This window comes from Pontibacterium sp. (assembly GCF_964228735.1).
In the GTDB taxonomy this organism is placed as follows: Bacteria; Pseudomonadota; Gammaproteobacteria; order Pseudomonadales; family Balneatricaceae; genus Pontibacterium.
The window spans coordinates 1-55997 of sequence record NZ_CAXRBQ010000179.1; the positions used below are offsets into that span (position 1 = coordinate 1).

The window sequence follows — 55997 nt, forward strand, 5'->3', positions numbered from 1 at the left end:
GGATGTGGGAGCAGTGGTGGCAGCAGGTACAGGAAAGTGGGATAAAACCCTTGCTGGACTTTGCGCGGAAGTTAAAGCCGTATCTACACGGTATCGTGGCGTCAGCGATACATCCCCTCCACACCAGTCGATTGGAGGGGAAAAAAAACAATATCAAAGTAATCAAGCGTATGGCCTATGGTTATCGAGATACCGAGTACTTCTTCCTAAAGATAAAGGCGGCCTTCCCCGGTAATCGACGATGAACCTTTTTTTAGGGCAGCCTTCAGGCTGCCGGTAGGCTAAAGCCTACCCTACAGCGTATATTCCGGATCCCAATTTGTCGGTTAGCACGAACTCCACTCCCCTCTACGCCGCCGAGCATTTCGTAAATCAAACGCTTAAAAGCAAATTCTGTCTGAGGCCAAAGGCCGAGTTTATTTGCTTCGTTTTATTTGTGGGACGCACAGGGAACCGGGCTTTGCCCGGCAAGTAGTGAGGCTGCCGGGCGGGCCGCGCAGGCATTGATAAGGGGAGTTCAGAGACTCCCCTTATCTCGCCCTTGTGAGGGCGAAGAAGAACACTAAATCAATACTGCGTGACAGAGGTCGCGGTCGGCACACTAAAGGGCATAAAAGACCGCTGCTACAGGGCTAACAGTTAGCGCTTACTGCGCCAACACCCCCACCATATCCAATGACGTAATAATCCCCACCGGCTTTTTGTTTTCAACTACAAGCACCCGATGAATCTTATATTCCGTCATCAACTGCGCTACTTTTTTCACATCATCATGCGGGTCTACTGCTATGACTTTCCGGGTCATGATATCCGCCACCTTACAGGCACGAATCCGGTCGGCAAGCGCACTATCATCGTTATCTGCCCCAAAAATCAAACTGGTCAGCGTACCGTTGCTATGCCAGTAGTAGCTGGCCTCCCCTTCCTCACTCTTCAAATTGTTGGAGAACGTTTGGCCGATATCAGTACTGGTCACGATGCCCACCAGCGCACCGTCCTCCACCACAGGAGCTCCACTAATATTCTCGGTGGCGAGTGCCTTGTCCATCTCCACCAGAGACATTTCCGGTGAAACGACAAACAGGTCGTGGCTCATGATGTCTCGTGCTTGTTTGGTCATAACTGCGATCTCCAGGTTGCATCTGAAACCGTTAATACCCTTTTAATAACAAGCACGTCTTTGATAAATATCAAGTGCACATTTTCGGGCATTTCACAACAAATCGCCCCAAATTCACGCACAATCAGCAAGTTAGCTCACTCCTACGCAACAAGCTTAAACCCTGCATTTCGACTGATCAACAAACAACCAGGGGCAAAAATAGTGCACCTCGTCACACGCCTCATCCAGGAACGTGCATAAAATATTTTGGACAACACGGCACGCTTATACCTGCCTGTCATAAAAACCCAGTACTAAAGACTCCTGACGGATCGGCAAATAGCATGACGAATATCAACTAACGGTTGTTCTGCATCGGATAAATAAGACTGTAAGAAATCATATGCTGGCATCGCCAATGATTTTAGATTTTACTAATATAGCTTTCCTTGAAGTAGACTACTGAGCAACCTTTGAATGCTGCATGGCGCCTTAGCACATCTAAAACGCACAACGCTGTTATTGCTGACGATTACCTCCTGTGCAGCATGGGCAGATCTGGGCTCCGAGCCGATCAGCCCGATCAAAGCGCTCCCTTCAGATTCAGCGGAGAAGATCCAGCTGGGTGAGATACTGTTCCATGATGTACGGCTCTCCAGCGACAACAGCATCAGCTGCGCCAGCTGCCATAACCTGGCGAACGGCGGCGCCGATCAGCACCCCGTATCCTATGGTGTAAATAACGCTCCCGGCACTACCAACACCCCCACCGTCTTTAATACCCACTTCAACCTGGCCCAGTTTTGGGATGGTCGCGCGCAGACACTGAACGATCAGATAAACGGCCCCATCCATAATCCGGTTGAGATGAACAGCAACTGGGAACAGATCACCAACAAGCTCAACCGGGATACAGAGCTGCGCAAACGCTTCACCCAGACCTATAAGGGTGGCATCACCGGCGCTAATGTCCGCGATGCCCTTGCCGCATTTGAGCGCTCGCTGCTAACCGTCAACGCCCCTTTTGATCAGTGGCTGCGGGGGAAACGCGAAGCCCTGACCGAGCAGCAGGTGAAAGGCTACAGGCTGTTCAAGTCCTACGGCTGCGTAAGCTGCCACCAGGGTGCCAATGTCGGCGGCAATATGTACGCCCATTTTGGTGCGGTGGACGATATCCAAACCTACTTCCAGACCCGTGGTAATGGTGAATCGATTGCAGACCTAGGGCGATATAACGTGACCGGCGCGCCGGAAGATAAGCACCTGTTCAAAGTGCCCAGCTTACGGCTGGCGGTAAAAACAGCACCCTACTTTCACGACGGTTCGGTGGAGACCCTGCCGGATGCGATCCGCGTCATGGCCAAATACCAGCTGGGACGTGATATTCCCGATCCACACGTGGAAGCGATCGTCAGCTTTCTCCACTCACTAGTGGGCGAACACCCAAGGCTGCAGCCATGAACGGTATACGCCTCCAGACCATCTTGTTCCCGCTGCTGGCGATCTCGCTGGTGCTAAGCCTGTTTTTTATTGTGTATGACAGCGATGAGCGCCTGTACAAGGCGCGCGCTGATCTTTTGCTGGACCTGAAGGAGCTGGACAGCCTGCTGGACCGGGAGGTCTTGCTCATTACCTCCCTGCAGCAACAGAACTATGACCCGCTCTCCCGCGCGACCCGCCAGATGCGGGCGCTGAAAACCCGCCTGGCCGATGAAAATAGCAGCTTCTACGGCGCCACTACACCGGCAGTGGATGCAGAGATCGACCGTTATAACCAGGCGATCCGTGAGAAGCTGCAGCAGATCGAACGCATCAAAACCACCGCTGCCATCGTGCGCAACGGCCTGAACTACCTGCCGCAACTTGTGAATGACCTACGCCGGAGTAATCACAACACCAGCGATCAGGTGCAGCAGATCGCCAACCAGCTCTATCGCCACTACATCTTCCGCAGCAGCCTGGATGCCCAGGACATAACGCGCAGTATCAATGACCTGAGCAAGCAGGCAGAGATCAACCCTCAGCAGTTTTTCTACATTCAGAACCTGCGCCTGCACATCGACACCACATTACGTGCGCAACAGAAGCTGTCTGCCCTGCACGCGGCTTATCTGGCAATCCCATCCCGCCAGAGCTTTACCCAGCTGCACCAGGCGTACCGCCGCTACCTCAATAAAGAGATCCATCAAGGTGAATACTTCAGCATCCTGCTGATCGGTATCTGCACCCTGCTACTGGTTGGTCTCGGTTACCTGTTCCAGCGCCTGGAACGCTCACACAAAAGCGCTGAAAGAGCGCGTCTGCGCCTGCGTGACGGCGTCGACAGTCTCAATGAAGCCTTTGCCCTGTTTGATCAGGACGGCAAGCTGGTGCTGTTTAACGAAACCTTCCGCCGTTACTACCCATGGCTCAGAAACCAGCTGCAACCGGGTATCAGCCGCAGCCACCTGATGGCACTGATCGAGCCAGAAATACGCGAACGCATTGCTGTCTCCCCCGACGGGCGTTCCGATCGCCACAACCTGCAGATCTTAAAAGACGGTAACGCCTACCTGGGCAGCGAAACCCCAACCGCCGAAGGTGGTGAAGTATGGGTGCGGCTGGATGTCACCCACACACGCAACAACGAGCTGGAACTCCGCAAGCTGTCCCGCGCTCTGGAGCAGAGCCCGGTATCGGTGGTGATCACCGACACCAACGGCACCATCGAATACATCAACCCAACGGCGGAACAGATCTCCGGCTACAACAAAGCGGAAGTGATCGGCGCCAACCCACGTATCTTCCGCTCCGGCAAGCACAGCCGCAAAGACTACAGCCTGATGTGGAAAGCCCTGCATGCCGGTAAACGCTGGCAGGGGGTATTCCGCAACAAACGTAAAAGCGGCGAGCTCTACTGGGAGGCGGCCACAATCTCCTCCATCCGCAACGATGCGGGCATAATCACCCACTTTGTGGCAGTGAAAGACGACATCTCCGAACGCAAGCAGGCCGAAGATACCCTGCGTATGAACGCGGCAGTGTTCGAGACCACGACCGAAGGCATCCTGATCACCGACGCCCACAGCCGGATCATGTCGGTCAACCGGGCATTCACCCGCATAACCGGTTACAGCCAAGATGAGGTGAAGGGCTTCACGCCTCGTATGCTGCGCTCGGATCTGCACGACAAGAACTTCTACAACGAGATGTGGGACGCGCTGAACAGCAACAACAACTGGTCCGGAGAGATCTGGAACAAGCGCAAGGACGGCACCATCTATCCGCAGTGGCTGTCCCTCTCGGCGATCAGAAACTCTCAGGGCGAGATTCAGCAGTACGTGGCCGTATTCTCCGACATCACCCAGCGTAAAGAACACGAAGACAAGATCCGCCAGCAGGCCAACTTCGATGCCCTCACCGGCCTGCCGAACCGCAGTCTGTTGAAACGTAAACTTAAACAGACCCTGCGCAGAGCCAAAGAGCAGCAGCAACACTGCGCCCTGTTGTTTATCGACCTGGACCGCTTTAAAGCGGTGAACGACACCATGGGCCACGCGGTGGGTGACAAATTGCTACAGCAGGTAGCTGAGCGGCGGCAGATGGAGATACGCGACGAAGACACCATCGCCCGCTTCGGCGGTGACGAGTTTGTGGTGATCCTCTCCCATGTGGAGGAGGATAACCAGTTGGCATCCACCAGCCAGCGCATCATCGACTGCCTGCGCGCGCCGTTTAAGCTGCGTGAGCGCGAGCTGTATATCGGCGCCAGCATCGGCATCTCCCGTTTCCCGGATGACTGCAGCGACAGCGATACCATGCTACGTCACGCCGACATGGCGATGTACAAAGCCAAGGAACAGGGCCGTAACCAGTACCAGTTCTTCAACTCGGAACTGCGTGAGCAGGTGAAAAACCGTACCGAGCTGGAACAGGCGCTACGTCTGGCACTGCAAAACGAAGAGTTTGAGCTCTACTACCAACCGATCGTTAACAGCCACACCGGCAAGGTATATTCGGTGGAATCCCTGGTGCGCTGGCGCCACCCGGAACGGGGTATCGTCAGCCCGGGCGAGTTTATCCCGCTGGCAGAAGAAACCGGTCTGATCCAGGCCCTGGGCCTCTGGGTATTCGAGCGTGCCTGCCAACAACTGGTGCAGTGGCAGCAGCAGCAGGGCATCACAGATATTTCCGTGGCGATCAACATCTCCTCCAGCCAGCGCCACCTCGGTTTTAATGCTACCGTGGCCCGGTCCATCATCGACAAGACCGGCGTCAATCCGGCGCAGATCATTATCGAGATCACCGAGAGCATGTTCCTTGATGGCTCAGACGAGGCGGTCGACTGGCTTCAGGATCTGAAGTCCCTGGGGGTGCAGCTGGCCATCGACGACTTCGGTACCGGTTACTCCTCCCTGAGTTACCTGAAGCGCTTCCCGATCGACAAGCTGAAGATCGACCGTGCGTTTATCAAGGACCTGCCAGGTGATGAAGACGATGCGTCACTGGTAAAAGCGATTATCGCCATGGCCCACAGCCTGGGGCTTTCACTGGTTGCGGAGGGCGTGGAAAACCCGGACCAGCTCGATTATCTGCGCCACCTCAACTGCGACCTGATCCAGGGATACCTGTTCAGCCGACCGGTGCCAGCCGCGGACCTGCCAGAACAACTTTCACGACTGGAATCGATCGCACGCGAACAGAGCGAAGAGTACTTCGACTTCATTATCTAAGCCTCTTTCCCCATTTACGCCTCACCTGAATTCAGGGTGGGGATTACAAGTGCCCTATACTTTTTCTAAAGCGGTGTTCAAAACGCCGGATAGATGACCAAGCAGATCCGTAGTGAACACCAACCCTCACCTATCCTTATCGACAGGACAGCGTTATGAGCGGAAAACAGAAAAAGCAGAAATCCGAGGCGCCCGAAGCGTTAGAGCCGGAACAGATCCTCCAGGCTGCACTTGAGCTGGCGCAGGAACAGAACGACTGGTACGACCTCAGCATCGCTGAATTAGCGGAGCGGTGCGGCACCACGGTCAATGAGATACGCCATCACTACCCCGACACCAATGCAATTGCCGACGCCTGGTTCGAACGGGCATTGGAGTCGATGCTGGCGCTGGAAGCAGAGCAAGTGAACAAGTTACCGACCAAGGCACGCCTGGAGTACATCATCTGGCGCTGGTTTGAAGCGCTGGCACCCTATCACCATGTGACGGCACAGATGCTGGGCTCCAAGCTGCATACCCCGCATATCCACCACTGGGTACCGATGGCGTTTGACCTGTCACGCCTGGTACAGCTTTGGCGTGACAGTGCCGGACTGCACGCCAGCGGCCGGCGCAGACAGATCGAAGAGATCGTATTAACGGGGATTTTTCTGACCACCCTGCAGGCTTGGTGTCGTGATGACAGCGACGAACAGGCCAAGGCCCATGCCCAACTGCTGGAGCTGCTATCCAAAGCGGATAAGTCAGCTGGGTTCTGGTTTGCCAAGCAAGCAAAAGATTAGTGCAGATAAGGCTCAACCAGGCGGTTCACATCCACCTCCGCCTTCAGGCGCGCACACAACAGATAGGTGCCGCCAAATTTACGGTGCAGGAACAACAGATCGGTGGGTGGGAAATGCAGATAGCGCTGATGCAGGCGCAGCGATATGGCGTGCTCAGCTACCCGTTTTGACAGGTCCGAGTGGCCGAAGTCAAAGGGCCCCTGTTGCCGTAACGGCTCGGCCACCGCGTAGAGCATTTCACATAAGCCCTGCCGGTACGGCGCAGCTTCATCCGGTCGTAGGTACCCCAGCTCAACCGCCAGATCCTCGATCCCGGCAATATTGCCCTGCCGTGCGGCATTCACCAGACGGCGCAGGCTCGCGATAAATTCCGGTGTGTAACGCCGCGTGGCCCCAAAATCCAGCAGCCCGATGCGATCCTCCTCCGTCTGGTAGCGATAGTTGCCGAAGTGTGGATCGATTTGCACCAGTCCCCACTGAAACACCTCCCTCAACACCAGTGCCACCAGTCGAGTGGCGATCTGATTGCGGTGCCGGACGGGCGCATCTTCCAGCGTTTCGATCGGCACTCCGGAAACAAAGGACATGGTCAGCAGTTCGGGGGTGGTCCGTGAGATATCAACTTTGGGCAGCTCAAACCCGGTATCAGCGCCGATACATTGGCGGTAGGCCTCGATACTGGCCGCCTCGGCGTGGTAGTCCGCTTCCAGATGGAGTTGCTGTTTCGCCTCTGCCAGCAGGGGCTCGATGTCATAGTCCTGCGGGATCAGGCGCAGAAACCGGAACAGGGCCGAGACATTATCCACATCGCTGTCGATGCTTTTACGTACGCCCGGATACTGGATTTTCAGCGCCAGTTTGCGTCCGTCATAGGTCGCCGCTTCATGGACCTGACCGATGGATGCTGCCGCAATCGGCTGGTAGGTAAAATGCTCAAACTGAGCTTCCCAGCCACGCCCCCAGGCATTTTGCATCGCCAGCTCGACCTGCCCCCGCGGCATGGGAGTCGCACTTTCACGCAGGGCCGCTAGTACCTGGGTCAGTTCCGGCGGTAGGTAGTCACCCGCCTCCATCGATAACAGCTGGCCCACCTTCATGGCGGCACCACGCATCTCCGACAGGCGATTGGTCAGTTCTCTGGCGTTTTCCGGCGTCAGCAACAGCTCGTTCGCCTTCAGCGGTTTGCCGGCTACCAGATTGTTTGCGCCCTCTTTGAGCGCGCCTACTGCGAGGCCACCCACAATCCGCCCCATCTTAAGGAAACGGCTGGTCCGATCTGTAGGCAGGGGTTTCTCTTTGGCCACAACCGTATCTCACCTCCGATGCTTTGTGATGCGTGCGGGGAACGGTTATATACAGTTTAGTTGGGAAAGCAGCTCGCCGGACGTAAGGTGGAATTACTGCGAAGCTCAGAACAGGCGGTACTGGGGTGCGGTGAGGCGGTCGAAGTCTTCATTGATAAAGGTGAGGATGGTGTCCGCCACCGGCTGCACCTGCTTGTCGATATAGTGCTGGTAGTCGATCGGCGAACGCAGGAACTCCAGTGGCTCCGGTCCATTTACGGTGATCACATACTCCACGTAGGCCCCCGGACGAAACGGCGTGGGGATGCCTTTGTCCAGGTAATGCTGCTCGGCTTTTAACGCCGCCTGCACATGAGGCGGCCGGTTGCGGGTGTACTCTGCCAGCGGCTGACGAATACGTTTGCGGTACACCAACTGGTCATCCAGCTCGCCGGCACGCACGGCTGCTACGCGGCTCTTCAACAGATCCTGCCACGGCTGTTCACGGAAGATCCGCTCGTACAGCTCCTGCTGCAGCTCACGGGCCAGCTGGGTCCAGTCGGTGCGTACATTCTCCAGGCCCTTGAACACCACCTTGCTGTTTCCATCCGCCATCCGTTGCAGACCCGCGTAACGCTTCTTGGTGCCTTTTTCCGAATGGCGCATACGCGGCATCAGGAAGCGGGTGTAGTGGGTCTCGTACTCCAACTCGAGGAAGCTGGGCAGGTCAAAACGCTCTTTCAGCTCCTGCTGCCACCAGTTGTTCAGATAGTCCTGCAGCTCTTTACCCCGCGTATCGGCGTCCGCTTCCGGGTAGTCATCGCCCAGCCAGACAAATACCGAGTCGGTATCACCGTAGATTACCGTGTGACCAAACTGCTCCTCGATACAGGTTTTGGTGCGGGTGAGGATCTCGTGCCCCCGCAGGGTGATGGAGCTAGACAGGCGCTGATCGTAGAAACGGCAGACGTTGGAACCCAAGACGCCGTAGAAGGAGTTCATGATGATCTTGATCGCCTGGGAGAGCGGCTGATTCTTCTCACGCTTGGCCTGGTCACGCGCCTGCCACAGACCTTCGATCAGGCCCGGCAGGATACAGCTCTCCCGGTCGAAAATAGCATGGTTAAAGCCGGGTACCAGATGCGCTTCAATCGCACCTTCCTGTAACCCCTCGGCCATGCCCACAGGATCGATCTTGAAGGTACGGATGATGCTCGGATACAGACTCTTGAAGTCCAGAACCAGCACCTGTCGATAGAGCCCCGGCAACGAGTCCATCACGTAGCCACCCGGCGCATCCAGGCCCGACTGACCCGAGGCGTATTCCGGCGCCACATAACCCGCCCGGTGCATCAGCGGCAGGTACTGGTTATCAAAGGCGGCTGCCGAGCCACCGACCTTATCCAGCGGCAAACCGGTCAGACGGGCACGTTCCACCAGATAGTGCAGCAGTTGGGCTTTTTCGAAGATATCCCAGACCAGGCGGCAGTCTTCCAGGTTGTAGCGGGCCAGCGCTTCCTTGTCTTCGTGGTAGAGACGCTGGATCTCGTCACCACGCTGCTCCACATGGTCGATCAGCTTGCCACGATCCAAAAAGTGTCGGGATACATACTCCAGCGAGAAGCTATCAAACTGGAAGGTGGCACCTTTCATGGTATCGATACCATCCAGCACAATACGGCCTCCCAGACGGACGAACCATTTCCCCTGCCCGGATTGGTGCATCTGCATCGGATGTTTGTCACGCCCCAGCATCAGTGGCATTTTCAGGGCATCGGCACGCTGTTGCAGTACACGGAAGTCGAAGCCCACCACGTTCCAGCCGATAAAGATATCCGGGTCTTCCGCCTTCACCACCGTCACGAAGCGTTTCAGCAGCGCACGTTCATCCGGCAGAAACTCCAATCCCGGCTGATCCTGCCCCTCCCCGGTCATCAGCACCAGCTGCAGCCGGTCGCTGTATAAACCAATGGAGAGAATCTTGTCGGCACGCATGGTGGTTTCCAGGTCGATCGACAACACCCGGAATTCCGGTACGTAGGTGCCCGGCTTCAGCAGGGTTTGCCCGTCACGCTGATACACATCCACCGCCCCCTGGATAAAGCGCTCCATCAGGTAGCGGTCGGCATGGCGGATATCTTCTTCCAGCAACGGCACATTGGCGCGCTGGAGACGTTCTATCACCTGTCGCTGTATTTTCAGGTTTGTACTGTAGAGCGCACTCACGCCCAGCTGATTGAGGTCTTTCAGCTCGACCTTCTGAATACGCCAGCCGGAAATCTCTGCCAATACCTGCCGGGCAGTTTCAACCTGCTCGTCGTGGATAAAAAACACTGATTCCTGGGCCGGGATATCAACGGTAAAAGGGCCATCCGGGCCACACACCCAGTAGTGGAGACAGATGCCATCGGCCTGATCCTGTTGCTGACGGGTCAGCAGAAAGCCGGGACGGATAGGAGCAGATACAGCAGCGGAGTGGTTCATCGTCCACTCCGCGTACTCAGAGGATGTGAATCAGCCACGCACACAAACAACGTGATCAATGTCACCAAAGCGGTCAAAGCTGAGAATGTTGGATTTCGTATTGGCGCCAAATGCATAACCAAACATTCCGGTACGACTCCAGTAGTCGGTTTTTTTGTTGCTCAGCGCACCACGATACATCAGGCCGGTCAGCTCCAGGATATTCGGCAGGCGACCACCCTCCGCCTCGCAGTAGGCATAAGCACCCTGCCAGTTGTACTCGGTCTCACCCGCTTCGCGGTAGCTAAGCTCTGCACTGCTTTTGACCGCCAGCATGATAAAAATTGCCACGGCAACAATGCCCGCCACCGTCGTCATCAGTACTGCTTTCAACATTGCTTTGCTCCCTGCATTAACCGATTAACTGGCGAACGGTGCCACCACTTCCAGTCCTGGGAACGCTTCCTCTAATGCCGCTTGATCCTGCTTGCGGAACAGCAGTTTGAGGTTTGGCCCGGCATCCATGGTGAAGTACACCTGCAATCCGTCAGCACGCAGATCCCAGATCTTATGCATCGCGGCCACAGATTCTGGCTGCCAGTACAGCAGCGGCGGCCAGGATGCGATCATGGTGGCGTGCATCGACAGGGCGTTCTGCTCGGCAGTCTCACCCAGCAGCATGAAGTCCTGCTGCTCGATTGCCAGGTGCAGCTTCTCCAGGTCGGCTGCGGCCTGCAGCGGCCAGCTCTGGTAAAGGTGTGCACTTTCAACGGTGCGCTGCATGCCAGCACGGGAGTCCACTTTTTTCTCGCCGGTCGCCACTTTCACCAGACCGATACGCAGATCCGGCCATGGATAATCCAGCTGCACGGCGTGGCTGTCCATACCGTCATCACGGTGGCCCATCTGCCACTCGACAAACCCGGTGAAAATGGAGCGAGAGGCACTGCCGCTGCCCATACGGGCACAGGCGGAAAGCTGGGCGTCGGTCAGGTTGAGGTTGTAGAACTGGTTCAGAGCCAGCATCAGCGCAGCAAAACCGGAGGCGGAAGACGCCAGACCTGCTGCGGTTGGGATGTTGTTTTCGGTGCTTACCAGCACCGGCTGCTTCAGATCACCACGAAACAGGGAGACAAACTCCACCACCTTGCGGGCGAACTTACTGTCTCTCGCCTGTTCTACACCGTTCAGCACCACGCGGTCTTCGCCGGTCTCGGATTCGGTGATTACGGTTTTGGAACCCAGGTGTGCCAGTGAGACGGACAGGCTGGCATTGATCGGCAGGTTCAGCTCGCGATCACGCTTACCCCAATATTTACACAGGGCGATGTTACTTGGCGCAAACGCTTCGCCCCGTTCACCGGCTTGCACTGATTCCGGCAATAGTCCTTTAATCACGTCGATCTTACGCATAATTCACCTCAACCCCTTTGGCGGAAACAGCAACCGGAATCTCTTCATATGGCATCTCGAGTGTGGCATCACGCCCCAGCGCAATCACACAATCTCCCAATCCGGAGCCCGAGATTTTAACACCGTCGATCTGATCGGAACCGCGCAGGCGCCAGATCATATCAGCGATGGTTTTATCACATACACCCAGCGCGTCCATCAGACCCTGATAGATATCCATCAGTTTACCCAACTCGGCCCAGTCCTGTGCAGCGATGGCAGACTCTGCCGCCACCGTTGTCTGATGCATCAGCTTATACAGGTCAGTATAGATCTGCGGCTGGCTGGCACTGCGTGCTTCAACAATCTTCAGCACATCCGGCGTACGGGTCTTGTAGCCGGCGTAAAACAGACTGATCGGTGGAATGCCCGGCAGCGCTTCGATCTGACGTGGTTTCACCGTATAGGCGATCAGACCACCGTACACCGATGCCACCAGGTCAGTACCCGAACCACGTCCGTCCTGTACCTCATGCACCACCGCCAGCGCCTGATCAAACAGCTGCTCTTTGCCGGGCTGTTCGCCGGTTGCGAAGGTCATGATCGCCGCCACCACGGCAGCGGTAACTGCGGCAGAGGAGCCCAGTCCCACGGTGTGGGAAAACTCGGAGCGGATGGTCAGGCTAAAACCGGACGGCAGTTGGGGCTGGAAACGGCGGATCGCGGCCAGCACAAAGCTCAGACGGTCGTCATCGGCCAATTGATCCAGGGAGCTGTGATAGTTCGCCAGGGCCGAATCGATCACCACATCGCAATCATCACGGGGCTGCAGGGACACGTGCATGTATTTATCCACAGCACAGGCCAGTGCACGGTGTCCGAATAACACCGCGTGTTCACCCATCAGCATGATGCTGCCGGGCGCAGAAACCTTAATCTCAGATGCTACGTGCACCTTCACGATCCTCAGTTAAAGCTGAAATCTGATAGTTGTATTGATTGCACAGGGTGTGCAGGTCAGCAAGCGCCCCATCCGGCAGGTACACCAGAATCAATCCCCCCTGCTCACCACGGTTGGCGCCGGCACCACTGATCTTGGCCGCGCCCCCCAATTGCTCTACCCGACTGATGAAATCAGCCACCGGTGCAGGCACCACCCCGATCTGCTGCAACAGTTGATGGTTAGCGCGCAGCAAAGTGGTTAAGCGCTCAGGCTGATTCAGTGCTTCAGGAAAAGCCTGGGTAATATCGGCAAACTTCGACCAGATCGCACTCGATCCGTGCGTCTCGCGCACCGCGGCCACGCATTCTCCGGTGGAAACCACCGGACGACCGCTATTGATGCGGTACCAACCCGCTCCCAAGTGACACTCCAGGCGCGTCACTTCAGCGTTTTGCACCTGGATCAAACCGCCATGGGTGACCGCCGCTGCATCAATTGCACTGCCCCGCCCGTGCTGCAAACGTTCGCAATAACGGACCTGGGAAAAGCGCTCCTGCAGAGACAGGGGTTGTCCTGACAGCTGCTCTGCCAATACCAGCGTGGCGGCAATCGCCGCGGCAGACGAACCCATACCAGCACCGGTTGGTAAGGTGGATTCAGTGGTCAGGGTACCTGCTGGGAGGTTGTCGAAGTGGGACAAGGCATAAAGCAGCAAGGTCTGCGGCTCGTCCATGATTTTATCCACAGGCAGATGCCCTGCTTCAAAGTCACTGTAACGTTGGTTGAGATGCTGTTGCAGTTCAGGCAAACGCGCCAGCGGATAGACAAAAGGTTCACCTTCGCCGCTGTCGATCATGATGGAATGGGAGTTATCGGGAGAAAAGCGAGCCTGAATGGACTCGCTCACAGCCATCGCGATGGCAGGCGCCCCGTACACCACCGAGTGCTCGCCACTCAGGATGACCTTACCCGGGGCAATTGCGTTCATCAGCTCGCGACGTATTCCCGTTTGTGCTGGGTGAAACCGGCCAGACGGAAGTGGCCTTTGGTCACTTTTTCGATGGTCAGGTCGGAACCGTCCCGTGGATCCGGATGGCGGTACAACTCGAGGTATTTCTCGTAGGAAACTTCCTCACGCACATCCAGCATCGCCTTGTGTTCGGCATGGTGCAGGTACTTCTCGTAGCCTGCCACAACAGTACCGGAGAAGAACTCAGCTACACAGCCGGAGCCGTAGCTGAAGAAACCGATCTTCTTACCGGCGATGTTCTGCTTGCAGTTTTCCAGCAGCGACGTCAGGCCGATGTACATGGACGCCGTGTAGCTGTTACCGATGATACGGTTGTAGAGCAGCGTATCTTCGATCTGCCCTTCGATCTGTTCCGGTGTCAGGTCCGCCTTGTTCAGTTTGGCCAGGTGCTGATGCGCCTTCTGGGCCATACGGCTGAACGGCAGGTGGTAACAGAAGTGGCTGAAATCATCGAACGCCAGAGAGCTGACTTCGCGGAAGTTTTCCCAGGCTTTTTTCAGCGCACGCAGGTAAATCTTGGTGGAGTACTTGCCATCTACCAGTGCGGTGGCACGGTAGTTCGGACGCCAGAAGTCCATCACGTCTTCGGTGTGGTTACCCACTTCCGGATCGATCTCCAGTAGACGTGGATTGGCAGAGATAAGCATCGCCACAGCACCACATCCCTGGGTTGCTTCACCCGGAGTATCCAGGTCGTAACGGGCAACATCGGAGGCGATTACCAGAACCTTTTTCTCAGGCTGACGCGCAACTAAAGCACAGGCCATCTGGATGGCAGCAGTTGCGCTATAGCACGCCTGCTTCATCTCAACCACACGGCAGTTGCTGTTCATACCCAGCAGACGGTGTACATAAACACCCGCGGCTTTGGACTGGTCGATACCGGTCTCGGTGGCAAACATCAAAGTGCTGACAGCGTCGGTTCCTACGCGCTCGATCAGCGGCAGCGCAGCATTCGCAGCCATGGTGACGACATCTTCATCAGGCGCGGCCATACCCATCTTTTCCTGACCGATGCCTTCATAGTACTTATCCGGGTCGGTTTGCTGCACTTCTGCCAAGGTGCGCAAATCCAGATAGTAATTCGATGTATAGAAGCTAATTTCGTCAATACCGACAGACATAAAACGTCTCGATCCTCAACACTCTTCAAGAATCAGGGCCCGGTTCCGGAATAACGCAGGAACGTTCGGGACACCCAGCAGAAACATGGCGGTGGTAAATTCGCGGCGCATCCGTTCGATCTCCGCAATCACCGCATCTGCTGAATCCATAGCAGGTTTCAGCAACGGTGCTGCGATACCACACAAAGAGGCGCCGAGTATAACAGATTTCGCCATATCAATCCCATCTCTGAGACCACCGCTGGCAATAAAGGTCGCACGATCCTGAAATGGCTCGGCCAGTTGCAGCGCTTTGGGTGTTGGGATACCCCAATCCTGGAAGCGCAGCCCCAGATCGGAGCCGTCTTTACGACGATGATGCTCGATCCGGCTCCATGACGTACCGCCGGTTCCGGCCAGATCGAAGTGACGGATACCGGCCGACAAACCAAGCTCAATATCCGCCGGAGACAGGCCCGAGCCCACCTCTTTAAACAACACAGGTTTATCCAGCGCTTTCACCAGCGCCGCAATCTTCTGCTGCAGGCCCGCAAAGTTGGTATCCCCTTCCGGCTGCACCGCTTCCTGCAACGGGTTCAGGTGCAGGTACAGGCCATCGGCATCCAGGCAATCGATCGCCTCTTGTGCCTCTTTTGCACCCATACCATAGTTCAGCTGCACCGCACCGATATTACCGATCAACACGGTGGATGGCGCATGTTCGCGCAGCTCAAAGCTCTCCCGCGCTTCCGGCGAGCTGAACATCACCCGCTGGGAGCCGACAGCCATAGCCACACCGGTCGCTTCCGCAGCAATCGCCAGGTTACGGTTGATGGCGGTCACCAGTTCGTGATCACCGCCGGTCATGGAGGAGATCAGCAGCGGGAAGCTGAGTTCCTTATCCAGAAATCGGGTGGTTGTATCGATCTCATCCAGGTTTAGCTCCGGCAATGCACGGTGCATCAGATGGATACGATCGAAATAGCGGAAGTCGCGATCCGTCGCCGGATCGTGCTCAATCGCGCGAATATGTTCGATCTTGCGTTCGTTGGTTGGATCAGACATCAGCGTTCCAGTTTGATGTGAGCTTCCATCAGCTCACCCGGATTGGTCTGTGCCGCCAGCAGGGACAACTCGCCACAGAGCACAGTCGCACCACAGATGGCAGCCAGACGGCGGGAGTTTGCACCCGGCTCGCGATCCTCTTTACAACCCAGTGCACGCAGATTCTCTTCCACGAAGTCCAGGCCTTTACCATTACCTACGGTACCCATGATCAGGTTTGGCAGGGTGCAGGAGAAGTACAGGTCACCGTTACGTACTTCAGCGTGCACAATCCCCTGAGAGCCTTCGATGATGTTGGCCGCATCCTGTCCGGTGGCCAGGTAGAATGCCAGCAGCATGTTCGCGTAGTGCGCATTGGCACTGCGTAAACCACCGGCAATCATGGTACCGATCAGGTTTTTCTTGATGTTCAGATCAACCATCTTCTCCGGCGTGGTCTTCAGGCGACGCTCACAGATATCACGTGGAATGGTGATTTCACACACCACGTACTTACCACGACCGAGAATGCCGTTCACGGCAGTCGCTTTCTTGTCGGAGCAGTAGTTGCCGGAGATGGAGGAGTAACGCAGCTGCGGGTATTCATTCAGCAGCCACGGGATAATCTTGTCTGCAGCGTTGGTCACCATGTTGTGACCGGACGCATCACCGGTGGTGAATTCCAGACGCAGGTAGATCAGGTTTGCCACGATTTGACTGTTCATGTCGATCAGCTTGGCAAAACGGCTGGAGGTAGCCACCACTGCCTGCAGATCATCGCGGCGCGCCTTGATCGATTGCAGCGCCAGCATCGCTTCGGTGGCATCTTCCGCTTCCAGCAGGATAGAACGGGTCATGCGCTCGTCGATTACGGTTGTCTTGATACCGCCCTCTACCAGCGCTGATACACGCGCACCTCGACCTACGGATGGCCACAACGGTGTTTCGTAAGTCGCCAGCGGTACAGTCACCTTTTCGTCCAGTACCGGACCACTGATCTTCAATGGACCCACGTTACGCATAGGAACAGGAGCTTGCTGGATTTTATGTGCTTTCATGGTTTATCAACGTGTAGACTCGGGCAAAGAGATACCAGAAGGAGCGCCCGCTGGATAAAATTCTGGCTGGCGGCGATTTTAGCCACCTGACCGGTTGAATGCAATTGGCCCAACTGGTCATGGGGATTTAGATCAAAGAGTTAAGCGGGTTCGGAACCGGCCTGCCCCGATTTCTTTCAGCCCACTTCAGGCAGATGACGTTCGATCTCGGCACAGCGCTGGGCCAGCGACCGGAAACGCGTCTGCTGACGGGCGGACAACTCGCCAAAGCGGATATCCGCCAGCACCATATCACAACACAACAGGACCTCAGAATTATCGGTAAGCCGTCGTGCCAGCTCGATACCGGTCTGTACCAGGTTCAGCGCAATCCCCACATGGTTTGGCAACTGTCGGTGTGCTTCGCGGAACAGTTTGAAGGCACTGTTCAGCTCCCCTTTACGGAAACTGATCATCGCCTTCAGATTGGCCTTACCCCAGCTCAGGGTCACCATCACGTTGGCCAGGGCCTTTTTCTTTTCGCTGATCTCGTTGGCCAGGGGACTACCGTTAGACGCATCCACAATTGCATCCAGCCAGGCACACTGGACTTCGCTTTCCAGCTGCTGAAACATCGCCCAGGCATCACGCATACGCTGTTCTGACAGGTCTTCGACCTTGCCGATGCGGAAGACATCACTGCCACAAAGCTTGGCGGACAAGCCCACCTCTTCAAAACCCTGATGATCCAGCACCACATCTTCCAGCAGGCGGATCACCTCCCCTTCCAGCTCTTCAGTTTCGCCGGCCTTTTTCATCTTGTGCGCCAGCGCACGTGCCAAGCCAAAATAGGAGGACGGTTCCTGGAATACGGAGTTACGTCCGTAGCGGATTGCAGCCCGATAGGAATCAATGGCGATATTCCAGTCCTCGGCCTGTGCGGCCAGATCAGCCAACTCGCGCTGCAGCTGTGGTGAGGTAGGTTGCAGCATCACAGCCTTGCGCATCAGGGTGATCGCCTGCTGCAAAGCACCTTTGGCCCAATAAGCACGGCCTAACCAGGAGAACGCTTCCACACACAGGTGTTCGTTATCGACCACCCGGTTCAGCATTTTTAACGAGTCGTCATACCGTCCCAGATAATAGAAGGCAGAGCCCAAGCCTACCTCAGCCCAGGGCAGGTCCCTCCGCTCGATCAACGATTCAAACAGGTCCACCGCTTCTGCGTATTGAGCCAACTGCAGCAGAATGGTGCCCTTCAGACGACTTAGATAGAGGTGTAAGCCTGGGAACATCGAGGAGAGTCGATCGCATTGATCCAACGCTTCAGCCCAGCGCTCTTCATCCATCAACGAATCGACCGACTCGGTGACGTGTTTCACACGCATCACTTTGTCCAGGCGTGCGCGTACGCTCACCAGATCGTAAGGCTTGGAGATATAAGTATCGGGGGAGTTTTCGAGCGAGCCGAACAGCAAGTGCGAGCGTTCGGTGTCTACCACCAACACGAACAGATTGCGGCGGCTTAGTAGCTTTTCGGAATTAGCCTCCAGCAGCAGTTGCAGGCCGTTTTTCTCATCCCGCCCCAGATCGTAATTCACAAAGCAGAGATCGTAGACCTCCACCCGCATCAGACTGAGGGCCATGTTGACGGATGAGGCAACCTGAACGCGCTTCACGCCCAATTGCTCAAGAATTTGTCGCAACGCGCCAAGCTCGGAGAGCTTATTGTCGACGATCAGAACCGACTTTCCTGAGTAATTGATTTCCATAGGCTTTTGCACAACAAGATTGAGTCAAACGTAGCACAGATTTCCCACCACGGGCAAAGAGAACCAAACGCACGTATAAAAAAAGCCCTGCGCTGTTAACGCAGGGCTTTTCTATGACTCTAGGTCAGTGCTGATCAGTCTTCCAGCAGGTCACGACCTTTGCTGGCAGCGATACGCATACGCAGGGCGTTCAGCTTGATGAAGCCCGCTGCGTCTTTCTGATCGTAAGAACCTGCATCGTCTTCGAAAGTCGCAATGCTTTCGTCAAACAGGGAGTCTTCAGAACGACGGCCTACAACCTCTACGGAACCTTTGTACAATTTCACGCGAACGTCACCGTTTACGTCACGCTGGGAGTAGTCGATCGCCTGCTGAAGCATCTTACGCTCTTCAGACCACCAGAAACCGTTGTAGATCACTTTCGCGTAACGTGGCATCAGCTCGTCTTTCAGGTGCGCCGCTTCACGGTCCAGAGTGATAGACTCGATTGCACGGTGCGCCTTCAGCATGATGGTGCCCCCTGGAGTTTCGTAGCAACCGCGGGACTTCATGCCCACGAAACGGTTTTCTACGATGTCCAGACGACCTACACCGTTCGCGCCACCTACTTTGTTCAGGTATTCCAGAACAGTAGCCGGGCTCATACGCTTGCCGTCGATTGCAACGATGTCGCCTTTTTCGTAAGTCAGTTCCAGGTAAGTTGCTTCATCTGGAGCCTGCTCCGGAGATACGGACCAACGCCACATATCTTCTTCAGCTTCCGCCCAAGGATCTTCCAGGATGCCGCCTTCGTAAGAGATGTGCAGCAGGTTGGCGTCCATGGAGTACGGAGACTTCTTCTTGTTCTTCGCGAAGTCCACTTCGATGTTGTGGTCTTCACAGTACTGCATCAGTTTTTCACGGGAGTTCAGATCCCACTCACGCCATGGTGCAATTACGTGCACACCTGGCATCAGTGCGTATGCGCCCATTTCGAAACGAACCTGGTCGTTACCCTTACCGGTCGCACCGTGGGAGATTGCATCCGCACCAGTTTCCTGAGCGATCTCAACCAGACGCTTAGCGATCAGAGGACGGGCAATGGAAGTACCCAGCAGGTATTCGCCTTCGTAGATGGTGTTTGCACGGAACATTGGGAATACGAAATCACGTACAAACTCTTCGCGCAGATCTTCGATGTAGATCTCTTTCACGCCCAGCGCTTCCGCTTTAGCGCGTGCAGGTTCTACTTCTTCACCCTGACCCAGGTCGGCAGTAAAGGTTACTACCTCAGCGTTGTACTCATCCTGCAGCCAGCGGACGATTACGGAAGTGTCCAGTCCACCGGAATAGGCCAGAACAACCTTCTTAATTTCGGACATTCTCAAGCTCCAACTTGTGCAAACGTCGGCCGCTGAACGCGACCGGTTGTAAGAAACAGGGGCGGGATTATATCAGATAAGCATTACGTCTGGTAAGGCCAATTCCGTTCACCAGCACGGAAATATCAGCCCTATTCTTTTTCCAGACGAATTGTTACACGGCGGTTACGGGCACGGTTATCTTTCGTGGTGTTCGGCACCACCGGATAACGCTCACCGTGGTAACGGGTGGTGACCATATCGTCACTCAAACCGTTTTTCACGAAGTAGTCGGTCACCACTTCAGCACGCTTCTTGGACAGGTCTCGGTTGGCCAGTCGGCGACCGGCGGAGTCACTGTGACCATCCACGTACACCGACTGCACGCTATTGTCGTTCTTGATGTAGAGGATAATCAGATCCAGGCGTTCGCGGGTGGAATCGGACAACCGCCATTCACCCGGCGGGAACAATACTGCGGTACGTGCCACCTGACGGTAGTTCACCGGCAACAACTGGGCTACACATCCCACGTAATCGTTGTAGGCGTTGCGGAAGTTCACCGCAGACACCGAGACACGCAGGTATTCCGGGGTGCCGTACCAGGTTTCGGTGGTAAAGGTTGGCATCAACCCCTTGTGCAGGGCTGCCAGCATCGCCTTGGCATAGTCGGTTTTTACATCCAGCTTACCGCTCTTCACCGCTTTTACCGGGCCGATCGCTTTGGTCAGCAACCCCGGACGCCACGGCGGTGCTTCAGACACCAGCATTGCCCCTTTGGCAAAGTGCCCTTTCTCAGTGGGATCCAGCAGGAAGTGAACATTTTCACCGGCTTCATGCTCAAATACAGCACGGCCAAAGGAGGGAATTTCGTGGGACAGGCGGCATACAAAGATGGAGGACTCCAACTCCCAATTTGAGTCTTCAATCGTCGCTCGATAACTCACTGCATGAACAACGGTACTGATCAACCAGAGCAGCAGAATGGGAATCAGTCTTGTGAACACAGCAACACACCTGTCAAATTGAAACAAACCAACGGCTATCTTATCTGTTTCGGCCCTAACAACAACACCTTTAGGCTCCGGCAAAAGTATCCGGGACGTTCCCTGCAGGGCCGTACAGGCTTGTTCACAGCTTCCTTAGCTATCAAAAAGCAACGCTGGTAGAATGGCGAACAAACTATGAGCAATTTCAGAAAGTAAGGGAATCTCTTGAGCCGTCCAGATCCGTATAAACACCCTATGGCAAACCGCTTTCGCGGATTTCTCCCAGTTGTGGTTGACGTCGAAACTGCAGGTTTTAACGCCAAGACCGATGCACTGCTGGAGATCGCTGCCGCCACCCTCACGATGGATGACAACGGCTATCTGCTGGTCGACAAATACTACGAAGCCCACGTTGAGCCTTTCGAAGGCGCCAACCTGGAGAAAGCGGCACTGGATTTCACCGGCATCGATCCATTTGATCCGGACCGTGGCGCAGTAAGCGAACGCGAAGCGCTGGAGAGCATCTTCAAGCCGATCCGCAAGTCGATCAAATCCCACGACTGCAAACGCGCCATTCTGGTTGGCCACAACTCAGCCTTCGACCAGGGGTTTGTGAACGCCGCGGCAGAACGTACCGACGTGAAGCGCAACCCGTTCCACCCGTTTTCCAGCTTCGACACTGCAACGCTTTCCGGCCTTGCCTACGGTCAGACCGTACTGGCGAAAGCCTGCGAAGTGGCTGATATTGAATTTGACGGCAAACAGGCTCACTCCGCCCTGTACGATACCCTGAAAACCGCCGAACTGTTCTGTTCCATCGTCAACCGCTGGAAAGACCTGGGCGGCTGGGACATGGTACTGGCCGGCCAGGAAGAGTACGAAGACGAGTTTGGCTTCGGCGCCTAAGCCACCCAAACGTTTCCGACAGACACAAAAAACCCGCCATTCGGCGGGTTTTTTATTAGCTCGTTGAAGAGGTCTGACTTACAGGTTGTCAGCTTCTTCAGTCAGGTAAGCTGCAACACCTTCTGGGGAAGCAACCATACCTTTGTCACCCTGGTTCCAACCAGCTGGACACACTTCGCCGTGCTCCTGGTGGAATGCCAGCGCGTCAACCATACGCAGCATTTCGTCAACGTTACGGCCCAGTGGCAGATCGTTAACAACCTGGTGACGTACCAGACCGTCTTCGTCGATCAGGAAAGAACCACGGAAAGCAACGCCGCCTTCAGATTCAACGTCGTACGCCTGGCAGATTGCGTGAGTCATGTCCGCTACCAGAGTGTACTTAACAGGACCGATACCACCTTCGTTTACCGGAGTGTTACGCCAAGCGTTGTGGGAGAAGTGAGAGTCGATGGAAACACCGATCACTTCAACGTTACGCTTCTGGAACTCTTCGATGCGGTGGTCAAAAGCCAGCAGCTCAGAAGGACAAACAAAAGTGAAATCCAGCGGGTAGAAGAATACTACTGCTTTCTTGCCTTTAACTGCTTCAGACAGCGTGTAAGCATCTACGATTTCACCGTTAGCCAGTACTGCTGGAGCTGTAAAATCTGGTGCCTGTTTACCTACGAGTACGCCCATTGTTTGTCTCCGTATGTGGGTATAGTTCGTTTGAGTTTCCATAATAAAAGAGAGCCCTGCAGTCGCAAGCCTCTCTTTTATAAATTTTTATTACTCGGCGCTTGCTTCATCAGATGCGGAAGCTTCCTTGATCAGCTCCTGCAGCTCGCCGGATGCAGCCATTTCGCAGATGATATCGCAGCCGCCAATCAGCTCACCTTTAATCCACAGCTGTGGGAAGGTCGGCCAGTTTGCGTACTTAGGCAGTTCTGCACGGATTTCCGGGTTTTCCAGAATGTTCACAAATGCAAAACGCTCACCACAACCCATCACCGCTTCAGACGCGCGGGAGGAGAAACCACACTGAGGGAAACGTGGTGTGCCTTTCATGTACAGCAGGATGTCGTTGTTTTCAATCTGCTCTTTAATGGTATCAATAACGCTCATTCATACACCTATCTGCTTTCACTTTGAAGACACCGTGTGTCTGTCTTCACGTGCAGAAATCTTAACACATATCCGACCATATCACTCTGTTAATGTATATTTAGAAAATTCAATCAGGGCGATAGCAGAAACTTATCAGCATCCATTAATCGATTTTTATTATCTCTGACGCGTTCAATCATGAGAGGTTGATTAAGGGATAGACACCACATAGAATCGGCTTTTTAGTGGCAGCTGTTAGCTGCCTTTTTGCGTTGTATGGAGAGGATTATGGCACTAGAGCCAGTAATGAAGACCTACAACCGGCTTTCAGTTGCTTTTGAACGCGGTGAAGGCGCGTGGTTGTACGACACGGATGGAAACAAGTATCTGGACGCTCTGAGCGGCATCGCTGTTACCGGTCTGGGTCACGCACACCCAGCTGTAACTCACGCTATCAGCGAGCAGGCAGCCCGCCTGATGCACACTTCCAACCTCTACTCTATTCCCCTGCAGGAGCAGTTGGCTGAACGCCTGACTCGCATCTCAGGTATGGACAACGTATTTTTTGGCAACTCCGGCGCTGAAGCGAACGAAGCTGCCATCAAGATCGCGCGACGATACGGCCACGAAAAAGGCATCGATCTGCCTACCATCATCGTGATGGAAAACTCTTTCCACGGCCGTACCATGGCAACCCTGAGTGCTACCGGCAACCGTTCCGCCCAGGCTGGCTTCGAGCCGCTGGTTGCGGGTTTTGTCCGTGCACCTTACAACGATGTAGATGCGATTCGCACCATCGCGGCTAACAACCCTAATGTAGTAGCTATTCTGGTTGAGCCGATTCAGGGGGAATCCGGTGTAATGATCCCAGCGGATGATTACCTGCCTCAGTTGCGCGACATCTGTGATGAACATGACTGGTTGCTGATGCTGGACGAAGTTCAGACCGGCAACGGCCGCACAGGTACTTACTTTGCTTACCAGCAGAGCGGTATCGTGCCTGACGTAGTTACCACTGCAAAAGGTTTGGGTAATGGCATGCCGATCGGCGCCTGCCTGGCAAGCGGCAACGCAGCGAAAGTATTTGTACCTGGCAATCACGGTTCCACCTTTGGTGGTAACCCGCTGGCATCCGCCGCAGCCCTGGCCGTTGTAGACACCATCTGCAACGAAGGTCTGGCTGAGCGTGCTAAAGAGCTGGGTGAGCGCATTGTCAACGGCTTCCGCGATCAACTGAGCGGTGCCGAATACGTTAAAGAAGTACGTGGTCGTGGTCTGATGATCGCCATCGAACTGACCGAAGCCGGTACCGAACTGGCCGTACTTGCCAAAGTAAAAGGTGTTCTACTGAACGTGACTGGCGGTGGCAAGATTGTCCGAATGCTGCCTCCACTGATCATGTCCGATACTGAAGCGGACCTGCTGGTTAACACCATTTCCAAACTGATCAAGATCTACTCTGCTGACGATCGTGCCAAGCCGCGTGTATAACACGCGGCTACGTCTGACGTAGCGAGAAAATCACCATGACTACAAGACATTTTTTGACTCTGCGGGACCTGTCTCCTGCGGAGCTTAGCTCTGTTGTTGATAGAGCAACCGAACTGAAAAACATTCTTCGCAGCGGCGAAGTGTACGAACCACTGAAAAACCGCGTGATGTCGATGATTTTTGAAAAATCATCCACCCGTACCCGTGTGTCTTTCGAAGCCGGCATGGCACAGTTTGGCGGTCACGCCATGTTCCTGTCGCCACGCGATACCCAGCTGGGTCGCGGCGAGCCGATCTCCGACAGCGCACGTGTGATCTCCAGCATGGTTGATGTGGTTATGATCCGTACCCACGGTCACGAGATCGTGGAAGAGTTTGCAGCAAACTCCTCTGTACCGGTGATCAATGCACTGACCAACGAGTACCACCCGTGCCAGCTGCTGGCCGACATGCAGACCTACCGCGAACACCGCGGCAGCATCAAGGGCAAGACTGTGACCTGGGTGGGTGACGGCAACAACATGTGCAACTCCTACATCAACGCTGCACGCCAGTTCGACTTCCACCTGAACATCGCCTGCCCGGAAGGGTTTGAGCCGATGCAGGAACTGCTGGAAGAGAACAAAGACCGCATCAGCATTTTCCGCACCCCGGCCGAAGCGATCAAGGACAGCCATCTGGTTGTGACCGACGTTTGGGCATCCATGGGTCAGGAAGAGGAGCAGAAAGAGCGCGAGATCGCCTTTGCTGGCTACCAGGTAACCCCGGAACTGATGGACCTGGCCGACAAAGAAGCAGTCTTCATGCACTGCCTGCCTGCACACCGTGGCGAAGAAGTGAGTGCCGAGATGATGGACGATCCACGTTCCGTTGTTTTCGACGAAGCGGAAAACCGCCTGCACGCGCAGAAAGCCCTGCTTGAGTTCCTGATGGTTGGCCTGCCAAGCAACGATTAAGACTCATACCTGACCGGTCGAACCGGATTATCTGCTAATCCGGTTCGATTCACCTCTTTCCCTTCAGAGCAACTATACTTCGACATACATCTGTCACAGGGGAGCGCACAATGATCGAACTTCGTCATCTGAAAACTTTGTCTGCTCTGCGGGATGCGGGGAGTCTGGTTGAGGCGGCCGAGCGAGTTCATTTGACCCAATCTGCGCTCTCACACCAGATCAAAGACCTCGAAGACCGCTTGGACTGCTCACTGTTTATCCGCAAAACCAAGCCGATCTGCTTTACCAGTGCAGGCCAGCGTCTGCTATCTCTGGCGGATGAAATGCTGCCAATGATCCGCAGTGCCGAGCGTGATATCGCCCGCCTGGCCGGTGGCGAAGCGGGTCGTCTGAATCTTTGTATCGAATGTCACAGCTGCTTTGACTGGTTGATGCCAACCATCGACCACTTCCGCCAGCACTGGCCGGAGGTCGAACTGGACCTGTCCAGCGGCTTCAGCTTCCACCCACTGCCCGCACTGGCTCGTGGTGACCTGGACTTGGTGATTACCTCCGACCCGGAGCCCCGCAATGGCATCGCGTACGTTCCGCTGTTTACCTATGAGTCGGTTCTGGCGATCAGCAAGCAACACCGCCTGATGGCACGCCGCTTTGTACAGCCAAGCGATCTTGAGCAGGAAGTCCTGATCACCTACCCGGTCGAGAAAGAGAAGCTGGATGTGTTCAACTACTTCCTGGACCCGGCTGACATCGAACCGGCCAATATCCGTACAGCTGAACTAACTGTGATGATGATGCAGCTGGTTGCCAGCGGGCGTGGCGTCGCCGCCCTGCCAAACTGGGCACTGCATGAATATGTACAGCGGGATTACATCGCCGTGCGATCACTCGGCGAGAAAGGGGTATGGTGCACACTCTATGCCGCGATCCGCGAAGACCAGAAGAACGCTGACTTTATGGTGGACTTCCTCAGCACTGCCAAGGAAGTCTCCTTCCGTAATCTGTCAGGTATCAAATCCGCCTGACGATTAACACCCCATGCAGAAGGACAGGGATGTTCTTTCACTTTTGCCACCCGATCCATCCGGATCAAGCTACAATTAGCCTTCCCAGTTTTCGATCACTTCTTTCGCAGCACGAAACGCTTCCTGCGCAGCTGGCGCACCGCAATACACGATAGAGTGCAACAGTACTTCCTGGATCTCTTCCGGCGTACAGCCGTTACGCAGCGCGCCACGCACATGGCCTTTCAGTTCCGTCGGTGCTTTCAGCGCCGCCAGCATCGCAATGGTTACCAGGCTGCGTGTTGAACGCGGCAGACCCTCGCGCTGCCAGGTGGAACCCCAGGCATTTTCGTTTATCCAATCCTGTACCGGTGCCGTAAATTCGGTGGTGTTGTCGATAGCGCGCTGTACAAACTCTTCACCCATCACCTCGGTGCGTACAGCTAACCCTTTTTCACGATCTTCAATTGACATGTCATATCCTCCAAAAAATATGCGGTTACCCTAACGCAAAACAACAAACAGGAAAATCACACTCTTGTTTATCCGGCGCGATGCCTTACACTGTCGCCCTTAACTCAGGAAATACTCAGGATAAGAAATGCAAAACTGGACCCCGAATAGCTGGCGGAACCTTCCGATTGTCCAGCAGCCGGAATATCCGGATCAGGCCGCACTTAAGCAGGTAGAAGAGACGCTCAGCACAATGCCTCCACTGGTATTTGCAGGTGAGATCCGTAACCTGCAGTCTCACCTCGCTGAAGTTGCGAACGGTAACGCCTTTTTAGTGCAGGGCGGCGACTGTGCGGAGAGTTTTGCTGAGTTTAACGCTAACAAGATTCGCGATACCTTCCAGGTACTGCTGCAGATGGCGGTTGTACTGACCTTCGCGGGCAGCTGTCCGGTGGTGAAGATCGGTCGTATGGCGGGTCAGTTCGCTAAGCCGCGTTCCGCTGCGACTGAAACCAGCGGCGGTATCGAGCTGCCAAGCTACCGTGGCGATATCGTTAACGGCATCGATTTCACAGCTGAATCCCGTGTGGCTGACCCAGAGCGCCTGTTGCAGGCGTACCACCAGTCCGCTTCCACCCTGAACCTGCTGCGCGCATTCGCTCAGGGTGGTTTTGCCGACCTGCATCAGGTTCACCGCTGGAACCAGGGTTTCGTAGACAAGAGCCCACTGGGTGAGAAATACCAGCACCTGGCAACCCAGATCGATCAGGCACTGGCCTTCATGGAAGCCTGCGGCCTGACCTCTGAAACCACACCACAGATCCACGAAACCAGCCTGTACACCTCCCACGAGGCGCTGCTGCTGGGTTACGAGGAAGCACTGACCCGTAAAGACAGCATCACTGGTCAGTGGTACGACTGCTCCGCCCACATGCTGTGGATCGGCGACCGTACCCGTCAGCCGGATCACGCCCACGTTGAGTTCCTGAAGGGTATTCAGAACCCGATCGGCGTAAAGGTAGGCCCAACCACCTCCACCGATGACCTGATCCGCCTGATGGACATCCTGAACCCGGACAACATTCCAGGCCGTCTGACGCTGATCGCCCGCATGGGTGCCGACAACATCGAAGACATGCTGCCACCACTGGTACGCACTGTGAAATCCGAAGGCCGCAACGTGGTCTGGAGTTCCGATCCGATGCACGGCAACACCATCAAGGCCTCTTCCGGCTACAAAACCCGCAGCGTGAACGCGATCCTGAAAGAGATGAAAGGTTTCTTCCAGGTACACCGTGCTGAAGGTACGTATGCAGGTGGTGTGCACTTCGAGATGACCGGCCAGAACGTGACCGAGTGTATCGGTGGCGCTTACCAGATCACCGAAGAGGGCCTGGCGGATCGCTACGACACCTTCTGTGACCCTCGCTTGAACGGCGAGCAGGCACTGGAACTGGCGTTCCTGATTGCGGATACCCTGAAGGAAGCACGCGGTAAATGAGCGACCGCACAGCCCGCGTCAGCACCCTGCTGATCGCAATCCATGAAGAGATGCACAAGCAGCAGCTGTGGGGTGAGCAATCGCCCTCAGCTGAAGCACTCGCCAGCACACAGCCTTTCTGTGTGGATACACTGCTGTTCTCGGAGTGGATTCAGTGGCTGATGATCCCACGCTTGCAGATGATGATCGCGCAGCAGATGCCACTGCCACAGAACAGCAATATGCATGCGATGGCCGAGGAAGCATTCAAAACACTGGATGCTGATACCGCGCAGCTGGAATCACTGATCCAGCACCTAGACGACGCCCTCAACGTACGTCATTGATATCGTACTAAGAAGGCATAAAAAAACGGGCTCGACCGCAAGGTCAGAGCCCGTTTTTATTGGGTCAGTTATCTGATCAGATCAGACCTTTCAGCACAATGTCGTTGTAACTCACAACACCCATTACCTGACCGTTATCGATTACCGGTGCACGCGCCAGACCAAAGTTATCAAACAGACGTGCACAGTAGCGTACGTCCATGCGGGACTCTACAGACACCACCGGCTTGGACATCACTTCGTATACATTGACACGCTCTGGAGAGCGATCTTTCGCTACCACCTGCTTGGCAATGTCTGACAACAACAGGATACCGTACTCGTCGTCTTCGTGGCGTTTGTTGATCAGCAGAGCGCTCACCTGTTTCTGTCTATACAGCTCCAGTGCATCCTTGATCGTTACCAGGCCATCGACCATCGCAAAGTCCTGGGTCATCACGTCTTTTACTCGAACAACAACTTTTTCGCTGCTCATATCTCTTCCTCTACCACATTGGACAGGGTCTGAATCTGATGGGCTACACCCACCGCATCTTCAACATCCAGCTGAATCGCAATTCCTCGGCCCGGCGCTTCGTCAAAACCCGCTACTTCACCGATCGTTTCCAGAATCTTGCGACTAAGGTGTTCTTCAGTAATAAATAGCAGGACATCACGCTGGGTTTCCAGGGTCAGGCCAAAGAACGTTTTGGTTTTGGTAACACCCTCACCACGTGCGTTGTTGATAACGGTTGCACCGGTTGCACCTGCTTCTCGCGCAGCCTTCATAACCAGTTCTGTTTTGGTATCTTCGACAAATACCACTAACAGTTTGAAATGCACGGCAAATTCTCCGTTTTTACGTCGCTAAATAATGGTCAGGCATCCGCGGTTTCACGGACTTTTGCGTCGCGCTTCGCCAACCATTCTGTCATCTGTGCATAGCCCATCACCGTAATCATCGGGAACAGACTTGCAAAAGCAATCAGGCCAAAGCCGTCAATCAGGGCACTACGCCCCGGTACGGTTTCAGCCAGCCCCAGGCCCAGTGCCGCCACCAGCGGTACCGTTACCGTGGAGGTGGTCACACCACCTGAATCGTACGCCAGCGGCACAATCATCTTCGGCGCCCACACGGTCTGAATCACCACCACGATGTAACCGGCGATGATGAACCAGTGGATCGGATAACCGGTCACGATGCGCCAGGTACCCAGTGAGATCCCCACGGCAACCCCCAGCGCTACTGCGATACGCAGGCCCCAGACACCAATCGCACCACCGGACACTTCATTGGCCTTGATCGCCACCGCGATCAGTGACGGCTCGGCAATCGTGGTACTGGCGCCGATCATAAATGCGAACAGGAACACCCAGTAGTAATCCGTCCAGTGCAGGGCACCCGGTACACCGTCACTCCACTGACTGATGAACTCGGGGTTCGTCAGCTGTTCGGCCATCAAGCGACCAATCGGGAACAGGGCTTTATCCAGCCCCAGCAGGAATAACGCCAGGCCGACAATCACATACGCAAAGCCGATCACAACACGCTTCACATTCGGGATTGGGCGGCGAATCACAAACAACTGGAAACCAAAGATGATCGCCGCAATCGGGATCACATCCTTGATGGTGGCCAGGGTAATGTCGATCAATTGCATGATGAATTCCATCAGATCACCATCCCGTAAGCCATGACAAAGATCATAGGAGTCAGTGAGGCGAAGGCGATCAGACCGAAGCCATCGATCATCGGATTACGTCCTTCAATCGACGAAGCCAATCCCACACCCAGCGCGGTCACCAGCGGCACTGTAATGGTTGAAGTGGTTACACCACCGGAGTCATACGCGATGCCGATAATCTCGCGCGGTGCAAACATGGTCATAATCACCACCATGATATAACCCGCAATGATCATGTACTGGATCGACCAGCCCTTAAGAATACGCAATACACCCAACACAATGGCCAGGCCTACGGAAAAGGCTACGGTGAAACGCAGGCCGTTGGCATAGCTTCCCCGGGCCTCGGCTGAATCAATGATCATGCCCCCGGTTGCAGCCACCTTGGCCGCCTCATCCGCCACAGCAATCAAGGCGGGTTCCGCCACCGTGGTCCCGAACCCCAAGCAGAAGGCAAAGACCAACAGCCAGATGACACTGCCCTTTCGGGCGAAGGCATGAGCCATCGTTTCCCCGATAGGAAACAGCCCCATCTCCAGGCCATAGATGAAAAACGTCAGTCCGGCGACGACGCACAGCAAGCCAACAACGAGTCCGACAAAGTCGGGCACGCCCTGCTGTAAAACAAAGATCTGGAAAAATCCGATGACAAGAATGATTGGTGCTAAGTCACGCAGACTGCCAATCATCGAGCGTCCTAATGCAAGAAGAGCGCTGTTCAAGAGCCCTGTATCTCCCTAAGTGAAAATAACCTTTAAAATGCTAAGGTTAGGGTATCCGCTTTAAACTTTTGTTGCAAAAGACGCATACGATAAAAGTACTAAAACATGACTTGATCCCAATCAAGCAGAACAACACCGATCACATCGCCCGTATCCGGCCAAGGTAGCGCTGTTGATTGTGCCTGAGCACTGGTAAAATCGGCCCCGTTTCAGAAATCTTTATCGAGATCGATCATGTCCCAAATCCCATCCCTTGTTGAGTTTTTGCGCCAATCCGAGACCCAGTTGCGTATCTTTGATATGGGCCGCCGTGTCAGCAAACTGTCTGCTGAAACATTCAACAAAGTGGAACAGGCACAGGTACCATATCCATCGCCGTTTATGCACCACGCATGGATTGCGCTGTTGATGTGGAACCCGAAGTTGAAGGACCAGAACGTGGTGTGGTTCCTGAAGTTGCCGCTGGATGAACAGGGTTACCTGGTACAGGCAGCACGTGATGATTTCATGAACCGCCTGATGCAGAACATCAGCAACGTACTTTCCGGTGATCCGGACAGCGCCAAGAAAGACGCCCTGCAGGACAACCCGTTCTCCTTCAAGCCGGAACAGGAGAAGATGGCGATCTTCCACGCTCATGCGACTCTGGCGATTGGCCAGCCTGCCTCCCAGTACTACGAATACGCACAGCAGTACTTTGACGGTCAGTTGGGCTACGACCAGTGGCAGGCACTGGGTTATCAGGGCATTGCGGACCTGGTGGTGCGTCATGACAAGGGCCGCAACAGCGAGATCCTCACCAAGGCGATCCCACAGCTGCCGGACGAAGTCTACGAAGTGCTCTGCACTTGCCTTGAGAACATCACCCCGGATCACAAGCTGTTTGCCGCGCTGAGTGCACGCATGCAGACCAGCCTGCAGTCCGACGGTACAACGGCCAACCATGTGGCGGCACAGATTCGTGCAATCTCAAATGGCCACAACGAAGAAGCCAAGCGTGACCTGGTGCTGGCGGTACTGAATACCGAACACGCGCTGGAAGCGGAAGTGCTGGCAGCCATCGCAACCCGCTGCAACGTCAGTCTGCGTTTCCCTGAAGTACTGAAGCCGTACCTGGAAGCGCTGGCCGCGGGCAAATCCGGTCAGGTGGGTTTCTCCCGTATTCTGGCGGATCTGATGTTTATGCCGGACCTGCGTGCACTGATCCTGCATGTGTTCCGCAGCCCGGATCGCAGCGAGAAACTGTCCGAAGCGATCGGCCAGATGTTTGGCAATAACCTCGATTAATCTGACCAACAGACACTAAAAAGGCGGTATCAATCGATACCGCCTTTTTTATTTTTGCCACCTACGACCTGATTATTCGTAGTTATACACAAACTTGATCAGGCGTGAGAACGAGGTGTTGCCAACAAACACTTCAGACCATTTGTGCGCGTTAAATTCAGATTCCGGCTGGTGTTTGCGGAACAGGATGATCAGGCGCTTGATTAGGTTCTTCTCCATATCCTCATGGCTGACGATACTGTGCAGGATCTGCGGGTTGTAGCTATCCTCGGTACGCTCAGCCAAATAGCTCTGCGAGCGGTACAAGGTATAGATGATCTTGTATACCGCAGTCTGCTCACCGTTACTGAGGCCAAGCTCGTCGGTCACCTGCTGGGAGAGCTCCTTCAGCGGCACCCCTTCAGGATTCTCGGCTAGGATCTCATCAGCTTTGTGGTAGATCTGTAGGCGTTGGTCGTGACTTGGCAGGTCTGCCTTGAGCTTAAAGACGCTTTTCACGAAATCCATGTATTCCTGCAACAAGCCAGTTGGACGCTGCTCCTGTGATTCCGCTCGCTCAACTACCGCTCCAGGTACGATGGAGACGATTACATCACCGCCCTGTGGTTCGGTAGAGATGATTCCCTTCCCTTCCAGCATTTCGCAGAAACCACGGAAGGAGCCGTACGGGTAGTTCTTGAAGTCCAGATCGGCACGCGCCTTCATCTCCGGTACCAAAGTAGCGCCCAACGGTTTGCGGTCTTCGCTTTCCAGATATTCAACCGTTTCCAGCAACAGATCGACCACGTCCTGTTCGCTGTTGAGCGTACGCCTCTTGATACGTGGCTTATGGGAGCCCAGCTCATCATGGTAGTAGAAGATATCGCAGGCACTGCGGTACAACTCACCCACGGAGTCGCTGGTACTACCGATGCCGATCACGGTTTTACCGATCTCCTTCAGCTTGGCAAACAGCGGCATGAAGTCACGATCATTGGCGATCACCGCAAAACAGTTGATGTCCGGGTAGGTATACGCGATGGACAACGCCTCGATCGCCAGACGGATATCGGCGGTGTTTTTGTAGTTGTTGTAGTGGGGAATGTCCTCGTGCTGCACCAGGTTCGCCTGCAGCATCTGACGCAGTTCCTGTTTCTTATCTGCAGCCATCGGCAGCTTGACGATATCACCGAAGGAACGGCGGATGCTCACGCGGCCGTGCTCTTCCAGTTTTTTGATCTCCCCCTTAATGTCCATGGCCAAGCCGTCATCAAGGCAGAAACCTACAAAGTTATCCAGGTCGATAAATAGTGCTATACGTTCGTTTTGTTCCATTTATTCAGTCCCTAGTGATGAAGGAACCGCAGCCAAAGCCGGGGGATATAAACGGCTTCATTACGGACTCCTTGGAAACACGCTGACAGCTCCAAAGCCGGTCGCCGGACCCAAATCCTTTATAAGGCAGCAATCAACAGCTTGAGGAATTTCGCCCCTCGTTCTTCTATGTCAGGTTTAATCTATAACAACTCTGATTAGAGGGTAACGAAGAGCGGCAGCGCATGAAACACCCACATTGCACGGGTGCGAAAAGGATAATGCGGGAAAAATATGACAAGTACCAGTTAAGACAGAGAGAAACAGCGTTCCCTCTGTCGAACAGGTGTGATTACTACAGTTACTGGTAGTCGTCAGGCAGTTGGATGCCCAGTGCATCGGCGTCTTTCTGAGCGATCTCTTTAAAACGCTGGCGGGTGGCACTGCCTTTTGGCTTCATCAGGTAGTAAAGCAATTTAGCCGCAACCTGCGGCTCCAGATTCTGCTCTTCACCCCAGCGCTGAATAAAGTCGACCAGTGTATTGTCGCTTTTATCTTCCAGCGCCATCGGCACCGCCTCCTCCAGGTTTTCACCATCGCGTACACGCTGGCACATCACCTGGTAGTGGTAGTTAAAGTCGCCCACCACATCGGACTCATCTTCGGTGCGCAGACGGAACCAGCCGGTCGCCTTACCCGCCTGATACACCGCCGGGTGACTCCAGGTGTGCTTGGTCGGGTGATCGGCGTGCATGCAAGCTTCAACATAAGCGTTACGGGAAGCTGGCAAGCCATGATCGCCGCGCAGCTCCTGCAGAATAGCCAGAAACTCGGAAACCGATGGCATCCACGCCAGTGACTCTTTGCAACGGTCGATTGCCGCCACAAGTTCGGATTCGTTGTAACCACGCAGGCTCAGCGCCCATTCACGCTTGGCCAGACGCAGCTCATCCTGGGTTTCGAAGCAACTTTTGAATTTGTGCCCGTAGATCGCCATAAAGCGGGCAAAGATCATATTAACGAGGGTTTTGGTCTCGTTAGAGATTGCCTGGGGCTGTGCCTGCCCACCCGCCTGTGCGTGTGGATTCACGGGCACCTGGGTTTCACCAGTCGGTGTCCTTGATGTCCATGATGGCTTGGGTAACCCGTTTTCGTTTTTCGCGAGTATCTCTGCGGGAGTTTTCATTGTTAAAACTTTTCTCTTGCTGCGCCACGCGCTGTTCTCGCGCATCGCGCGTCTGCTTCTGCACCCAGTCTCGCTTCACCCAGGCCAGGAATTTCTGGTCCCAGTTGGATTCACGGCGGTCTCTGTTTACCCAGTAAAGCACAAACTCATCAATGCAGCTGCGGGCAAACTCTTCACTGATCCCGTGACGCGGTAGCAGCTCGAAGAAATTGGCGGTGGGCTGCCACCCCAGGAACATGGTGTGCAGGTGCTGATTGCGCTCTTCGTGTTGTTCAAAGATTACCTGCAGCTCACTCTTGTGTCGACGCCAACCGGTACTACCGCCAAAGGCCGGTGCCGGTGTGCGCTGCGCGGGCGACTGCTGCCATTGCGGCTCTTGCACCGGTGGAGGTGCTGGCTGTTGAGGCGGTTGTGCCATGCCCAGCGGGGGCGGCTCATCGATTGATAGTGGCGGTTGATCTACCACCTGCAGGCGGCTCACCATCTCTATTTCGGGTTCCGCCACAACTGTCGGTTCGCTGACTTCCGGTGCTGCTTGTTCCTGCTCCTGAAGCAGCACAATCTTCACCAGCGTTTTGCTGACACTGGCGTCGATAGCACCCTGTGATACCAGGCTGTTGGTGACCATGGCGATCTGGTCCTGTGACCAGAACGGCACCAGCTGTCGCCAGCTCTGCGTATCCAGTTTGATCTCAGTACCACTGCGTAAACGCAGCCCCATACGCTGGGAGAGTTGATGATAGATGCCCAGCAACAACGCCTCTTCCAAGCCAAATTTCTCAGCCAGAGAGGGATAGATAAGCAATGGTTGTTCGGGAATCTGGTAACCCATCAGCAGTTCAGTACCTTACAAATAAAAAGGCCGCAGACAAAGCTGCGGCCTGAATTCACAGCACACAACGTTAACCGTCTTGAGCAAAGATCTCAACCGCTCGCAGGATATCGCGACGGCTAATCTGCCCAATCACCTTACCGTCTTTTACAACCGGTAAACGACGACGGCCGTTATTAATAAATTCTTCCGCGACTGCGATGATGTCAGCATCGTAATTGACGGTGTGAACTTCGTCCACCATGTAATCGCCAACCACACCACCCATCTCTTCTTCATGATAGGTAAGCGTCAGAATTGCACGTAGGCAGTCAGCTTCAGAGAGTAGCCCCACCAGCTTGCCGCCACTATCAATGACCGGGGCACCGGTAATCCCGTTGTCCACAAGTGCATTAATCGCTTCAAACAGGTCAGTTTCCGGTTTGAAGGTGATCAGGGCTTCACACATGTAATCCTGAGCTTTTACGGATCTGAGCATTGGGTTTCCTCCTTGCCGGGGCTGTTCCCCAGAGACAACATCTTGGGATATCGAATCCAGCCCTCTTCCTTAATCTTTATACCAATACTAGCCGACTGGCAACGCGAAAGTTCATACTTTAGTTAAATACGACTGTTTTATTGCCCTGCACCAAGATTCGGTCCTGCAGATGCCAGCGTAAACCGCGCGACAGAACCATCTTCTCCACGTCACGGCCCAGGCGCACCATCTCTTCCGGGGTGTCCTGATGGCTGATGCGAATCACATCCTGATCGATGATAGGACCGGCATCCAGATCTTCAGTTACATAGTGGCAGGTTGCCCCGATCAACTTCACACCACGTTCGTGTGCCTGGTGATACGGCTTGGCACCGGCGAAGGATGGCAGGAAGCTGTGGTGAATGTTAATGATACGACGCTCATATTCGGCACAGATATCCGATGGCAGAATCTGCATGTAACGCGCCAGCACCACCGTATCGGCTTCATGCTTACGAATCAGTTTGCTGACCTGTTCAAAGTGCTCAGCCTTGTTCTCTTTATCAACCGGTACATGGAAGTACGGGATATCGTGCCATTCCACCATACTGCGCAGGTCGTCATGGTTGGAGATCACACACGGGATTTCACAATCCAGTTCACCTTCGTGGTAACGGTGCAGTAGGTCTGCCAGGCAGTGAGACTGACGGCTGGCCATCAAAATCACCTTCCGCGGCTGAGCAGAGTCATGGATCTCCCAGGTCATGTTGAATGACTGGGCGATCGGAGAAAACGCATTGCACAGCTCTTCCAGAGAAAACGGCAGCGATTCAGCACGGATCTCAACACGCATGAAAAACCAGCCGGTACTTGGATCGGAGTGCTGGTTGGCATCAGCGATTGAGCCGCCATGACTGGAAATAAAGTTACTGACCATTGCCACAATGCCTACCCGATCCGGGCAAGACAGAACCAGTCTGAATCTACGTTCCATTTGTTCTTTGTCCCCACAAAGCTATGCTATTTTCGCGGCTATTCTAGCCCGAATATTTTACAAAGGCACTGACGTTAAGCCGCATCCCTAAGGCTTTTCACCTTCAATGAAACTCTGACTTCAGGATTCGCAGAATAACTGATCAGATTTTGCCGCACAGATAAAATCGTTCTGATGAAGCCCACTGATCGCATGGGTGTACCAGATCAGACGCACATAGCCCCAGCCAAGACTGATGTCGGGATGATGATTCAGCGATTCAGCCAATTCACCGACTTTGTTGGTAAATGCCAACGCATCAGCAAAGTTTCGGAACTTATACGTCCTTTCCAGCTGTGGCACACCACTTGCGCTGATCATCTGCCATTCCGGCAATTGAGCCAGCAGTTCATCTGCCTCATGTTCCCCAACCTGAGGCGAGTCAGCACGGCAGGCGGTACATTCCTGGGATGCTAGGGTACTCATGGCTATCTCCTCATCTTTATATTCGTTAGCATAGCTGTAAGACACGGATTCTTCTGCGCCCCGTCAACATCCTGATTTCAGTATGAGATACAGTGACTTATCTATAGGAAGGTGCGATATGACATTTATCCCTGAACGGATGACTCCCCTGAAGGCCCGGCGCCTGGGACTGGATACACAACAGGAACTGACCATCTATCTGCGCGCAGACAGCGCTGTCTGCAAGTCAGAAGGGTTTGCGGCCTTATCCCGCGTATTGGTGCGTACTGAAAGTCAGCACATCATCGCCACACTCAACATCATCACCAGTGAACTGCTCCGCCCCGGCGAGATCGGCCTGTCCGAATCCGCCTGGCAGCGCCTGGGGGTAAAGGACGGCGACAGCATCTGGGCCTCTCACCCCACACCTGTGGCGTCCATCTCCAATATCCGCGCCAAGGTGTACGGTCATAGTCTGACGCAAGATCAGTACAGCGAAATCATCGAGGATATCGTAGCCGGGCGTTACGCCGACGTTCACCTGGCGGCGTTTATTACCGCCTGCGGCAACGACAATATGAACGACCAGGAGATCACCTACCTAACCGAAGCGATGGTGAACTCCGGCAGCAAGATCAGCTGGGATCTGCCGTTAGTGCTGGATAAACACTGCGTGGGCGGCTTGCCCGGCAACCGCACCACACCGATTGTGGTTTCGATACTTGCCGCCAGCGGACTGACTGTTCCTAAGACCTCCTCGCGTGCGATCACCTCACCTGCTGGCACTGCCGATACCATGGAAGCGCTGACCAACGTATCCCTGTCCCTGGATGAAATGAAAAAGGTCGTGTGCGAGCATGGTGGCTGTCTGGCCTGGGGTGGCTCAGTGCGCCTCTCCCCGGCTGACGATCTGCTGATCAAGGTCGAGCGGGTATTGGATATCGATAGTGAAGGCCAGCTCATCGCCTCAGTGTTGTCCAAGAAGATCGCCGCCGGTGCGACCCATGTGTTGATCGATATGCCGGTAGGCCCGACCGCCAAGGTGCGCAGCCAAGCCGCCGCAGACAAGCTGGCTGCCAGTTTCCGCGAAGTTGCGAAATCCCTGGGTCTGACCATCGATATTATCTTCAGCGATGGACGCCAACCGGTGGGTTACGGCATCGGCCCCGCGCTGGAAGCGCGCGACATTATGGCGGTATTACAAAATAACGCTAACGCTCCGGCTGATCTGCGTGAGCGATCTATAACCGTCGCAGGCGCCATGCTGGAGATGGCTACCGACCTTCCCAAGGGAGAAGGCATCAATCAAGCCAAGCAATTGATCGACTCAGGACAGGCTTGGGAAAAATTCCGTCATATCTGCGAAGCCCAGGGTGGTATGCGTGAGCCCCCTATCGCCCCCTACCGCTTTGAATTGATCGCCCACCAGCACGGCTGGCTCAGCTCCGTGGATAACCGCCGTTTATCGCAGGTCGCGAAACTGGCCGGCGCCCCCGCGGATCTGGCAGCAGGTGTTGAGATCCACGTCAAACTCGGCGAAGAAGTCCACCCCAACACCCCTTTAATCACCATCCATGCCGAAAGCGCCGGTGAGTTGAACTACGCCGTTGAATACCTCGAAGCCTACCCGGAAACCGTCCAGATCTGTGCAGACAAGGAGCAGCTGAATGAACGCGTTACTGATTAACCTGGAATCCGACCCGCAGCAGGCGCAAGCGATCGCCCACGCCATGCAGGCGGAGCTGGGCGAACTGGAGCAGCGCCACTTCCCAGACGGGGAAAGCTACCTGCGGGTACTCAACGACTGCAATAACCGGGATGTGGTGATCTTCTGCAACCTGGCCCGCCCCAACGAAAAGACCCTGCGTTTGTTGTTTCTGATCGATACCCTGCGGGATCTTGGAGCCCGTCAGGTCGGACTGATCACGCCGTATCTCGCCTACATGCGGCAGGATAAACGTTTCAAACCCGGCGAATGTGTGAGTTCTCGGCCCTATGCCCGCCTGCTCTCACAGGCACTGGACTGGCTGGTCACCATGGACCCGCACCTACACCGTTACGACAGCCTGGATCAGATCTACAGTATTCCAAGTCAGGTGGTACCCGCCGCGCCACTGATTGCAGACTGGATCCGTCACAACCTTGAACGCCCGCTGCTGATCGGTCCGGATAGCGAAAGCGAACAGTGGGTCTCCGAAGTTGCCCGTCTGGCAGATGCACCGTTTCAGGTGTTAACCAAGGTGCGCCACGGCGATTACGATGTAGAAGTGTCCCTGCCCGATGTAGACCGCTGGCGTGATCACACCCCGGTGTTGGTTGATGACATCATCTCCAGCGGCCGCACCATGATCGAAACGGTCAACCATCTGACACATGCGGAACTCAAACGCCCTTGCTGTATCGGTGTGCATGGCCTCTTTGCCGGTGACGCCTATAGCCACCTTCTGGAAGTTGCCGATGTGGTGACAACCGGCTGTATTCCTCATGAAAGCAACAAGATTGATATCAGCGATGCACTGGCAGAAGCCGCAATCCAACAGCTAAAACGATGAACCTGGGACTTTTTAATACGGTCGATATGCCGGATGGCGAGTTGATCTACGACGCCAACTTTCTCAGCGTTACGGAAGCCGACAACCTTCTGCACACGCTCACCGAGGAAATAAACTGGCGTCAGGACCGCATTCGCCTCTTTGGTACAGAACACCCGATCCCTCGCCTGCAGAACTTTCAGGGAGAGCCGGGCATCAGTTACCTCTACTCCAACCTGAAACTGGAGGCAGAACCCTGGCACCCTGCTCTGGACCGGTTAAAGAACAGCTTGATCGAACCCTGCAGCACCACCTTTAACGCAGTTCTGCTCAATCTCTACCGAAACGGCCAGGACAGCATGGGCTGGCATAGCGATGACGAACCAGAATTGGGACAAAACCCAACCATCGCATCGATCAGCCTCGGGGAGGAGCGCCGCTTTCTATTGCGACGCAAGGACGATCACAACATCAAACGGGAGATCGTGCTGGAGCACGGTTCTCTGCTTTTGATGCGTGGCACGCTGCAACACTTCTGGCAACACAGTGTTCCGCGAACCCAAAAACCACGTGAGCCCAGGATTAACCTGACTTTTCGCCACGTGCTCTAAAGGATTAGTAATTTCCCTACTCCTGGTGGCTATTCAACAGAAAATTAACTTGCTAAGGTTTCCACCAATTAACAGAACCGGAATCAGAGAACACCATGAACGCTGTTATCGACCTGCTTAAGTCTCATCGCTCTATCCGCAAATTCACTGAACAACCCGTCGATCAGGGCATCGTTGAAACCCTGGTGGAAGCCGGACAGTCTGCCGCCACCTCAAGCTTTATTCAGGCGTGCACCGTGATTCAGGTAAACAATACCGAGACTCGTGAAAAACTGGCCGCGTGTGCCGGTGGTCAGGCCTATGTAGCGTCAGCCCCTGTATTCCTGGTGTTCTGTGCCGATATGAAACGTCACCAGTTGGCATGCGACATGCACGACGCCAAGATGCAGTCCGGTTTTACCGAGCAGTTCATCACCGCATCTCTGGATTGCGGCCTGTTCGCTCAGAATCTGGTGGTTGCCGCTGAATCTCTGGGCCTGGGTATCGTCTACATTGGTGGCCTGCGCAATAATATTGCGGAAGTTGCAGATTTACTGGAACTGCCAGATCTGGTGTACCCGGTATTTGGTATGTGTCTGGGTTATCCGGACCAGAACCCGGAGGTAAAACCTCGCCTGCCGGTCAACGTAGTCCTGAAACAGGAAGTCTATGATGACACCGGAGACCAGGAGCACATCGCTGCATACGACGGCCACGTACGTGAGTACTACCGCACCCGAACCGGTGGCACTAAAGATATGACCTGGAGCGAGCAGATCTCAGGCATGTTGGTGAAAGAATCCCGCCCGCACATGCTGCCGTTCCTGCAAGAGCGTGGCTTCCTGTTGAAATAAGGGGTGAAATAATCAGCCACCGACTTTTCGCACTCTGAAAACAAAAAAGCCTGAGCAATGCTCAGGCTTTTCTTTATCCGGCAAGATCGCTTACAGCTGCGCTGCCCAAGCGGAAATCCACTCGCTTGCCGCTTCTTCAGGATCAGGCGTTTCACACGCATCGATCTCCAGAGTCTCACCGACACGCTGAACCTGCAGTTCCTGCAGCAGTTCATCCATCAGTTTGCCCGCATTAGCGAAGTTCTGGTAACCACTGTCACCCAGGGAGATCAAACCGTAACGTTTTTCAGACAGCTGTGGTGCCTGGTCTTTCAGCTGGGAGTACAGTGGCATCAGATTGTTTGGAATTTCACCCAGACCGATAGTTGCGGTGCACACCAACAGAACCTCGGTGTCGTCTGCAACCACTTCTTCCAGTTTAGGTTCAGCCAGAACTACGGTGTTGTGACCCAGACCGTTCAACTGCTCTGCACAATCTTCCGCTACCTGCTGAGCGTTGCCGTATGTAGAGCCCACCAGCACCTTGATATTCGCCATTGAGAAAAACCTTACAATCTGCTTAAAAAATGAGCGCCAATTCTAATGAAAATCCCCCCTGAAAAAAACCTCTGATTTCTACGGCTTTTCGCAACTGCACACAACCGGCGAAGCCCCGTAATTCAGGCAAACTCAAAACCTCTCAGCTATTCTATTTTCATAAGTCTCTGAAGGAGGTCGCGCATGGCCAATGTACATGTCTCCCGTTTGTTGGAAGAGCTTGAACGTAAAGCCCACCATAAAGCCACGCTTACCGATGTGACCTTTCCGATCAGCACCGAAGATCTGATCCGCATTGAAGCACTGGCCAGTGTCTTTGATATGGATAAACACGAACTGATCACATCGCTCCTACATACGATTTTGCAGGAAGTAGAAACATCCATGCCCTATCGCCAGGGCACCAAGGTGATTCGTATCGAAGATGGCGAACCGATCTATGAAGATGTCGGGCTAACCCCTCGCTACCTAGCGATAAAACGTAAGCTGGAAAAGGCCCACGCTGCAGCCCACACCATGGACACCGAGAAACCGACCGTTAAATCCATGGCCAAATAACAGAGGGAACAGATCCATGAAACCTACGTTCATCCGGGGCGCCATTGCCTCTATTAGCCTCGTATTCAGCTGCACCCTATTTGCCGATGGCCACGCACCGCAAGCCTACATCGTGACCCCAACCGACGGAGCTACCGTGCCTTCAACGTTTAAAGTGGTGTTTGGTCTAAGTGGAATGGGCATCGCACCGGCGGGCGTTGAGAGGGAAAAAACAGGCCACCATCACCTGCTGGTCGATATGGAACAACTGCCGCCACTGGATCAGCCATTGGGCAGCGAAGTGAAGCACTTTGGTGGCGGTCAGACGGAAACCACACTCACACTGCCTCCCGGCAAACATACGCTGCAGCTGATTCTGGGTGATCACCTGCACAAACCGCATAATCCACCTGTGATCTCCGAGCGCATCACCATAGAAGTGAAATGAGCAGGTAAAAGTACCGGGTGTTTTAGCGCACCAACTCATGATCTCTGTAGTGCGGATCGACCCAACAGCGGGGCAAGTCTTCACCGGACGGGAACGACAGCGCTTGCTTGGCGTACTGCTCCGCCTCCTGTAACTCCTCACCATAGTGGCAGCACCCCGTCAGCTGTGTCTTGTAAGGGTCAAACAGTTCACTCAGGTCCATCACCTCGATCAGATGTCCATACTTGCGCTCTTTGAGAAACATGGCCAGCTCCACAGGTTGCAGTATCAACTACAAGTGTAGGAGCTAAATCTGCATTCGGCGTGCTATCGAATCGCCAGCGAGCAGACACAAAAAACGCGGCCACGGCCGCGTTTTAAGAGTCAGGTGATAAGCCGGATAACTTATTCAGCCATATCCGGCAGGTTACGACCGTAGAAGATCTCACGCATCTCTTTAAACAGACGCTCGGTAATCTCGTTCACTTCCTTACCGGTCAGGTCCTGAGTGGTGGTACCGAACAGGTAGTTGTTCAGGTCGTAGTCGTTCAGCATCATCTTGGTGTGGAAGATATTTTCCTGGTAAACGTTCACATCCACCATGCTGTAAAGATCACGGATATCATCACTGATGAAGTTCTGGATGGAGTTGATGTCGTGATCGATGTAGTGCTTCACACCATCCACATCGCGGGTGAAACCTCGCACACGGTAATCGATGGTTACGATGTCCGATTCCAGCTTGTGGATCAGGTAGTTCAGCGCTTTCAGTGGAGAGATAACACCACAGGTAGACACTTCGATATCCGCACGGAAGGTACAGATGCCGTTGTCCGGGTGTGCTTCCGGGTAGGTGTGCACACAGATGTGGCTCTTATCCAGGTGCGCAACCACGGAGTCCGGCAGCGGACCGGGTTTCTCGGACTGATCCACATCTTCCGCATCTTTGATCGGCTCTTCTGCCACCAGAATCGTTACACTGGCACCCTGCGGATCGTAATCCTGGCGAGCAACGTTCAGTACGTTAGCACCAATAATGTCGCACACCTCTGTCAGGATCTCTGTCAGACGGTCGGCGTTGTACTGCTCATCGATATACTCGATGTACTCTGCTTTCTGCTCCGCAGTTTTTGCGTAGCAAACATCATAAATACAGAAGCTGAGGCTTTTGGTCAGGTTGTTAAAGCCCTGCAGTTTAATTTTACCGTTTGATGCCAACTCGGGTGCTCTCCAGTAAGAAAATCAATGCTTTAGAGGCCTACGAACCCATTCTGCATGGTGCTCAAAAGGTGTTCGTAGAGTCTGTAAATTAAGGCACAAAAACACTGTTTTTGGTGGGCGAATTGTAGAGCAGAACGCAGTAAACACAAAGAAAATTTTGCCTACTCACAAGAGATAAATTTATCGTATTTTGTCGACCATTTCAGCGCTTTTACGCGCAATAGGAAACATTTTCATCTACACCATAAAAGCAGATCGGATTTGCGCGGTGCTAGCTCCGGTTTTTGCCCCGCTGAGCAGGCATAGAAACGTTGAAATGACTGTTCAGTTTGCACACCAAGTGGTTAGGCACTTTCCACTAACATGCTCTGCGCCAAGTCTCGACGCTGCGACAAAATAGCCTCAGAATCGCTACAGATACCGTTTTCAGGCACCTTCAGCCATTTGTCCTCATTACTGCCAAAGCTGGCACCAAGCTTGCAAACGGTATTTCATCTATACCCAAATTATTCCCTGAACAAATACCAGAATAAAAAGGTAGAACGAATATGAAGCTTAAAGTAGCCACCGTTGCCTCTCTACTGGCCCTGACATCCACCTCTGCCGTTGCTCACACAGCCACTGTTGCAGAACACAGCAGCCTGCTGAGTGGCCTGATTCACCCTCTGGTTGGTCTTGATCACCTGCTGGCGATGCTGGCGGTGGGTTTCTGGGCGGCAATGCAGAAAGGTCAGCTGCGTATCCAGATCCCGATGGCATTTATGCTGGTATTGGTTGCAGGTTTCCTGCTGGGCCAGACAGCGTTCAGCCTGCCGGTTGTTGAAGGCGGTATCGCAACGTCTGTATTGGTGCTGGGTCTGCTGATTGCAACCGCAGTGCGTCTGCCAGCAGTGGCCGCAATGGGCCTGAGTGGCATCTTTGCCCTGTTCCACGGCTACGCACACGGCGCCGAGGCCGCAGCATCTTCCATGACGTTGTTCGCAGCAGGCTTCCTCGGCTCTAGCCTGATGCTTCACCTGTGCGGTGGTATTGCAGCTAACACCGTAAAAACCCAACTGCCAACACTGGCCAAACTGGCTGGTCTGGTAATCGCTGCTGCAGGCGCCACTTTGCTGGCTGCCTGATCTCTCAGGTCTTGTCCCGGTCCCCAACGTTAAGCCATCGGGACGAGACCAACTTCTGACGCTTTGTCACCCACTTTTTGTCGGGCTTTTTAGCCCGACTTTTTTATGTCATTTTCTAGCCTGAATAACATAGGGGTGTTGGGCTTTGCTGCGCAAAAGCCAACCTACGCTATGGATATATGTAGGTTGGTCATCACGCCAGTGATGTCCAACACACTCAGATATGGAAAGGTGCCGCCCTTATGGACGGCTGAGAGGGAAATAAGGAAAGGTACTGAAGTGAGCTGCTTAGCAGATACGCGGCAGCTGTTCGCCCACCAGCATATCCAGAATACGTTCACCGCCGAATCCGGTCTGCACCAGCACACGTCCGGCGTAGCCTTCGATCACCTCACCGATGATCGCTGAGCCCTCACCCGCAGGATGCGCGCGCATCACGTCCAGAACGGCATCGGCTTGGTCGCCCGGTACCACAGCCACCAGCTTGCCTTCGTTGGCAAAGTAGAGTGCGTCCAGACCCAGGATTTCGCAAACACCACGCACTTCATCCCGCACAGGGATCTTGTTTTCGAACAGGCGAATCGATACTTCCGAGGATTCGGCAAACTCGTTCAGCACCGTTGCTACACCACCACGGGAGGCATCGCGTACCGCGTGCAGTTCCGGGCATACTTCCAGCATTGCCTGCACCAGACCGTGCAACGGCTGACAATCGGTTTTCAGTTCCACATCTAGCGCCAGATCACCGCGGGCGTTGAGGATCGCCGCACCGTGATCACCCACAAAACCGTTGACGATAATCTTGTCACCCGGTTTGCAGTTCTCAGCAGAGATATCCACACCTGCTGGAATCACGCCGATACCAGTGGTGTTGATGAAGATCTTGTCACCTTTGCCCTTCGGCACCACCTTGGTATCTCCGGTTACGATGGTTACACCCGCTTCATCGGCTGCCTGGCGCATGGACGTCACGATGCGACGCAGCAGCTCCACCTCCAATCCTTCTTCCAGGATCATGCCGCAGGATAGGTATTTGGGAATTGCTCCTGATACGGCAATATCGTTAACCGTGCCATTCACCGCCAACGTACCAATATCACCACCAGGAAACTCCACCGGATCCACCACATAGCTGTCGGTGGTAAACGCCAGCTTTTGGCCCTGCGCCTGCAAGTCGGCCAGCTCAAAGCGGGCTTGGTCTTCCAGCTTGTTGAGATCGTCATTATCAAAGGTGCCCACAAACACATCTTCGATCAGGTCGCGCATCGCCTTACCGCCCGCGCCGTGCGCCATGGTGATGGTGGATGCTTTCAGGGTACGTTGTGGTTTACTCATCGATAAATCTCGTTAATCGGTAGATAGATACAATTGCTCAGTAGCTTTTATGCGATGTTCTTAGTGTCGATTTTGCCGTAGCTATAGTACGCAGAGCAGGCCCCTTCGGTAGAGACCATCAATGCGCCCATCGGCGTTTCCGGCGTGCACTGCTTGCCGAATACCTTGCATTGCCACGGTTTGATCACACCTTTCAGCACCTCACCACACTGGCAGGACTTCGGATCGGCAATCTTCAGGTTCGGCAGGGCAAAGGCACGTTCGGCGTCAAACTGGGCGTAACCGTCACGAATACGCACACCGGAGTGGTCGATAGACCCCAGGCCACGCCATTCGAAGAACTCGCGTAGCTCGAATACATCGGACACGGCACGCAACGCCTGCATGTTGCCGCCATCCGGCACAATGCGTTTGTACTGGTTTTCAATCTTGGCTTCACCCGCTTTCAACTGCTCCAGCACCATCAGCAGGGACTGCAGTACATCCAGCGGTTCAAAGCCGGAGATGATCAGCGGACGGTTGTACTGGGCAGAGATAAACTCATACGGTGCCTGACCGATCACCATGCTCACATGGCCCGGCCCCAGGAAACCGTCAATATACATATCCGGCGAATCCAGGATCGCCTTGATGGTTGGAATGATGGTGATGTGGTTGCAGAACAGGTAGAAGTTTTTGATCCCCTCCTTCTCTGCCTGTTTTACGGTCAACGCTGTGCTTGGCATGGTGGTCTCGAACCCCAGGCCAAAGAACACCACTTTCTTATCCGGGTGTTTACGTGCCAGCGCCAGGGCATCCATCGGCGAATAGACCATGCGCACGTCACAGCCTTCCGCCTTGGCCTGTTGCAGACTTTTCTTCGAACCCGGTACGCGCATCGCATCCCCGAAGGTGGTGAAGATCACATTGGGTTGCTCGGCGATCGCTACGCAGTCATCCACCCGCCCCATCGGCAGCACGCAAACCGGACAGCCCGGACCGTGCACCAGCTCGATCTTGTCTGGCAACAGCTCTTCCAAGCCGTAGCGGAAGATGGAGTGGGTGTGGCCACCGCACACCTCCATAATCTGCAGCGGGCGTTCCTGCGCTTGTGGGATCTCATCAACCAGGGTGTGGATACGTTCCAGAATCGCTTTTGCCATATCCGGATCACGGAATTCGTCTACAAATTTCATCTGTCTTTGCTCACAGAGATTTTTAGAATTTGTTGGGCTTTGCTACGCAAAGGCCAACCTACGGGCGGTGTTAACCCAATGGTGTAGGTTGGCCATCACGCCAGTGATGCCCAACACAAAACCGATCGATCAATTACCGGCCGTGCTCACCCATAAAACCACGCTCGTCCGCCAGCAGGGTATGCACGAGATCCCAAAGGATGTGGTAGCTCACCAGATGGCACTCCTGAATGCGGTGTACGCTGTCGGTTTCCACAATCAGGCAGTGGTCCACAGCCTTACTGGTTGCCAGCTCGCCGCCGTCGCCTCCGGAAAACGCCACCACAACCAGACCAAGCTGTATCGCCTTTTCACAGGCAGCGGTGATGTTGGGTGAATTACCACTGGTGGAGAACACCACCAGCACATCTTCCGGTTTAGCCAGCGCCAGCAACTGGCGTGGCAGCACATGTTGAAAACCGATGTCGTTCGAGACGGCGGTCAGCATGGCATTGTCCTGGCTCAGGTTGATCGCTGGCAGTGCCGGGCGGCCTGCAGTCACCGGGTGCATAAACTCCAGCGCCAGGTGCGCCGAATCGCAGGAGGAACCCCCATTACCGGCAGTAATCAGGCGACCACCGTTGCGGTAGGATTCGGCAATCGCGCGAGCGATATCCGCCAGTACCGTGTTGTACTTGGCGAAGAACGCCTGCTTGGCAGCGATGCTCTCTTCGGTTTTTAGCTGGATCGAATCCAGCAGCTCCTGGGTTTTATCTCTGGTTTCAGGCTTATCACCCTGCTCACTGCCCATAAAGGGATAGAGGGCACCGAGCATGTTGTTGGCGTCGTTCTTATCAGACATCTCTTAGCCTCCGCTCAGTCGACTTCGCTGTTCTGCATGGCATCCAGCTCTTCCTGCAACTCGCCCAGCTCCGCCAGAATCTCCAGCGTCTTTTGCGCTTCCTCTTCATCGATCAGGCTCATGGCGAAGCCCACGTGGACCAGCGTCCAGCGACCGATCAACGCGTCCAGATTACTGTCTTCCGGCAGCACACAACCCAGATTAACCTCACGCTTCACGCCGGAGACGTTAACCATCGCCATGCCTTCAGCAGCGTCTTTGATCTCAACGATCTGGCCGGGAATTCCTAAACACATAACTCAACTACACTCGCAATTCGGTCTGGTTACTGTTTCTGCTCGGGTACGGCAGAGGGGGTACTTTGCTCCAGCGCATACCGCTCAAGCTTGGAGCGCAGCCCAACACGGGAGAGGCCCAGCTCTTTGGAGGCACGGCTTTTGTTCCAGCGGTGGCGGATCAGGGTTTCGCGCAAGATCCGTTTCTCCAGGGTTTCGACACGCTCTTTCAGGGTGCCTTCCAGCCCTGCCAGAATTTCGGTTTCCTCAGTCTCATCTACCGGCGCGGCGCGCAGGACGCGTGGGCTGAGCAGGTCCGCCGACAGCCACTCATCGTCCGCCAGCACCAGCATACGGCGCACTTCGTTCTGCAGCTCACGTACGTTGCCCGGCCAGCAGTAGCGGCTCATGCAATCCAGCGCTTCGTCGGTAAAACCTTTCACCGGCTTGTCGAAATCCTGCATCGCTTTGTCGAGAAAGCTTTTCGCCAGCACCGGGATATCCACCGTGCGACGCTCCAATGCGGGCAGCTCTAATGTGACTTCGGCCAAACGGAAGTAGAGATCCTGACGGAAACGTCCGGCACGCACCTCCTCTTCCAGATCACGGTTGGTGGAAGCAACAATGCGCACGTTCACCTTGCGGCGCTGGTGTTCACCTATCCGGCGCACCTCGCGCTCCTGCAATACACGCAGCAGCTTCACCTGAAACGCGGGGCTGATCTCGCCGATCTCATCAAGAAAGATGGTGCCGCCATCTGCCTGCTCGAACAGGCCTACATGGTCGGTAATCGCGCCGGTAAAGGAGCCTTTCTTGTGGCCGAACAGCTCAGAGGCCAACAACTCGTCCGGCATCGCACCGCAGTTTTCCACTACGAAGGGTTTGTCGGCGCGCAGGCTGTTGTAGTGCAGCGCGCGGGCGAACAGCTCCTTACCGGCACCGGAGGGTCCGGTCACCAGCACGGAAACATCGTAAGGTGCGATCTTGCCCGCCTGGTTGCAGAGCGCATTCAGCGGGCTGTCCGGGTGACGCTGGATCTCATCCAGTTGGAACGCCTGCTGCAAACGCTGTTTCTTCTGCGTGATGTTCTCTTCCGCCTGCCCTTCGGTCAGACGCATCTCCATCGCCAGAAGCTCGTTTTCGTTCTGCAGCTCACACAGACGACAGGCGCCACGCATGATCAGCAGCAGGTTATCTGGGTGCCAGGGTTTGGTGATATACTGCAGGATGCCCGCTTCATTCAGGCCCTTGATGATGTCCTCGGAGTCGGTGTAACCGGAGAGGATCAGGCGGGCGATCTGCGGCCAGCGCTCACGTACTTCAGTCAGCAACTCCACGCCGGTTTTGTCCGGCATACGCTGATCACAAAGGATCGCCTGCACGTCGTTGCGTTCCAACAGCGCCATCGCCTCATCGGCACTGCTAGCAGTAAGGACATCGAACTCCTCATCCAGCGTGCGCTCCAGCGTCTCCAGCGAGCGGATCTCGTCGTCAACGCAGAGGACGGTTGGACGGTTCTCGAAATCGATCATAACAGCGCCTGGAACTGGTCGATTTCGGATTGCAGCGCGTCGATGCGGCTCTGGATCATGTTTTTACGGCGACTCTCCAGCCAATCGATCCATTCCTCCATACCTTCGCCGGAACGCGCTGATAACTGCATCACCTGGATCTCCGGGTTCACCTGACGGGCGTATTCGATACAACGCTCCACATCGAAATCCAGGTACGGCAGCAGGTCGGTTTTGTTGAGGATCATCAGGTCCGCGGCGTGGAACATATCCGGGTACTTCAGCGGTTTGTCTTCACCTTCGGTCACGGAGAGGATCGCCACCTTGTGCGCCTCACCTAGATCAAAGGCCGCCGGACACACCAGATTACCCACATTTTCGATAAACAGCAGGCCACCTTTCATATCATCGAATTTTTCCATCGCATGACCCACCATATGCGCATCCAGATGGCAGCCTTTGCCGGTATTCACCTGGATCGCCGGTACGCCGGTTTCACGGATGCGGTCGGCGTCGTTGGCGGTCTGCTGGTCGCCTTCGATCACGGCCACCTTACGGCCATCCTTGATGCGGTTGATGGTTTCGGTGAGCAGCGTGGTTTTACCGGAACCTGGGCTGGACACCAGGTTGAGCACAAACAGGCTCTGCTGCTCAAAACGGGCGCGGTTGATCGCCGCATAACGGTCGTGTTTGCCCAGGATATCCTGCTCGATCTGCCCCCTGCGGCTCTGGCTCAGACCCGCCACATGGGCATGGGCCGGGCCTTTACCAAAGTGGATATTGTCACCTTCGGCCACCACGGCGCCGTCGTCGTGGTTATGATGCCCGTGATCATGCGAGTGATCGTGGCTATGTGAGTGGCCATGAGCATGGCTGTGGTCGTGATGGTGATGATCGTGGCTGTGATCATGGTCGTGATGGCTCTTTACCGGCTCATGGCTGTGATGCCCACCCTCGATTTGAACCTCACCCTCGGCACATCCGCAAACGGTACACATACTTATTCGACCTCCAGCTCTTTAATCCGCATTTCATCCCCCTGAGTGACCTGCAACTGGTAGCTGCCGCACTCAGGACAGGCGTCATATCGCTTCTGCACAGGCACGGTTTTCAGGCACTGCAAGCAGAAGGCTTCGCCCTCTATATTTATAATGTTCAGTTTAGCCCCCTCGGCGAGGCTGCCCCGTGTGACTGCGTCGAAACAAAACGTCAGGGCGTCCGTCTCGATCATCGCCAGCGGGCCGATCTCCAGCCACACGGTTTTTACCCGCTGGTAATTCTGTGCTTTTGCCTGCTCTTCCAGGACCTGAATGATCCCTTCGGCAATCGACATCTCATGCATAATCAGTTTCCGATCTCGATCTCCCAGTCGACGCATGGGTCGACCAGCAGGATCAGTTTCTCGACCAGAGCGTGCAACCGCTCCCGGCTTACCCGCGCCCCATCCAGCATCTGTACCAGAGTACCCTGCGGGTGAAAGTTCCACTCGGTGGGCGCTACGATCTTGTAGTCGGCTACCCTGTAGTCTGACATGGAATCACCTTCCAGCTCTATGCGGTGAATCAGCATGCCGCGCGCGGCCTCCACACACCCCAAACCCGGTTCGATGTGCGATGCCTGCGCTGCTTCACCGCCTTCTCGGATCAATCCCGGCAACGCCTGCAGTTCATCCACCAACGCCAGAAAACGCAATGTCAGCTCATTCAGTCCGGCGTGCTGTCCCTGCTGCACCAACTTCGCCTCGCAGTTTCGGGTCCAGATACTGGTTTCAAAGCAGGTACCCTCCGCATCCGGCTGCGCACAGAACTCAAACGCCGCCTCATCGGTCAGCTTCTCGGTGATCCAACGCAGATCACTCGAAGTATTGCTACTCAGGGGCACCGCACCCAAGGCTAATTCAACATCACCCAGAGACTTCTGCAATTGTTTGATCTGCTTCCCCACCGGAGTTGTCGACGCTGCACCAAACAACAGCTGACTCAATTCAGTTTCACTACCCACCAGCGGCTTCAGAATCTGATCCAGGCGGCGGGCGACTATATCAAGCTCAAACCCATTGGCATCCCGCTGCGGATCAAGCGCCAACGCCCAACGCAGCTCCGCTTTCACCTGCGTAAACCACTGTAGCAGTTCAGCGCAGACCAGGGTCTTTTCCTGCAGCCAGTTTTGCGCCAGTCGTAACCCCAGCTCGCGAGCGGTTTCAGCCCACACCAGGATCTGTCGAGCCTCTGCCACTTCCGGTTTGACCTGCAAACCCAGAGCACTTTCCGCAGCCCGCAGTGCCGCCACCTGCTGTGCCACGCCGCAGAGGGAGAAGATCATCGGTACCATCGCCAGCGCCTGGGGCAGCGGTTTTCCCTGCAACAATCGGGCGATCTTGTGCGGTCGACTGCTTCGCAGATCCACCCGGGTAATCACATCGTTATGCCATTCGACATACACATGCAGTTTACCGGCGAGATCCGCAAGACTGTTCATGGCGACTCTGCCTCACCGTTACGCGCAAAACCACCGGTCAGGAATCCTCGGCGACTCAGCTTCTCTGGTTTTGGCGCTACGACTTTTTCAGCTACAGTCTCTTCCTGCTTTTTAAGCTCTTCCTGCTCTGCTTTGTGTTCGCGAAGTGCCTGCTGCCGGTCAGTCGGCGCTTCGTTTGCACCGTCGAACAAAGCCTTCATCACCTCTTCCGCCGTTTCTACCGCCACCGCCTGCTCGGAAAACTCGAACATCGGCGAAAACAGCGAGCAGCTCATAAAACCGCCGGTTAGCTCGCTCCAACCAAAGATGCACTCATACTGGCCGGAAGGTAGCGCAATCATCTGCTTGTTGCCGATCTCGGTTTCATCCCACTCAGACCAGTCGTCGAACTCGGCCGGAAACAAGGTCAGGTTCATGCACCAGGGTGTCACCAGTACGCCGATCTCTCGTGCGGCATACGACTGGAACCCCACACAAGCCACTTCCAACACTGGGTTGTACATCGGCAGGTCTGCCATGCGCAGCGCAATGTTGTTGAAGTGTGTGTGCAGTGTATCCACCCGGCTCACGGTTCAGTCCTCCAGCACCATAAACTGGTCTTTTTCGCCATCACATTCCGGACAGCGCCAGTGGTCCGGCAGTTGGCTGAAAGGCGTACCCGCCGCGATCTGCCACACCGGATCACCGGCCGCAGGATCGTACTGGTACCAGCAGATCTTGCACTCCAGCCTGGCCGCATCGTCGATGCGGCTGGCATCCCCCAGGTAGCTGCCTTCGAAACCCTGATAGTTCATCGTCAACGCTCCTCAGACCAGCACTTCGCGGATCTCTTTCAGACGCTCGGCAGAGTCTTCCAGATCCTCTTTGGCTGCGCAGGCCACGGCAGGAATATCAGTGATCTCCAGTGTATCCAGGATCAGCTGATCGGTGCTGTTGAAGTACTGCACACGCCACAGGCCATTTACTTCGGTGGAGGTGATTCGGCAGTTACCGTAACCACGCGACAGGATGGTCACCGCACCGGCACCCACACTCTCCGCCAAGTGGTTGTGATCCTCCGGTGAGAACGGTAGCAGCGACAGATTGATCACGTGTGGGGCTTCCGGCACCGAGCCATCAAAGGCTTCAGAGGCTTCGGCGATCTCAACCAACACAGAAGGCGCGTTCAGCACACCCTGCGGCATATTGTCTGGATCCACATTCAGAATACGCTGTGTACGGAATGCGGCTTCACGGACACAGGCAGGCACATCCGCCACCTCCAGCGTTTCCGCGATCACATCACCCTGTGTGTTAAACGACCGCAGGCGCCATACACCCGCCATTACGGTTTCCTGAATGCGGACCGGCTGTTCACCGTTAATCACCGCACTCACCTCACCTTCACCCAAGATCTGATTGAGCATATCCAGATCGGCATCCGGCATCGCATCCAGCACCATGCTCTGGGTAGCTTCACCCTGCGTGTATTTGGCCAGCAGGTCCTGCAACTGCTCCATCACCGCCACCGCCTGCGGGCAGCTTTGCACCGCGTCCGATTCAGGCAGTACCGGGATATCGTAGGTGTTCATCTCCGATGGCATCTTCATGTAGTCCAGGACCATCTCGCCTTCATCCTGGCTGCCCGGTCCCATCGGAATATTAAGTAACTGAATACCGTTGTCTTGCATGTTCTTTACCTCACTGACCGCAGCCGCTGGATACAGGATTAACGACTACCGGGATACCGATACCCGGATCACGCTTGGGCTCCAGCGCCAGGATGCTGCCGATCTCGGCCATGTATACATCCCAGTTCTGCACCTTGGTGATGGTGCCCAGGTAACGCCCCTCTTTCAGGAACACCAGCGCAGGCCAGACTGTGAAGTTGTAACGCCCCTGCAGTGCTTTCTCTGCATCGATGGATACCACGCCAGGCGTCAGCTGTGGAAAGTTTTTTACCAGCTCTGGCAGGATAACTGCCACATCATTACTTTCCGGGAAACGTTTCGGCTCCTCGGTGAAAAACAGCACCGAGAAAGGTGCCGACTTGATGAAGTCGTCGAAGTTAGTCTGATCGAGCAGCGGATAATCCAGCTCGTCGACCAGTCGGTTAATCAAAGGAGATGGCATGTTGGGTTCCTGTTCTAATTGTTCTGTAAGTGGGGTGGTAGCTGCGGCTCGCGGTCGACCAGGTCGGCAAACAGGTCATCGAGATCCGCTTCCTGTCCGGACATCACTGCCTGTACCGCACTGAGGGCATCACGCATCTGCATGGCACGAGACTCATCCAGCACTTCGCGGGCGGCATCCAGAAACACCAATACCCAGGTGCCCTGGGCTTGCTCTCCCACCAGCGACATATCCACCCACTGCTGTTCGCTGCTGTTGCTGCACAGGGCCCGCCCTTCTTCGCTGCGAGTCACCTGCATCGGGATGCCCAAGCACATCAGCTGTCGCCCTGTTCGGTTTCGGTTTCTGCCATAAATCGAAGATCGCCTTTACGGAAGGCATCCTGTTCGGATGGACGACCGGATTCGTATTCGCGCAGCTCCAGCTCACCCGGCGCCAGCCCTTCAACCGGCTGGTCGTTGATCTCAGGGATAATGCCAAACTGCTTGAGGTAATCGAGGGCGATCTCGATGGAGGGATCGATCTGGGCTTTTACCGGTTCGCGCAGGCTGCCACCAAAGTCCTCCAGCTCCACCGGCTGGCAACCAATCAGCAACAGGTGTTCCGGGTAGCTGCCGGTAAACTCCGCCATCGCCAGCACCTCCTGAAAACCGGTCTGATGCAGGCTCATCTGCTTGGCGCCCATAAATTTCGGGACTTCGTCGTCGTAGATCTTTTTCAGCGTGCCCGGCTCCAGGCCGTAGTCGATGGCATCAAACACCACCAGCACATCAACATCCTGAACGTGCTGCACCAGATAGATCCCCTGGGTGCCGCCATCCATCAGTTTGACGTTGTCGCCAAAGCGGTAGC

61 protein-coding genes (1 of these 61 running past the window's edge) are annotated in these 55997 nt (G+C 55.0%); 18 read left to right on the plus strand and 43 right to left on the minus strand.

Going from position 1 to position 55997, the window contains the following annotated elements; all coding sequences use genetic code 11:
* Positions 1-245: transposase (locus tag ACEQ15_RS18910; protein ID WP_370280815.1), on the plus strand; the 245-nt coding region annotated here is incomplete at its 5' end.
* A 401-nt stretch (positions 246-646) separates the two neighbouring features.
* On the opposite strand, the gene ACEQ15_RS18915 is transcribed toward ACEQ15_RS18910, so the two are convergent.
* Entirely contained in the window at positions 647-1120 is a 474-nt protein-coding gene (locus ACEQ15_RS18915; RefSeq protein WP_370280816.1) for a CBS domain-containing protein, read from the minus strand.
* A 459-nt stretch (positions 1121-1579) separates the two neighbouring features.
* On the opposite strand from ACEQ15_RS18915, the gene ACEQ15_RS18920 reads away from it, so the two are divergent.
* The 3 genes from ACEQ15_RS18920 to ACEQ15_RS18930 all read left to right on the plus strand — a co-directional run bounded on the left by ACEQ15_RS18920 (position 1580) and on the right by ACEQ15_RS18930 (position 6596).
* Positions 1580-2563 carry a cytochrome-c peroxidase gene (locus ACEQ15_RS18920; protein WP_370280817.1) on the plus strand — a complete coding sequence of 328 codons (984 nt, stop codon included), beginning with the start codon at positions 1580-1582 and terminating at the stop codon, positions 2561-2563.
* Positions 2560-5814 carry an EAL domain-containing protein gene (locus ACEQ15_RS18925; protein ID WP_370280818.1) on the plus strand — a complete coding sequence of 1085 codons (3255 nt, stop codon included), beginning with the start codon at positions 2560-2562 and terminating at the stop codon, positions 5812-5814. Before ACEQ15_RS18920 ends, ACEQ15_RS18925 begins: the two co-directional genes overlap by 4 nt.
* Before the next feature lie 155 nt (positions 5815-5969).
* The gene (locus tag ACEQ15_RS18930; RefSeq protein WP_370280819.1) at positions 5970-6596 is read left to right on the plus strand and encodes a TetR/AcrR family transcriptional regulator; all 627 of its coding nucleotides are present in this window, start codon (positions 5970-5972) and stop codon (positions 6594-6596) included.
* Here ACEQ15_RS18930 and ACEQ15_RS18935 read toward each other — a convergent pair.
* The 12 genes from ACEQ15_RS18935 to ACEQ15_RS18990 all read right to left on the minus strand — a co-directional run bounded on the left by ACEQ15_RS18935 (position 6593) and on the right by ACEQ15_RS18990 (position 21010).
* Positions 6593-7900: an ABC1 kinase family protein gene (locus tag ACEQ15_RS18935; RefSeq protein ID WP_370280820.1), complete on the minus strand. Its 1308-nt coding sequence runs from the start codon at positions 7898-7900 to the stop codon at positions 6593-6595. The two genes, ACEQ15_RS18930 and ACEQ15_RS18935, sit on opposite strands and share 4 nt — an antisense overlap.
* Before the next feature lie 105 nt (positions 7901-8005).
* Complete coding sequence (locus ACEQ15_RS18940; protein ID WP_370280821.1) at positions 8006-10363, minus strand: DNA polymerase II; 2358 nt, start codon at positions 10361-10363, stop codon at positions 8006-8008.
* Positions 10364-10393: 30 nt separating this feature from the next.
* Entirely contained in the window at positions 10394-10738 is a 345-nt protein-coding gene (locus tag ACEQ15_RS18945) for a hypothetical protein (protein ID WP_370280822.1), read from the minus strand.
* Positions 10739-10762: 24 nt separating this feature from the next.
* Entirely contained in the window at positions 10763-11755 is a 993-nt protein-coding gene (mvaD, locus tag ACEQ15_RS18950) for a diphosphomevalonate decarboxylase (protein ID WP_370280823.1), read from the minus strand.
* On the minus strand, positions 11748-12689 hold the full coding sequence (locus tag ACEQ15_RS18955) for a mevalonate kinase (protein ID WP_370280824.1): 942 nt from the start codon (positions 12687-12689) through the stop codon (positions 11748-11750). Before ACEQ15_RS18955 ends, mvaD begins: the two co-directional genes overlap by 8 nt.
* On the minus strand, positions 12673-13665 hold the full coding sequence (locus ACEQ15_RS18960; protein WP_370280825.1) for a mevalonate kinase: 993 nt from the start codon (positions 13663-13665) through the stop codon (positions 12673-12675). The genes ACEQ15_RS18955 and ACEQ15_RS18960 overlap by 17 nt, the downstream gene beginning before the upstream one ends.
* Positions 13665-14831: a hydroxymethylglutaryl-CoA synthase gene (locus ACEQ15_RS18965; RefSeq protein WP_370280826.1), complete on the minus strand. Its 1167-nt coding sequence runs from the start codon at positions 14829-14831 to the stop codon at positions 13665-13667. The genes ACEQ15_RS18960 and ACEQ15_RS18965 overlap by 1 nt, the downstream gene beginning before the upstream one ends.
* A gap of 15 nt (positions 14832-14846) precedes the next feature.
* Positions 14847-15875 (minus strand): type 2 isopentenyl-diphosphate Delta-isomerase, encoded by a 1029-nt coding sequence (fni, locus tag ACEQ15_RS18970; protein ID WP_370280827.1) that lies wholly within the window; start codon positions 15873-15875, stop codon positions 14847-14849.
* On the minus strand, positions 15875-16912 hold the full coding sequence (locus ACEQ15_RS18975; RefSeq protein ID WP_370280828.1) for a hydroxymethylglutaryl-CoA reductase: 1038 nt from the start codon (positions 16910-16912) through the stop codon (positions 15875-15877). Before ACEQ15_RS18975 ends, fni begins: the two co-directional genes overlap by 1 nt.
* Positions 16913-17088: 176 nt before the next feature.
* Complete coding sequence (locus ACEQ15_RS18980; RefSeq protein ID WP_370280829.1) at positions 17089-18663, minus strand: tetratricopeptide repeat protein; 1575 nt, start codon at positions 18661-18663, stop codon at positions 17089-17091.
* 134 nt (positions 18664-18797) lie between these two features.
* Positions 18798-20024: an argininosuccinate synthase gene (locus ACEQ15_RS18985; RefSeq protein WP_370280830.1), complete on the minus strand. Its 1227-nt coding sequence runs from the start codon at positions 20022-20024 to the stop codon at positions 18798-18800.
* Between the two features lie 131 nt (positions 20025-20155).
* The gene (locus ACEQ15_RS18990; RefSeq protein WP_370280831.1) at positions 20156-21010 is read right to left on the minus strand and encodes an OmpA family protein; all 855 of its coding nucleotides are present in this window, start codon (positions 21008-21010) and stop codon (positions 20156-20158) included.
* A 237-nt stretch (positions 21011-21247) separates the two neighbouring features.
* On the opposite strand from ACEQ15_RS18990, the gene rnt reads away from it, so the two are divergent.
* Positions 21248-21898, plus strand: coding sequence for a ribonuclease T (gene rnt, locus ACEQ15_RS18995; RefSeq protein WP_370280832.1), 651 nt, complete (start codon positions 21248-21250; stop codon positions 21896-21898).
* Positions 21899-21976: 78 nt separating this feature from the next.
* On the opposite strand, the gene ACEQ15_RS19000 is transcribed toward rnt, so the two are convergent.
* Positions 21977-22579: a peroxiredoxin gene (locus tag ACEQ15_RS19000; protein WP_282350663.1), complete on the minus strand. Its 603-nt coding sequence runs from the start codon at positions 22577-22579 to the stop codon at positions 21977-21979.
* A 90-nt stretch (positions 22580-22669) separates the two neighbouring features.
* Entirely contained in the window at positions 22670-23005 is a 336-nt protein-coding gene (gene grxD / locus ACEQ15_RS19005; RefSeq protein WP_370280833.1) for a Grx4 family monothiol glutaredoxin, read from the minus strand.
* A 270-nt stretch (positions 23006-23275) separates the two neighbouring features.
* On the opposite strand from grxD, the gene ACEQ15_RS19010 reads away from it, so the two are divergent.
* The 3 genes from ACEQ15_RS19010 (at position 23276) to ACEQ15_RS19020 (ending at position 26459) form a co-directional block, all read left to right on the plus strand.
* Positions 23276-24478 (plus strand): aspartate aminotransferase family protein, encoded by a 1203-nt coding sequence (locus ACEQ15_RS19010; RefSeq protein ID WP_370280834.1) that lies wholly within the window; start codon positions 23276-23278, stop codon positions 24476-24478.
* A 35-nt stretch (positions 24479-24513) separates the two neighbouring features.
* Positions 24514-25434 carry an ornithine carbamoyltransferase gene (gene argF / locus ACEQ15_RS19015; protein ID WP_370280835.1) on the plus strand — a complete coding sequence of 307 codons (921 nt, stop codon included), beginning with the start codon at positions 24514-24516 and terminating at the stop codon, positions 25432-25434.
* A 110-nt stretch (positions 25435-25544) separates the two neighbouring features.
* Positions 25545-26459 (plus strand): LysR family transcriptional regulator, encoded by a 915-nt coding sequence (locus ACEQ15_RS19020; protein WP_370280836.1) that lies wholly within the window; start codon positions 25545-25547, stop codon positions 26457-26459.
* Between the two features lie 75 nt (positions 26460-26534).
* Here the strand turns inward: ACEQ15_RS19020 and ACEQ15_RS19025 are convergent, their stop codons facing one another.
* On the minus strand, positions 26535-26912 hold the full coding sequence (locus ACEQ15_RS19025; protein WP_282350658.1) for a carboxymuconolactone decarboxylase family protein: 378 nt from the start codon (positions 26910-26912) through the stop codon (positions 26535-26537).
* Between the two features lie 127 nt (positions 26913-27039).
* Between ACEQ15_RS19025 and ACEQ15_RS19030 the strand changes: the two genes are divergently transcribed.
* Both ACEQ15_RS19030 and ACEQ15_RS19035 read left to right on the plus strand, forming a co-directional pair.
* A complete protein-coding gene (locus ACEQ15_RS19030) occupies positions 27040-28392 on the plus strand; it encodes a class II 3-deoxy-7-phosphoheptulonate synthase (RefSeq protein WP_370280837.1) in 1353 nt (450 codons plus the stop codon).
* The gene (locus ACEQ15_RS19035) at positions 28389-28718 is read left to right on the plus strand and encodes a YqcC family protein (protein ID WP_370280838.1); all 330 of its coding nucleotides are present in this window, start codon (positions 28389-28391) and stop codon (positions 28716-28718) included. Before ACEQ15_RS19030 ends, ACEQ15_RS19035 begins: the two co-directional genes overlap by 4 nt.
* 76 nt (positions 28719-28794) lie before the next feature.
* Here the strand turns inward: ACEQ15_RS19035 and ACEQ15_RS19040 are convergent, their stop codons facing one another.
* From ACEQ15_RS19040 to ACEQ15_RS19055, 4 genes are read right to left on the minus strand one after another with little or no spacing between them, the layout of a single operon-like run.
* Positions 28795-29193 (minus strand): CBS domain-containing protein, encoded by a 399-nt coding sequence (locus ACEQ15_RS19040; protein WP_370280839.1) that lies wholly within the window; start codon positions 29191-29193, stop codon positions 28795-28797.
* The gene (locus ACEQ15_RS19045) at positions 29190-29540 is read right to left on the minus strand and encodes a P-II family nitrogen regulator (protein ID WP_370280840.1); all 351 of its coding nucleotides are present in this window, start codon (positions 29538-29540) and stop codon (positions 29190-29192) included. Before ACEQ15_RS19045 ends, ACEQ15_RS19040 begins: the two co-directional genes overlap by 4 nt.
* Positions 29541-29575: 35 nt before the next feature.
* Entirely contained in the window at positions 29576-30370 is a 795-nt protein-coding gene (locus ACEQ15_RS19050; RefSeq protein ID WP_370280841.1) for a DUF1538 domain-containing protein, read from the minus strand.
* Positions 30370-31071, minus strand: coding sequence for a DUF1538 family protein (locus ACEQ15_RS19055; RefSeq protein ID WP_370280842.1), 702 nt, complete (start codon positions 31069-31071; stop codon positions 30370-30372). Before ACEQ15_RS19055 ends, ACEQ15_RS19050 begins: the two co-directional genes overlap by 1 nt.
* Before the next feature lie 267 nt (positions 31072-31338).
* On the opposite strand from ACEQ15_RS19055, the gene ACEQ15_RS19060 reads away from it, so the two are divergent.
* Positions 31339-32391 carry a DUF3549 family protein gene (locus ACEQ15_RS19060; RefSeq protein WP_370280843.1) on the plus strand — a complete coding sequence of 351 codons (1053 nt, stop codon included), beginning with the start codon at positions 31339-31341 and terminating at the stop codon, positions 32389-32391.
* A 72-nt stretch (positions 32392-32463) separates the two neighbouring features.
* On the opposite strand, the gene ACEQ15_RS19065 is transcribed toward ACEQ15_RS19060, so the two are convergent.
* From ACEQ15_RS19065 to ACEQ15_RS19090, 6 genes are all read right to left on the minus strand, one after another.
* On the minus strand, positions 32464-33705 hold the full coding sequence (locus ACEQ15_RS19065) for an NYN domain-containing protein (RefSeq protein ID WP_370280844.1): 1242 nt from the start codon (positions 33703-33705) through the stop codon (positions 32464-32466).
* Positions 33706-34045: 340 nt separating this feature from the next.
* Complete coding sequence (locus tag ACEQ15_RS19070) at positions 34046-34780, minus strand: replication protein P (RefSeq protein ID WP_370280845.1); 735 nt, start codon at positions 34778-34780, stop codon at positions 34046-34048.
* Between the two features lie 7 nt (positions 34781-34787).
* Positions 34788-35702, minus strand: a complete 915-nt coding sequence (locus ACEQ15_RS19075) for a DnaT-like ssDNA-binding domain-containing protein (RefSeq protein ID WP_370280846.1) — start codon at positions 35700-35702, stop codon at positions 34788-34790.
* A gap of 70 nt (positions 35703-35772) precedes the next feature.
* Positions 35773-36180 (minus strand): CBS domain-containing protein, encoded by a 408-nt coding sequence (locus ACEQ15_RS19080; protein WP_370280847.1) that lies wholly within the window; start codon positions 36178-36180, stop codon positions 35773-35775.
* Positions 36181-36298: 118 nt separating this feature from the next.
* A complete protein-coding gene (gene purU, locus ACEQ15_RS19085) occupies positions 36299-37153 on the minus strand; it encodes a formyltetrahydrofolate deformylase (protein WP_370280848.1) in 855 nt (284 codons plus the stop codon).
* A gap of 120 nt (positions 37154-37273) precedes the next feature.
* Positions 37274-37618: a 4a-hydroxytetrahydrobiopterin dehydratase gene (locus ACEQ15_RS19090; protein ID WP_370280849.1), complete on the minus strand. Its 345-nt coding sequence runs from the start codon at positions 37616-37618 to the stop codon at positions 37274-37276.
* Positions 37619-37736: 118 nt separating this feature from the next.
* Between ACEQ15_RS19090 and ACEQ15_RS19095 the strand changes: the two genes are divergently transcribed.
* The 4 genes from ACEQ15_RS19095 (at position 37737) to nfsA (ending at position 41572) form a co-directional block, all read left to right on the plus strand.
* On the plus strand, positions 37737-39284 hold the full coding sequence (locus tag ACEQ15_RS19095) for a thymidine phosphorylase family protein (protein WP_370280850.1): 1548 nt from the start codon (positions 37737-37739) through the stop codon (positions 39282-39284).
* Positions 39265-40149 (plus strand): ribose-phosphate pyrophosphokinase, encoded by an 885-nt coding sequence (locus ACEQ15_RS19100; protein WP_370280851.1) that lies wholly within the window; start codon positions 39265-39267, stop codon positions 40147-40149. The genes ACEQ15_RS19095 and ACEQ15_RS19100 overlap by 20 nt, the downstream gene beginning before the upstream one ends.
* Positions 40146-40739: an alpha-ketoglutarate-dependent dioxygenase AlkB gene (locus ACEQ15_RS19105; RefSeq protein WP_370280852.1), complete on the plus strand. Its 594-nt coding sequence runs from the start codon at positions 40146-40148 to the stop codon at positions 40737-40739. Before ACEQ15_RS19100 ends, ACEQ15_RS19105 begins: the two co-directional genes overlap by 4 nt.
* Positions 40740-40834: 95 nt before the next feature.
* Entirely contained in the window at positions 40835-41572 is a 738-nt protein-coding gene (nfsA, locus tag ACEQ15_RS19110; protein ID WP_370280853.1) for an oxygen-insensitive NADPH nitroreductase, read from the plus strand.
* 90 nt (positions 41573-41662) lie between these two features.
* Here nfsA and ACEQ15_RS19115 read toward each other — a convergent pair whose 3' ends face one another.
* Entirely contained in the window at positions 41663-42109 is a 447-nt protein-coding gene (locus ACEQ15_RS19115; RefSeq protein ID WP_370280854.1) for a flavodoxin, read from the minus strand.
* Positions 42110-42292: 183 nt separating this feature from the next.
* Here ACEQ15_RS19115 and ACEQ15_RS19120 point away from each other — a divergent pair, with 183 nt between their 5' ends.
* The gene (locus ACEQ15_RS19120; RefSeq protein ID WP_370280855.1) at positions 42293-42667 is read left to right on the plus strand and encodes a hypothetical protein; all 375 of its coding nucleotides are present in this window, start codon (positions 42293-42295) and stop codon (positions 42665-42667) included.
* A gap of 16 nt (positions 42668-42683) precedes the next feature.
* The gene (locus ACEQ15_RS19125; RefSeq protein WP_370280856.1) at positions 42684-43094 is read left to right on the plus strand and encodes a DUF4399 domain-containing protein; all 411 of its coding nucleotides are present in this window, start codon (positions 42684-42686) and stop codon (positions 43092-43094) included.
* A gap of 22 nt (positions 43095-43116) precedes the next feature.
* Here the strand turns inward: ACEQ15_RS19125 and ACEQ15_RS19130 are convergent, their stop codons facing one another.
* On the minus strand, positions 43117-43338 hold the full coding sequence (locus ACEQ15_RS19130) for an acetyltransferase (RefSeq protein ID WP_370280857.1): 222 nt from the start codon (positions 43336-43338) through the stop codon (positions 43117-43119).
* 140 nt (positions 43339-43478) lie between these two features.
* Positions 43479-44291 (minus strand): adenosylmethionine decarboxylase, encoded by an 813-nt coding sequence (gene speD, locus ACEQ15_RS19135; protein WP_370280858.1) that lies wholly within the window; start codon positions 44289-44291, stop codon positions 43479-43481.
* Between the two features lie 551 nt (positions 44292-44842).
* Here speD and ACEQ15_RS19140 point away from each other — a divergent pair.
* Positions 44843-45418, plus strand: a complete 576-nt coding sequence (locus ACEQ15_RS19140) for a HupE/UreJ family protein (RefSeq protein ID WP_370280859.1) — start codon at positions 44843-44845, stop codon at positions 45416-45418.
* A gap of 288 nt (positions 45419-45706) precedes the next feature.
* Here the strand turns inward: ACEQ15_RS19140 and hypE are convergent, their stop codons facing one another.
* The 14 genes from hypE to ACEQ15_RS19210 all read right to left on the minus strand — a co-directional run.
* On the minus strand, positions 45707-46753 hold the full coding sequence (hypE, locus tag ACEQ15_RS19145) for a hydrogenase expression/formation protein HypE (protein WP_370280860.1): 1047 nt from the start codon (positions 46751-46753) through the stop codon (positions 45707-45709).
* Positions 46754-46800: 47 nt separating this feature from the next.
* Positions 46801-47928, minus strand: coding sequence for a hydrogenase formation protein HypD (gene hypD / locus ACEQ15_RS19150; RefSeq protein ID WP_370280861.1), 1128 nt, complete (start codon positions 47926-47928; stop codon positions 46801-46803).
* Positions 47929-48061: 133 nt separating this feature from the next.
* Positions 48062-48769 carry an SIS domain-containing protein gene (locus ACEQ15_RS19155; protein WP_370280862.1) on the minus strand — a complete coding sequence of 236 codons (708 nt, stop codon included), beginning with the start codon at positions 48767-48769 and terminating at the stop codon, positions 48062-48064.
* A gap of 14 nt (positions 48770-48783) precedes the next feature.
* Positions 48784-49065, minus strand: coding sequence for a HypC/HybG/HupF family hydrogenase formation chaperone (locus tag ACEQ15_RS19160; protein WP_370280863.1), 282 nt, complete (start codon positions 49063-49065; stop codon positions 48784-48786).
* Between the two features lie 29 nt (positions 49066-49094).
* Complete coding sequence (locus ACEQ15_RS19165) at positions 49095-50576, minus strand: sigma-54-dependent transcriptional regulator (protein ID WP_370280864.1); 1482 nt, start codon at positions 50574-50576, stop codon at positions 49095-49097.
* Positions 50573-51553: a hydrogenase nickel incorporation protein HypB gene (hypB, locus tag ACEQ15_RS19170; protein ID WP_370280865.1), complete on the minus strand. Its 981-nt coding sequence runs from the start codon at positions 51551-51553 to the stop codon at positions 50573-50575. The genes ACEQ15_RS19165 and hypB overlap by 4 nt, the downstream gene beginning before the upstream one ends.
* Before the next feature lie 2 nt (positions 51554-51555).
* Positions 51556-51897, minus strand: a complete 342-nt coding sequence (gene hypA, locus ACEQ15_RS19175) for a hydrogenase maturation nickel metallochaperone HypA (protein WP_370298598.1) — start codon at positions 51895-51897, stop codon at positions 51556-51558.
* Positions 51898-51899: 2 nt separating this feature from the next.
* On the minus strand, positions 51900-53033 hold the full coding sequence (locus ACEQ15_RS19180) for a nickel-dependent hydrogenase large subunit (RefSeq protein WP_370280867.1): 1134 nt from the start codon (positions 53031-53033) through the stop codon (positions 51900-51902).
* Positions 53030-53602: a [NiFe]-hydrogenase assembly chaperone HybE gene (gene hybE / locus ACEQ15_RS19185; protein ID WP_370280868.1), complete on the minus strand. Its 573-nt coding sequence runs from the start codon at positions 53600-53602 to the stop codon at positions 53030-53032. The genes ACEQ15_RS19180 and hybE overlap by 4 nt, the downstream gene beginning before the upstream one ends.
* Before the next feature lie 3 nt (positions 53603-53605).
* Positions 53606-53827: a rubredoxin gene (locus ACEQ15_RS19190; protein ID WP_370280869.1), complete on the minus strand. Its 222-nt coding sequence runs from the start codon at positions 53825-53827 to the stop codon at positions 53606-53608.
* Positions 53828-53839: 12 nt separating this feature from the next.
* Complete coding sequence (locus ACEQ15_RS19195; RefSeq protein ID WP_370280870.1) at positions 53840-54703, minus strand: hydrogenase expression/formation C-terminal domain-containing protein; 864 nt, start codon at positions 54701-54703, stop codon at positions 53840-53842.
* 10 nt (positions 54704-54713) lie between these two features.
* Complete coding sequence (locus ACEQ15_RS19200; RefSeq protein WP_370280871.1) at positions 54714-55145, minus strand: hypothetical protein; 432 nt, start codon at positions 55143-55145, stop codon at positions 54714-54716.
* A gap of 14 nt (positions 55146-55159) precedes the next feature.
* Positions 55160-55462 carry a HypC/HybG/HupF family hydrogenase formation chaperone gene (locus ACEQ15_RS19205; RefSeq protein ID WP_370280872.1) on the minus strand — a complete coding sequence of 101 codons (303 nt, stop codon included), beginning with the start codon at positions 55460-55462 and terminating at the stop codon, positions 55160-55162.
* Positions 55462-55997: the 3' portion of a HyaD/HybD family hydrogenase maturation endopeptidase gene (locus ACEQ15_RS19210; protein WP_370280873.1), read on the minus strand. 94 nt of this gene lie beyond the right edge of the window; 536 of the gene's 630 nt are visible here — the last part of the coding sequence; its start codon lies beyond the right edge, outside the window — the gene reads right to left on this strand; its stop codon occupies positions 55462-55464. Before ACEQ15_RS19210 ends, ACEQ15_RS19205 begins: the two co-directional genes overlap by 1 nt.

Bases quoted from the DNA above. Each gene is read 5' to 3' on its own strand.
- ACEQ15_RS19090 (WP_370280849.1), bottom strand. From the start codon at position 37,618: ATGAGTACCCTAGCATCCCAGGAATGTACCGCCTGCCGTGCTGACTCG.
- ACEQ15_RS18915 (WP_370280816.1), bottom strand. From the start codon at position 1,120: ATGACCAAACAAGCACGAGACATCATGAGCCACGACCTGTTTGTCGTT.
- argF (WP_370280835.1), top strand. From the start codon at position 24,514: ATGACTACAAGACATTTTTTGACTCTGCGGGACCTGTCTCCTGCGGAG.
- ACEQ15_RS19115 (WP_370280854.1), bottom strand. From the start codon at position 42,109: ATGGCGAATATCAAGGTGCTGGTGGGCTCTACATACGGCAACGCTCAG.
- mvaD (WP_370280823.1), bottom strand. From the start codon at position 11,755: ATGCGTAAGATCGACGTGATTAAAGGACTATTGCCGGAATCAGTGCAA.
- purU (WP_370280848.1), bottom strand. From the start codon at position 37,153: ATGGAACGTAGATTCAGACTGGTTCTGTCTTGCCCGGATCGGGTAGGC.
- ACEQ15_RS19020 (WP_370280836.1), top strand. From the start codon at position 25,545: ATGATCGAACTTCGTCATCTGAAAACTTTGTCTGCTCTGCGGGATGCG.
- ACEQ15_RS19140 (WP_370280859.1), top strand. From the start codon at position 44,843: ATGAAGCTTAAAGTAGCCACCGTTGCCTCTCTACTGGCCCTGACATCC.
- ACEQ15_RS19100 (WP_370280851.1), top strand. From the start codon at position 39,265: ATGAACGCGTTACTGATTAACCTGGAATCCGACCCGCAGCAGGCGCAA.
- ACEQ15_RS19030 (WP_370280837.1), top strand. From the start codon at position 27,040: ATGCAAAACTGGACCCCGAATAGCTGGCGGAACCTTCCGATTGTCCAG.
- ACEQ15_RS19095 (WP_370280850.1), top strand. From the start codon at position 37,737: ATGACATTTATCCCTGAACGGATGACTCCCCTGAAGGCCCGGCGCCTG.
- ACEQ15_RS19205 (WP_370280872.1), bottom strand. From the start codon at position 55,462: ATGTGCTTGGGCATCCCGATGCAGGTGACTCGCAGCGAAGAAGGGCGG.
- ACEQ15_RS19180 (WP_370280867.1), bottom strand. From the start codon at position 53,033: ATGAACAGTCTTGCGGATCTCGCCGGTAAACTGCATGTGTATGTCGAA.
- ACEQ15_RS19075 (WP_370280846.1), bottom strand. From the start codon at position 35,702: ATGGGTTACCAGATTCCCGAACAACCATTGCTTATCTATCCCTCTCTG.
- ACEQ15_RS19155 (WP_370280862.1), bottom strand. From the start codon at position 48,769: ATGTCTGATAAGAACGACGCCAACAACATGCTCGGTGCCCTCTATCCC.
- ACEQ15_RS19025 (WP_282350658.1), bottom strand. From the start codon at position 26,912: ATGTCAATTGAAGATCGTGAAAAAGGGTTAGCTGTACGCACCGAGGTG.
- hypD (WP_370280861.1), bottom strand. From the start codon at position 47,928: ATGAAATTTGTAGACGAATTCCGTGATCCGGATATGGCAAAAGCGATT.
- ACEQ15_RS18925 (WP_370280818.1), top strand. From the start codon at position 2,560: ATGAACGGTATACGCCTCCAGACCATCTTGTTCCCGCTGCTGGCGATC.
- hypB (WP_370280865.1), bottom strand. From the start codon at position 51,553: ATGTGTACCGTTTGCGGATGTGCCGAGGGTGAGGTTCAAATCGAGGGT.
- ACEQ15_RS18960 (WP_370280825.1), bottom strand. From the start codon at position 13,665: ATGAACGCAATTGCCCCGGGTAAGGTCATCCTGAGTGGCGAGCACTCG.
- hypA (WP_370298598.1), bottom strand. From the start codon at position 51,897: ATGCATGAGATGTCGATTGCCGAAGGGATCATTCAGGTCCTGGAAGAG.
- ACEQ15_RS19190 (WP_370280869.1), bottom strand. From the start codon at position 53,827: ATGAACTATCAGGGTTTCGAAGGCAGCTACCTGGGGGATGCCAGCCGC.
- ACEQ15_RS18940 (WP_370280821.1), bottom strand. From the start codon at position 10,363: ATGAACCACTCCGCTGCTGTATCTGCTCCTATCCGTCCCGGCTTTCTG.
- ACEQ15_RS19165 (WP_370280864.1), bottom strand. From the start codon at position 50,576: ATGATCGATTTCGAGAACCGTCCAACCGTCCTCTGCGTTGACGACGAG.
- ACEQ15_RS19080 (WP_370280847.1), bottom strand. From the start codon at position 36,180: ATGCTCAGATCCGTAAAAGCTCAGGATTACATGTGTGAAGCCCTGATC.
- ACEQ15_RS19055 (WP_370280842.1), bottom strand. From the start codon at position 31,071: ATGATTGGCAGTCTGCGTGACTTAGCACCAATCATTCTTGTCATCGGA.
- rnt (WP_370280832.1), top strand. From the start codon at position 21,248: ATGGCAAACCGCTTTCGCGGATTTCTCCCAGTTGTGGTTGACGTCGAA.
- nfsA (WP_370280853.1), top strand. From the start codon at position 40,835: ATGAACGCTGTTATCGACCTGCTTAAGTCTCATCGCTCTATCCGCAAA.
- ACEQ15_RS18945 (WP_370280822.1), bottom strand. From the start codon at position 10,738: ATGTTGAAAGCAGTACTGATGACGACGGTGGCGGGCATTGTTGCCGTG.
- ACEQ15_RS19125 (WP_370280856.1), top strand. From the start codon at position 42,684: ATGAAACCTACGTTCATCCGGGGCGCCATTGCCTCTATTAGCCTCGTA.
- ACEQ15_RS19200 (WP_370280871.1), bottom strand. From the start codon at position 55,145: ATGCCATCTCCTTTGATTAACCGACTGGTCGACGAGCTGGATTATCCG.
- ACEQ15_RS19050 (WP_370280841.1), bottom strand. From the start codon at position 30,370: ATGGAATTCATCATGCAATTGATCGACATTACCCTGGCCACCATCAAG.
- grxD (WP_370280833.1), bottom strand. From the start codon at position 23,005: ATGAGCGTTATTGATACCATTAAAGAGCAGATTGAAAACAACGACATC.
- ACEQ15_RS19035 (WP_370280838.1), top strand. From the start codon at position 28,389: ATGAGCGACCGCACAGCCCGCGTCAGCACCCTGCTGATCGCAATCCAT.
- ACEQ15_RS19120 (WP_370280855.1), top strand. From the start codon at position 42,293: ATGGCCAATGTACATGTCTCCCGTTTGTTGGAAGAGCTTGAACGTAAA.
- hypE (WP_370280860.1), bottom strand. From the start codon at position 46,753: ATGAGTAAACCACAACGTACCCTGAAAGCATCCACCATCACCATGGCG.
- ACEQ15_RS19040 (WP_370280839.1), bottom strand. From the start codon at position 29,193: ATGAGCAGCGAAAAAGTTGTTGTTCGAGTAAAAGACGTGATGACCCAG.
- ACEQ15_RS19195 (WP_370280870.1), bottom strand. From the start codon at position 54,703: ATGCAAGACAACGGTATTCAGTTACTTAATATTCCGATGGGACCGGGC.
- ACEQ15_RS19060 (WP_370280843.1), top strand. From the start codon at position 31,339: ATGTCCCAAATCCCATCCCTTGTTGAGTTTTTGCGCCAATCCGAGACC.
- ACEQ15_RS18920 (WP_370280817.1), top strand. From the start codon at position 1,580: ATGCTGCATGGCGCCTTAGCACATCTAAAACGCACAACGCTGTTATTG.
- ACEQ15_RS19130 (WP_370280857.1), bottom strand. From the start codon at position 43,338: ATGTTTCTCAAAGAGCGCAAGTATGGACATCTGATCGAGGTGATGGAC.
- ACEQ15_RS18965 (WP_370280826.1), bottom strand. From the start codon at position 14,831: ATGTCTGTCGGTATTGACGAAATTAGCTTCTATACATCGAATTACTAT.
- ACEQ15_RS19010 (WP_370280834.1), top strand. From the start codon at position 23,276: ATGGCACTAGAGCCAGTAATGAAGACCTACAACCGGCTTTCAGTTGCT.
- fni (WP_370280827.1), bottom strand. From the start codon at position 15,875: ATGTCTGATCCAACCAACGAACGCAAGATCGAACATATTCGCGCGATT.
- ACEQ15_RS19065 (WP_370280844.1), bottom strand. From the start codon at position 33,705: ATGGAACAAAACGAACGTATAGCACTATTTATCGACCTGGATAACTTT.
- ACEQ15_RS19000 (WP_282350663.1), bottom strand. From the start codon at position 22,579: ATGGGCGTACTCGTAGGTAAACAGGCACCAGATTTTACAGCTCCAGCA.
- ACEQ15_RS18980 (WP_370280829.1), bottom strand. From the start codon at position 18,663: ATGGAAATCAATTACTCAGGAAAGTCGGTTCTGATCGTCGACAATAAG.
- ACEQ15_RS18975 (WP_370280828.1), bottom strand. From the start codon at position 16,912: ATGAAAGCACATAAAATCCAGCAAGCTCCTGTTCCTATGCGTAACGTG.
- ACEQ15_RS19105 (WP_370280852.1), top strand. From the start codon at position 40,146: ATGAACCTGGGACTTTTTAATACGGTCGATATGCCGGATGGCGAGTTG.
- ACEQ15_RS18985 (WP_370280830.1), bottom strand. From the start codon at position 20,024: ATGTCCGAAATTAAGAAGGTTGTTCTGGCCTATTCCGGTGGACTGGAC.
- ACEQ15_RS18930 (WP_370280819.1), top strand. From the start codon at position 5,970: ATGAGCGGAAAACAGAAAAAGCAGAAATCCGAGGCGCCCGAAGCGTTA.
- ACEQ15_RS19160 (WP_370280863.1), bottom strand. From the start codon at position 49,065: ATGTGTTTAGGAATTCCCGGCCAGATCGTTGAGATCAAAGACGCTGCT.